Raw genomic sequence first — 43,647 nt, 5'->3', positions numbered from 1 at the left:
ATCCTAGATCGGCTAGTTGGCAGATTTATTACAGAGATGTATTTGATGGATGTAAAAGTATTCAGAACCTTTCTTGAGGTTGCAAGGGTGCGCCATTTTGGGCGTGCAGCGGAAAATTTGTATTTAACACAGGCGGCGGTGAGTGCGCGTATCAAACAGTTAGAAGGCTATTTTGATACTCAGCTCTTCATTCGTGACCGTAATAATATCAAACTCACCTCTTCAGGTGAGCGTTTGATAGGTTATGCTGAAGTGATGGTTTCTACTTTACAACAAGCCAAATTTGAACTGTCGTTAGAGAGTGGTAAAGCCTTGCAGTTAACGCTGGGTGGTACTCCGAATATTTGGGATGCGTATCTGCAAAATTGTTTGAGTGTAGTGACCGATTCTCTGGGGGGATATGGCTTTATGGCCGAGGTGATGGGCCGAGAGCAACTCAATCGTCACTTGTTAGAAAGAACCTTAGATATGGCTTTCGCTTTCGATCAGATCAAAGCGGAAGAGTTGAATTGTAAAAAAGTGGCTGATTTGGTTTTGGTGTTGGTATCAACGCAGCAAGATGATCTGGAGTCGGTATTCCAACATAAATATGTCTATGTAGACTGGGGAACGCGTTTTGGCTCTGAACACGCTGAGCGTCACCCCAAAGTGCCTGCTCCGTATTTACGCACCTCAACGGCTCGTATCGCTTTAGACTTTATCTTGGAGAAAGGGGGGAGCGCTTACTTACCGGTATCGCTAGTGGAACCTTTTATTGCTTCGGGTCAGTTACACAAAGTGAAAGGGATCGAAGACTGGTATCGGCCAATTTACTTGAGCTACCGTAAAAGCAGTACTTCAGTTGAGGCGATTATACAGGTTGAAAAACTCGTGAATGAGATTGACCCATCAACAGCGTATACGCTGCAACAAGCGGCAGAACAAACACCGGAATAATGGCTTTCGTTGCCATCAATACGTTTTGTTGATTGAATAAAATGGCTCCTTTGGGAGCCATTTTATTTTCAAATCAGTGTTAGCCTAGTATCGGTCACCTCGCGAAGAGGTTAGAGGTTAGAGGTTAGAGGTTAGAGGTTCATCAAGTTTTCGATTGACTCTTCAAGAGAGTGAGACAGGTACGAATGGATTTGATGCCCATCAGTGGCATCAATTTCAATCTTGGCAATCCCTTTGTCAGCTTGTTCCTCAAGTAGGTTGAGAGATTGTTCGACCGATTGACAGATGAGAACTTGTTGGTTTGATAACACAATTCGACACGTGTGAAGATCCATAGCCTTTTTCCTTATTATTCAATAGGTCTTAGCATCTTTGTGTGCTCAGTACCTATCGTTGACGTTGTGAGTAGAATCCTTTCTCTAAAGTAAACTTAGTCGAATTGAACGAAATTTAAACTTTTTTTTTGATTTATCTGTTCTTCGCTCCGAATAACGCAACGGCTAGCATCGGAAAGCGTTGCGTTAAAGGTGTGACTCACGCATCCAAAGCCGATGTCCAGTAATTTGACTGGACAAGGGTATCAAGTTTTTGAGCCTTCATATCACTAGAAAAGGCGACCATTAAGCCATAGATGATCAGCGATGCTGATGGCGTAACCTATCATGATCACTGGCATCCATTTTAAGTGACCAAAGAAGGTATATTTGCCGTGTGCTGCCCCCATTAGTGCCACACCTGCAGCACTGCCTACAGACAGTAAGCTGCCGCCAACGCCTGCGGTTAAGGTAATAAGTAGCCAGTTACCCATCGACATTTGTGGCTCCATGGATAACACCGCAAACATCACCGGAATGTTATCGACAATCGCAGACAAGATCCCCACCATGATGTTGGCCCAAATGGGATTCCATTGGCTGTACATTATGCCTGAAGCGAGTTCCAAATAGCCCAGTAAACTTAAACCACCGACACACATTACAACCCCGTAGAAGAACAGCAGTGTGTCCCATTCGGCATGCGATACTCTTCGAAATACATCAAAGGGCACAACTGACCCGAGTCGCTTCAATGCCCCTTCATCGTTGTTGGCAATCGCCACCGCTTTTTTCTTCGCGAGTGAATTAGGTAAGGTCTTACGTAAGTAAAAGCCAAAGAATTGCAGATAGGCCAGTCCCATCATCATCCCCATCACAGGAGGGAAATGAAGTACTGCATGGAAAGCAACGGCGGTCGCTATTGTCATGATGAACAAGAATACAATGCGTCTTGCGCCACGTTTTAATTCAACGTGTTGATGAACCGTATCGGGCTGAGTCGTGGGTACAAAATAAGACATGATCAGTGCGGGAACGAGATAGTTCACCACGGAAGGAATAAACAGAGGAATGAACTCACTAAAACTCACATAACCAGCCTGCCACACCATGAGCGTTGTAATGTCGCCAAAGGGGCTAAAAGCGCCGCCAGCGTTGGCTGCAATGACGATATTTACGCAGGCGAGGTTAACGAATTTGGGATTCGATCCTGCGACCTTGAGAACCACGGCACACATTAATAGCGCGGTGGTGAGGTTATCGGCAATCGGCGAAATAAAAAAGGCCAGAATACCGGTTATCCAGAACAATGATCGGAAATTGAAGCCCTTGCCCACCATCCACGCTTGTAGGGCATCAAATAACCTTCTCTCTTCCATGGCACTGATGTAAGTCATCGCCACGAGTAGGAAAAGTAACAACTCGGCGTATTCCAGTAGGTTGTGCTCGAGAGCCTGTTTAGCCACCTCAACAAGATCGTGCTCTTGGTAGGTAAAACCAATGATGATCCAGATGAGACCTGCCGCAAGTAAAACGGGCTTAGATTTTCGGAGCTTTAGGTACTCTTCCATCATCACCACGATATAAGCAATGACGAAAATGGTCAGAGAAAGATAGCCAGCAAACGAGCTGGTGAGCTTGAGAGGTTCTCCTAGCGGTGATGTGGCAGCACTTGCGGCTGTCGAAAAGAATAATAATGAGAGAACAGCAGAAAGCTGGATACCTACCATGGTTTGCGCTCCGAAGTTAATGAGTTATTAACACGCATAAAAGCGTAGACCTAAATAACCAGGTAGGGCGTGATAGATGTCTGTTTATTCAATAGATTATGGTGAAAAAACTATAAATTTCCGGTTGGTTACTGTTGCTCAAATGATAAAAAACATGGAGCAATCATCATTGATTTTTCTGCTTTTTTTTATGCTATTAAAGTGGTTTATATTTAGTGCTGTATGTTATTTATTTGGCTTCAAACAGTATGTTCTCCTGCATTTAAATCCACGTCACAGTTTTAAATATTCCATTGTCTCTTTCGTTTAAACCGCGGAACTATTTGATTTTAGTCACACACTTTCGAGTAATTAGTTTGCATTATTGATTACGTGTTCTGTTCCACATAAACCAGATGTATAGAGGCCATTATGACTAATCCAACCAATACCGATCGTAAAGTCACGGTCGGGAGTTACATTGCACTCGCTTTTGCGATTGTGTTTTTTTCGGGCTTAATGCAGTCAAATGAATGGTATGGAGTGTTCGATTTTACGACGCTCAATGGTTCATTTGGCAAAGTTGCTTACGATGTCACTGAAACGGCTGATGGTATTCAAGCAGCAACAACGTCATTGCGTGGCCAAGGTGGTAATGGAGCTCGTGACGGCTTTATTTTTGCTTTGACATTGATTCCGACCGTAATGTTTGCACTTGGTATGATCAACGTACTTGAGCATTATGGTGCTCTTGATGCCGCGCGCAGATTGCTTACTCCTATGCTTCGTCCTTTAATGGGGATTCCTGGTAATTCTGGTTTGGCTCTTATTGCCTCTCTACAAAGTACTGACGCTGGTGCCGCAATGACTCGGCAGTTGAAAGATGAGGGACATCTTACTAAGCGTGAAACCGACGTTTTTACTATGTTTCAGTTCACAGCTGGTGCGGCGATCGTTAACTTTTTTTCATCGGGCGCGGTGTTGTTTACTCTCACGGCGATGGATGGATCTCTTGCGGTAACATCGTCTATTGGTTTAGCGGTTGCTGTGATGTTTGTTTTCAAATTTGTCGGTGCGAACCTGTTCCGTATCTACCTCAATATTACTGAAGGCAAAGAAGACAAACCAAAATCAGAAAAAGAACAAAAACAAAAATTGGAAGAGGAAGTGGCATTATGAGCGAAGTGAAAGCAAAAAAACCAATGGTTACTGATATTTTCGTGGAAGGTGCTAAGAAAGGCTGGGTAATTGCGACCACTTCGACTGTGCCTAATGTTTTAATGGCGTTTGTGATCATCAAAGCGTTGCAAATTACCGGAGCGTTGGATCTGATGGGTAGCGTGTTTGCGCCTATCATGGCTGTATTTGGCTTACCCGGTGAAGCGGCTGCCGTATTGATTGGCGCTTGGATGTCGATGGGGGGAGCGGTCGGTGTGGTTATCACGCTGTTTGATCAAGGTATCCTGAACGGAACTCATATCGCTATCTTGGCGCCTGCTATTTACTTGATGGGCTCACAAGTGCAATACATGGGGCGTATTATGGGCCCAATTGGGACTGAAGGTCGTTATATCCCAGTGATGATCGCGATTTCAGTGTTGAATGCCTTTGGCGCGATGTTCTTGATGAGCATGATTTTGTAACGTGAATCCTGCTTGATTTCACACGTCATAAAAAGAAAACCCCGTTTGGCGACCATCAAGCGGGGTTTATTTATTATGGCTGTTGTTGATGATTTTTGACACGTAAAACCTAACAAGCATAATGCATGCTTTTGTGGCTTAGTTTGTATCTGCATCCGAATTCGCTCACTCGCTTGGTAGGTTTGGGTGTTGTTGGCTTTGGTATTTGGGTAACTGCTCTCTTAACCCTTTAAATGTGTTCAATGCGCTGCTAATGGATAATTTGTTCATTAACCAATTGGGCAGAATACCGCCCGCGTTGGCGTACGCGGTATAGGTGATGTAGGTATTACTATTGTTGAGTGGCTGAAGTGTCCATAAAGCTTTTACATTGTAAATTCGAATATACCCGGGCTCTTTGGGCAAATAAGTCGATGCATCTTTAATCGACAAAATAAACTGATCATTGTCAATTGTGTATTTAGAGTAGGCCACCATATCTCGGTCTCTGGCAGGCCAAGGTGCTTTGAATTGGGTATAAACGATATTTTCCGTTGCTGAAATTTGCCTCAAAACTCGACTTTCCGACACATTATCAACCCAATTCGGTACGTTCTGACTGTCTTCCAATAGCGACAAAAAACCGGAATAAGTGGTGGGGGTTTGCATTTGCGCTCGTATCTCAACCAAGCCTGCACGATGCGCCCTTTTGTGAATGATGATACCCGCTTCGCTTTTTACAAATACCCAAGGTAACTCACTGCTTGAAAATGCAAAGGGGCTAATCAACAAAGCGAAGAAAATAACAGCGGTTGTTGGTTGGTTGATTTTCATTCTTCGTCCTGAAAAAGAAAAGGTTACAATCAAGTTGTAACCTCTTTGATGCTATATGCGAACATCGAGCGGGAGTTTATGCCTTTCTATCTGACTTTGTGGACGCATTAGTTTCGCTCAATTCGGTATTAATGTTGTTATTGAGTTAACGCAACAGCCACGGTTTTAGTGGTGTCCTTTCAATAACGGTCACTAACATTAAGCTTAGTACAAATGTTGCAAAGAATACGGTGACGTCTTTTGCCATTTCTGTGATCCCCAGTATTCGGCAGACATTGAACAACATGATAATGATCAACAGATGGCTTACGTAGATACCCAACATACGGTTTGAAATGGCACGAACCCAAGCGTAGTCACCGAGGTTTGGATTAGCTAAAAGCCACATGAACACCCCCACGCCCCACAAAGCCGTACCAAACAAGAAATCGTGAGTATTAAAGGCGATATCAAACTGGGTTAACCATGCTGCCTCAGCAAAATGAATCACCATGCCTAACGCGAATAACCCCAATGCCTTAGCGGATGATATTTTCCATTGATGCTGACGAATGATAAAACCTAAACTCACCATTAACGTGCTAAAGAACGGGCCATTGCGAGTAAAGAAAGGAGCACTGAGGTCGGTTAAACTTGTGTAACTGCCTGCCAACACTCCGTATACGTAAAGTAAAATTGCCACAGGCAATAGTCGTTTATCGAGTTTCATCTCAACCATTAAGGCGATGATTAAAACGGCGCACACTAGAGCAGGAATGAACCATAAGTGCACCAATCCGCCCTCTAAAAAAGAGTTGAGAGGGGTATTCATTAAGAAGCCCCAATAGCCTTCACGTTCGGCTAGATAGCCAAATTCTTCTACCTTCGCGAGGTTGAAAGGCATGACTAAACAAATGATGCTCCATGCCAACCAGACTTTCAGCAGTGGTTTGGAATAGTTGATCACTGTTGTCCAAGGCGAGGCGGTAAGCTTAGGTTGAATCAGATAGCCGGAAATAAGGAAGAACAAAGGTACGGCGAAACGAGCGGATTGGTTGAGCACATAGCCAACCCATGGAACGTCATTGATTTGCCAATAAGTAAGTGCCATTTGGCCGTGTAAACCAATGATCGCTAAGATAGCAATCACTCGACCCAGCTCGATACTGGCGATGCGTTGTGAAGGCGTATATTGAACGGTAGACATATCAGATCTCTAAGAAAAAATTTCGTAGAATCTAGCAGTCTTTATGTGGAAGCTGTTAGCTTTAAATCAAAGGTGGAGGCCTTGGATATAAGGCTTATATTGATTTTTTTGACGCTCGTCTCAGCTATATTAAATCCATTGCGGTTAGTGTGAATATACCAAGCGTACAAGTGATAAGTGAAACAACAGTAGTCAGTGCGATAATATTGGCTGCCAGTGTTGAATTTCCGCCCATCGCACGTGCCATCACATAGCTTGCGGCGGCAGTTGGTGCAGCGCTCATCAAGAAAATAAGACCAAGATTTAACCCTCTAAAACCGAAAAATAGCGCCGCTGAAGTGATCATTAGCGGAGCCAAAACCAGCTTGTATCCCGCAGAGAACCAGGTTGAGCCCTTGTCTTTTTTCAGAGAACGTATATCAAGCGAACCTCCGGTACATAACAGAGCCAACGGTAACGTCATATTGGCGAAATACCGCCCTGCATCGGTCACCATTTTTGGGACTGGAATCGAGAGTAAGTAGAACAAGACCCCCATCGCTATCGAGATAATAAGAGGGTTTCTAGTGAGCGTTTTAACAATCACTTGAATGGCTTTCCCCCCTGACTCTTGCCCTTTTGGAGTGAGCGCGATAACGGCCTGAATGTTATAGAGAACCGTCAGCGAGGCGACATAAAGGGCGGCGAGAGCAACGCCATCGTTCCCGTAGATATTGGCAACATAAGCGAGTCCAATAATGGCGGTATTGGCACGAAAGCCACCTTGCACAATAACCCCTTGGTCTTGCGGTTTTTTAAAGGCCACTTTAGTACTGATCGTAGTGAACACGAAGAAAGCAAGATTAGCGACTAAGCCAAAAATGATAAGTTGACCACTCGCGGTAAAATCATGGTCAGATTGAACAATGCTGAGAAATAACATCGCAGGTAGGGTGACTTGAAATACCACCTTGGATGCGACATCAATGAAATTGTCATTAATTAAGCCAATTCGCTTGAGCATAACACCAAGAAACAGCATTAAACAGATAGGGCCTGTCACCGAAGCCGAAAACGCAAACTGTTCCCAAAGTGTATCCATTCTCTTTCCTTAGTGGCTAAGCTCAATCCGTGGTTTGATTTAATAATCGGTTAACTCAAATTGATCTTATCTCAACGTTAATCGTGATATAACATCATCATGACTGACAGGGGGATGCTTAGGCTGCCATTTCCCTTTTTTTCTGTTGTGGGTTATTTTAAGAATGTTTTCTTCTGAGCGTAGATTGAGATCTAACGCTTTGTACCAGTCATTACTCGCTTTAGAACCTATTGAACTTGAGTTGTAGTAATGGTGACTTAACGCAGAGTGCAACTTGTATCTGAATTCTAATATCCTTCACGTCTCACAACTCTCTGAAATCCTTAGCGCATCTTCAATTTCGACATCAAGGTATTCAATCGTACTTTCTAACTTAGCATGACCTAGAAGTAATTGAATAGCCCTATGATTCTTGGTTTTAGCGTAGATCAAAGAAGCCTTGGTTCGACGTAGTGAATGCGTGCCGTGTTGCGTTCTGTCTAAACCGATATCGGTCACCCAGCGGTTCACGAGCGTAGTGTAGTAATGGTATGAAATTGGCTGTTCCTCACGGCGCGGGCTTGGAAAGAGGAAGTCCGTTGGTGCCAACGCATTTTGAATGATCCACTGTGACAACGTTTGTTGTGTCTTTGGTGTGATTTCGAAGTGTACCTCTTGCTGGGTCTTCTGTTGTTTCACGATGGCTCTCGACATCACACACTGCGACTGACATCTTGTACCTTGAGGTTACGCAGGTCACAAGACCTCAGCTTGCTATCAATGGCAAGATTAAACAGTGCCAACTCAAACAAGCGTTCTTCCAATTCCAAGCGAATACGAATCCGCCAAATATCCTCTAATGTGAACGCTTTTTTCTGACCAACTCGTTTACCTTTGTTCCAAGCCACCATGATGTGCTCCTTACTTCATAAAAATCACTATTAAGTAAGGCAGAAATCAAGGTAAATCGCCTACTTACTGGTAGAATGCACGCAATATTTTCGAATCAAAGAAAACCAGAATGAACCAACAAGAACAACTATTCCTGAAAGAGCTTGAAAGTAAGCTCTGGACAGCGGCAGACAAGCTACGCTCAACATTAGATGCAGCGCAATACAAACACGCTGTGCTGGGCTTAATTTTCGTTAAATACGTTTCTGATGCGTTTAAGCTGCGTCAGGAAGAGATCAAAGCAGACCTTGCTAACTCTGAGCACGAATACTACCTAGATCCTGCCGACTTCTCAGAAGAAGAGTTGGCAGCCGAGATTGCAGTTGAACTTGAGCAACGCGACTTCTACACCGAGAAGAACGTGTTCTGGCTACCAACCGAATCTCGCTGGCAGTTCCTGCAAGACAACGGCCCATTGGTTATTGGTGGTGCTGACCTTCAAGTTGACGGTAAGGTGAAGAAAATCACTTCCGTTGGTCACCTGATTGATAATGCACTTGAGGGCATTGAGCGTGACAACCCGAAACTGAAAGGTGTATTGAACAAGTCATACTCTGCATTGAAGATTGACCAAGCGAAGTTGAACGAACTAATCAACCTGATCGCTACCATTCCGTTTGTTCACGCAGACCTAAACAGTAAAGACATACTTGGTCACGTATACGAATACATGCTGGGTCAGTTCGCACTGGCGGAAGGTAAAAAAGGTGGTCAGTTCTATACCCCAGCCTCTATCGTAACGCTGATCGTTGAGATGATTGAACCGTTTGAAGGCCGTGTCTATGACCCGGCAATGGGTTCTGGCGGCTTTTTTGTGCAATCAGAGAAGTTCATTGAGCGCAGAGCCAATCAAAAAGAGATCGACCCGCTCACGCAAAAGCAGAAGATCTCTATCTACGGTCAGGAATATAACCATACAACGTGGCAACTAGCAGCGATGAACATGGCGATACGTGGTCTTGATTACGACTTCGGTAAAGAGCCTGCAAGTACCTACACCAATGTACAGCATCCAGATTTACGTGCTGACTTCATCATGGCTAACCCTCCATTCAATATGAAAGAGTGGAACACGGGTGTTGATGATAATGACCCTCGCTTTAAATACGGCAAGCCTCCAGCAGGTAACGCCAACTTTGCGTGGATGCAGCACATGCTTCATCACTTAGCACCTGAAGGCTCTCAGGCGCTTCTATTGGCAAACGGTTCGATGAGTTCGACGACCAACAACGAAGGTGAGATCCGTAAAGCGCTTATCGAGAACGATCTTATCGAGTGCATGGTGGCGCTACCGGGTCAACTGTTTACCAACACCCAGATCCCAGCGTGTATCTGGTTCTTAACCAAGAACAAAACCGCTCGCACCGATAAAGCAGGCCGCAAACTGCGTGCTCGTAAAGGCGAAGTGCTGTTTATTGATGCGCGTAACCTTGGCTACATGAAAGACCGTGTTCTACGTGACTTTACCCGTGATGACATTCAGAAAGTCGCCGATTTTTACCATGCTTGGAAAACAGGTGCAGAGGTAAACGGTATCGCTTATGAAGACCAAGCTGGCTTCTGTAAATCAGCAACGTTAGCTGACATCAGAAAGCATGATTTTGTGCTGACTCCGGGACGTTACGTTGGTGCAGTTGAGGAAGAGGATGACGGTGTTCCATTTAGTGAAAAGATGGCGACGCTGACTTCGAAGTTAAGTGTACAGTTTGTAGAATCGGCAACGCTAGAAGCTGAAATTAAGAAGAACCTAGCGGGGTTGGGTTATGAGCTTTAAGTCTATTGGTGACTACGTTGAACTGCAAAGAGGGACAACTTATAAAAGCGCATTACTCGATCAAGAAGGGCCATATTTATTAGGTTTAGGTTCTATAGCCCGTGATGGTGGATTTCGAAGTGAAAAACTAAGAACTTACGGTGGTCCAAGTGCTGATAAATTACTCGTCTATCCGGGTGATATGTATGTATCTTTGAAAGATGTTACTCAGTCAGGCGATTTACTTGGGTCTGTAGCGAGAGTTCCCGACACCGTTAAAGTTGGTCGTATGACTCAAGACACGGTGAAGCTCTGTTTTAAATCGGATATTTCCAAAGAGTATTTCTATTGGATACTAAGATCACCCCAATACCGACAGCATTGCCGTAGTCATGCAACTGGCACTACAAATTTGGGGTTGAGTCGAGATGACTTCTTCTCCTTTGTAGTCCCTGAGTTAACAATATCGCGAGAGAAAATCACTAACGTACTGGAAGATATTGAATCTAAAATCAATTTAAACTCTCAAACCAACCAAACCCTAGAAGAAATGGCGCAAGCCATCTTCAAGTCATGGTTTGTCGACTTCGATCCAGTCAAAGCCAAGATGAATGGTGAACAACCAGAAGGTATGGATGCCGCTACTGCCTCGCTATTCCCAGAAAAGCTAGTTGAGTCTGAGTTGGGTTTGATTCCTGAGGGGTGGTCGGTTAACTACTTAAATGAAGTTGCTGAGATAAAATATGGCAAGAACCTACCAAAAACAAAACTGCTAGATGATGGTTACCCTGTATTTGGTGGAAATGGTGTAATTGGTTATTACAGCTCTTACCTTTATGAGGAAGAGCAAGTGCTAGTTTCGTGTCGAGGAGCTGCGTCTGGTAAGGTTTTAAGGTCATTGCCGAACAGCTTCGTTACAAACAATTCGTTAGTAATTGAATTGTCAAATGGTTTCCTCAACATAAATTACGTAGAGCCATACTTGAAAGGCTGTAACTTAGAGGAATACACGTCAGGTTCAGCACAACCTCAAATGACAGTAGCTAATATGGCTCCTGTTCAAATACTTGTTCCTACTGAAGAAGTTTTGAACATTTTTAATGATTTGGTTAAGCCATTGAAGTCAAAAATCAGAGCAAACGAAAGAGAAAATCATTCTTTAGCTGCATTGCGCGATACACTTCTTCCTAAATTGCTTTCCGGCGAAATCGAGTTAGGGCAAACCGAAGAAATGGTTTAAGGGTTAACTATTCAAGTGGCAATGCGATAGGGTTGCCACTTGCTTTATCAGTCCCCCAATAACCTCCCATAACGAAACATACAAAATGGATCTTTTATGAAAATCACCGAAGATCAATTAGAACAACTCTGCCTTGGTTGGTTTACAGACCAAGGCTATCTATACAAGAACGGTTACGATATCGCCCCTGATGGCGATTCCCCTGAGCGTGATGATTACCACCAAGTCGTGTTAAAACAACGCTTACTGGAGCGTTTAGAGGTGTTGAACCCTGAACTGCCACAAGAGAGCTTGGTTGTGGTGGTAAACACGGTAAGTACGCCAGACACACCTGTACTGATTAAAAGCAACCGTGCTTTCCACAAATATCTGATAGAGGGTATGCCTGTTGAGTACACTGTGTATGAAGACGGGGAAACCAAGACTAAGCACACCCATGCTCGGCTGATGGATTTTACTAATCCAGATAACAACGAGTTTCTGGTGGTGAATCAGTTCACGATTACAGGTAAAAAAGGCAACCGACGCCCAGATGTGGTGGTGTTTATCAACGGCTTGCCTATCTCTGTCATCGAGCTTAAGAACCCTGCTGATGATCATGCGGATATATGGAATGCGTATAACCAGATCCAAACATACAAAGATGAAATCTCTGACTTGTTTGTATTTAATGAAGCATTGGTAGTCAGTGACGGTTGGACAGCGCGTGTTGGCTCTTTAACCGCCAATAAAGAGCGTTTTCTACCATGGAAGACCGTAACAGGTGAAGATGATAAGCCACTGCTTGAGTTTCAATTAGAAACCATGGTGCGTGGTTTCTTCAAGCCGGACTTGTTACTTGACTATATTCGTTACTTTATCCTTTTTGAGATTGATAACGACAACATCATTAAGAAAATAGCGGGTTATCACCAGTTTCATGCGGTACGTGCTGCTGTTGAAGCCACGGTAAAAGCAAAACAGGCAGATGTTGATTTACCCATGGTGGCTGAATGTGTTGGTAAATACCAAGTTCAGGCGACTAAAGGCTTAGATAAGATCAAAGCTGGCAGCGGTAAAGCAGGCGTGGTTTGGCATACGCAAGGTAGTGGTAAAAGCATTTCTATGGTGTGCTACGCCAGTAAGTTGCTGCAACAACCCGCAATGAACAACCCAACGATTGTAGTTGTGACTGACCGTAATGATTTAGACGGCCAGCTTTTCAATACCTTTGGTATGGCACAAGAGACGCTAAAGCAGATCCCACAACAAGCGGATGGGCGAGATTTGTTGCGCCAATTGTTGTTGAATCGTCAGTCGGGTGGGATCATTTTTACCACCATTCAAAAGTTTGCGTTATTAGACGATGAAACAGAGCATCCCATTCTGTCAACGCGTGCCAATATTGTGGTGGTGTCTGATGAAGCGCACCGTAGTCAATATGGCAACAAGTCGAGATTAGTCGAAGTGAAAGATGCGGATGGCAATGTAACAGGTTCTAAGTATGTGTTTGGTTATTCTAAATACATGCGTGATGCCTTGCCGAACGCCTCATTCATTGGTTTTACAGGTACGCCTATCGCCATGGATGATAAAGATACACGTGGTGTGTTTGGTGAGTATGTCTCTGTTTACGATATTCAAGATGCGGTCGATGATGGTGCCACGGTGCCAATCTACTATGAATCTCGCTTAGCCAAGCTCGATATCAATCAAACGGAAATCGAATCGCTTAACGATCAAATCGAAGATGAGATTGGCGAAGAAGACGAAACGTCTATCCGTGAAAAGATCAAATCACAATGGGCAACACTGGAAAAACTGGTGGGTGCCGAACCGCGCATTCAACAAGTCGCTCAGGATTTGGTAAATCACTTTACCACGCGAACAGAAACATTCCCCGGTAAGGCGATGATTGTCGCGATGAGCCGTGAGATCTGTGTGGATCTTTATAATGCGATTGTGGCGATAAAGCCGGAATGGCATCACCCGGATCCGGATAAAGGCGCAATTAAAATTGTGATGACGGGGTCTGCCTCTGACAAAGAGAAAATGCAGCCTCATATTCACGACAAGAAAACTAAAAAACTGTTCGAGAAGCGTTACAAAGATACTGACGATGAACTTCAGCTCGTTATCGTTCGAGACATGTGGCTTACAGGATTCGATGCACCTTGTTGTCATACGATGTATATCGATAAGCCAATGAAAGGGCATAACCTGATGCAGGCTATTGCTCGTGTTAACCGAGTATTCAAGGATAAGCCGGGCGGTTTGGTCGTTGACTACATTGGTATCGCCAGTGAATTGAAAAATGCACTTAAGACCTATACCAATAGCCAAGGGAAAGGGCAACCCACCGTCGATACCGCAGAAGCTTTTTCGGTATTGATGGAAAAAATTGATATTGTGCGTGGCATGTTTGCAACGCCTGTTGATGGTGCCGTGTTTAACTATCGACCAGAGTTTGAAACTAACGCGCTTCGATTGTTGCCGGGTGCTGTAAACCATTTATCAGGTTTATCGCACACTAATGGCAATGGCAAAGAAGAGCGTGATGGTAAGCGTCGCTTCTTGGATGTGATAGCGGCGATGACCAAAGCGTTTTCTCTGTGTAATACCATGGATGAAACGCAAGGTTACAAAAACGAAATTGCTTTTTATTCAGCGATTAAGACCGCCTTTATCAAGTATTCGACCGTTGATAAAAAACGCAGTGATGAAGAACGTAATACAGCATTAAAGCAGATATTAGATAATGCAATCATCGCGGATGGCGTTGATGATATCTTCAAAATGGTGGGGTTAGATAAGCCGAATATTGGCTTGCTCTCTGAAGAGTTCTTAGAAGATGTGAAGAACATGAAAGAGAAAAACCTTGCCGTTGAGCTACTGGAAAAGCTGCTGCGCGATGAAGTGAAAGCACGAATGAAGAACGACGTGGTGCAGGAGAAGAAGTATTCAGAACGCATCATGACGACGCTTCAGAAGTACCACAATCGCAGTATTGAAACGGCTCAGGTGATTGAGGAGCTGATTCAGTGGGCGAAAGAGATGGCTTCTGATGCAGAAATGGTGGACAAACTGAACCTTTCTGTCGATGAAATTGCGTTTTATCGCGCATTGGTTGCCAACGAATCGTCTGTACGTGAACTTGGTGATGACGCGTTGCGTGGGTTAGCCATTGAGCTAACAGGTCAACTTCGCAAATCAGCCACGGTTGACTGGCAGAAGCGAGAAAGTGTCCGCGCTCGTATGCGTAACCTAGTACGCCGACTGCTGCGCCGCTGGAAGTATCCGCCAGATGCGGCAGAAGAGGCAATCAAGCTTGTGTTAGAACAGGCTGAAGTGCTGGCTGACGGCTGGTATAAGTAAATATAAAGGCAAGGTTGATACCTTGCCTTTTGTATATCCATGTGAACTAATCATTGTCCAGATTAGAGTTGTTGATCGGATCTCATCAGAGTTTCAACTTGGTGGAAATAGTTCCAATGAAACTTTTCCCTACAAAATGAATACCAAAGATTAAGGGAAAAGCTTGAAAAAAAGAACGAACGTGCTAAAAATAAACCATCCATTTTGTTGTTGGTGAATAATGAGCAAAGGAAAGATAACCAAAGAGTATATTTTGAGCCATGCATTTGCACTGGCGAGTGAAAATGGACTTGAGAGTTTGACGATTGGTGAATTGGCCAAGCAGTGTTGCATGTCTAAGAGTGGTTTGTTTGCGCACTTCAACTCAAAAGAGAATCTGCAACTCTCTGTACTCGAGTATTCTAATGCCATATTCACTGAAAGAGTCATTGTTCCTGCAAGAGAGCTCGGTGATGGTGATATTGAAGCGAAATTGAAACAGCTGCTCGATAATTGGCTAGGCTGGAATCATTCATTCCAAGGTAGTTGCATGTTTATTGATGCATGGAAAGATGCGGGCAGTGAAACCTCTTTGATTCAGAAGGCACTGCAAAGAACCATTTCAGTTTGGATTGATTACTTGACGATTCAGGTAGCAAAAGCGGTGGAAAACAAGCAGTTTAGAGCCGATTTAGAGCCTAAACAGGCAACTTTTGAGCTATATGGTCTCTATTTAAGTGCGAACTTGTTTTACTCACTACGAGGCCAGCAAGCGAGTCACGCGCATTTTTGGAGTGGTGTCGAACGTTTAGTCGCCAGTTGGAAAGTCGTTTAATTCGCTAAGCCGTTTAACCGACAAAGCGTATCAGCTTTGCTTGAATTCGGCGGATACACATTTTAGATAAGTGGCGGGAAATGGCGGTAAACTTTTATAAGCCGCAGTCGCGCCGTTTTTATATCAACAAATAGCACGGTCGTTCGATTTTTGGGGCGAGCACGATCCGCCAGTGAAGATGGCGATACAAGGAAGGGTCATGAGTGACAAAATCTATTTTAATACATCGAACAAATTCAGCTTCAAGCGCAGCCTGATTGGAGCGACAACGAACCTGCATTACATTTTAGCGCCGGGCCATGCAAAGAAAACAGCACGTAAATTGCTGCTTACCCCGATGCGTACCGAGCAAAAAAATGCGGATCCACAAGGGCTTATCAAGAGTGAAATCAAAGGTCGTGATGGCGTTTTAAAAACGTATTCTTTGGGTAGTGGTCCCGTTTGGGTGTTGACCCATGGTTGGTCTGGCACCGCGAGTCAGTTCTTTCCTTTAATGGAACACATCGCTGCTAAAGGCTTTACTGCAATGGCTTACGACCATCCTGCTCATGGTGGCAGTGATGGCGTACATGGTCATATCCCTGCGTTTGTGAACGGCCTAGAAGCGATTTTAGATTCGGTGGGTGAAGTGGCTGGTTTAGTTGGCCATAGTATGGGGACGGCTTCAGCGTTGGAATGTAAGCATGTCAAACTGGAAAATAAGCCGTTGTTGCTGATCGCACCTGTCTTGGATTATCTCGAAAACCTGTTCGGAAGTGTGGCTCGCTCGGGTTACTCGATGAAGCTGTTTGAGGCCGTAGTGGGGGAAGTAGAAGAGCAGTTTAACTACCCCATTCAGTCGGTTGATCCTTATGGTAAGTTGGCACTGCGTGAGTCTCAGACAATCATTGTTCATGACGAGCAAGACAAGTTCACTCGGTTTGATGTGTCTCAGCGCGCTGCCAATGAAATGAGTCGCGTGACTTTAATCACGACTCAAGGGCAGGGGCATGGCCGAGTGATGAAGTGCCCACAAGTGTTTGAGAGCTTTGATCATCTGATTAACCAAGTGTAATGAGCGTAAGTTGAAAGATTAGAAAACACAGATAAAAAGGCCAACCAGAAACCATCGGGTTGGCCTTTACTTTTAGGTGTCGAGTTCGTGTTTAACTAACCCCTACTTTTAGCTCGCACAGTTTGCAGGACCAATCTCTTTCCACACGCCCCATTGGCCTGTCGTTGTTGGATCTTCACCTGTCGTCCACCATTTGGCTTCCCAAATCTTACCGGCATGAGTCACTTGGTCGCCGCCAGTGTAGACTGCGCTGGAATCCCAAGCGTTAGTACACGTATCGCCGCCGGTCGTTTTCATTAGGACTTTAACCGACGTAGCCGCGACCGATGTCTCCATGCCATCACTCACTGTTACTGAGAAGCTCAGTACCGTATCTTGCGAGTACTCTGCCGCCACAAAGCTCACAGAAGCACCTTGAACCGTTGCATCAATACCAGCTGGTACATCCCAAGTGAAGGTCAATGTGTCTTGGTCAGCATCGCTTGAAGCCGAAGCATCAACCACGACCACATCACCCGCATTCACTTCAGCCGGAGCTGAAACAACTGCGACTGGAGCGGTATTGGTTGGACCGGTATCTTTAGGGTTTACGGTAATCATAACCGTGTCTGTTGCGGTCGCCCCTTCGTTATCCGTCACGGTTAAGCTAAACGTTAGTGTTTCTTGTTGTGTCACTTCACCGATATCGAAGCTTGCAACAGCCGCATTGGCGTTAGCCAGTACTACCGTTGCCCCACTTACTTGTGACCAAGCGTAGCTTGTAATTGTGCCGTCACTGTCTTTTGAAGCGCTACCGTCTAAAGAGACAGAAGCCGGGCCTTCAACTGTTTGGTCAGCCCCCGCTGCTGCGGTTGGTTTACGGTTGACTGGGTCGGTCGTTCCGCCCGCCAGACCTTCATGCATTGCGTTGAGGATGTCGCCGTTATCCGCATCAATCTCCCAAGAGAATAGACCCGCAAGACCAAGGCTACGAACGTATGCGCCCTTTGCTTTTACTGAGCGGTCATCATCAAATGTAATGAGCTGACCCGAAGTACGGTTCCAAACGTAAGGCGCTTCCGCCATTTCGTCGTAGCCATATTCGAAGCCGTTGATGCCCTGTTTGTTTGCACCAAGCATATTGGCTTTAATGCCTTTGTAGTCAATCACACCATCTTCCCATATGCCTTGCTCAGAGCTGCCTGTTAGCTTGCCATTACCTACCCCTGTCATCGGGTCGCTAGGATCCGAAAGTGATGATGGTAATACGCCTTCCCAACCACGACCGTACATTGCCGCGCCGACGACAAGTTTGTTGGCAGGAACACCTTGCTCTAGCAGCAATTGGATAGCGTTGTCTGTGGAATAAGCCGGACCGGTGTAGGGTTCGCCATTTTCATCAAGCCCTGAGCCATCACATTGACCTGGGCGCATGAAGTTACCGCAGTTTAATGCTGTTTGGTGGCCTAAAACGTTGTTCCAACCGCCATAGAAGTCGTAAGTCATCGCGAAGATGTAATCCATGTATTGAATAGCATCACCGTAGTCAACATCTTCAATCTTGTCGTGACCGACACCGATCGCGGATGTGAGCTCGTAAGTACGACCGTTTTCTGCTTCTAACTCATCCAACATCGCACGCAGCTCTGCCATCAATGCAACATAAGCAGGGCCGTCGTTGACAGGGTCACCAAGATCGGGCGCGGCACCGCCTCCACCTGGGAATTCCCAGTCAATATCGACACCGTCGTAGAATTTCCATGTGTTGAGGAATTTTTTAACAGACGCAACGAACGTGTCACGGTTTGCTTTCGTTGTGAAATCAAAGAACGGGTCAGATAACGTCCAGCCGCCAATCGATGGAATTATTTTTAAGTCAGGGTTGCGCTGTTTTAACGCCATCAGCATTGCGTAGTTACCCTTAATCGGGGAACTGAATTCGTGGCCGGCTTGGGGGAAACTTTTTTGGAAGGCGGCCCAAGGGTCGTGAATGACCACTTCATAATCGTTAACGCCGTTACACGCTGTCACTAAGGCGGTATAGCTGTTTCCACCCACAGCCTTTACTGATTCGTTCGGACCACAAATTGGGATGAAGCCATAGAGGATATGAGTCAAATTGTCGGCAGGTATGTTGTCTACTGTGTAATCACGGCCATAGATCCCCCACTCAACAAAGTAAGTACCCACTACCGTGTTTGGATCTGTGTTATATGATTTGTTGTTTGGATCAACATTCATCGTAAGTGGTGTTAAGTGTGCGCCATCAGTATCGGCGATAGTGATTTTTGCCGGTGCACTTTTACTACACCCAGTTTCATCACACGCTTCGATTTCCATTTCGAATAAGCCGCCTTGGCCGTATTCAAATGCTGCGGTAGTTTGACTGCCACTGATTGGGCCTGTAGCGACTTTAACGCCATCAAAATAGATGTTGTATGTGTCTCCTGATGTTCCGCTCCATTGATTGAATTTGACCGCGATCTTTGCTTTGTCGTGATAGGTCACCATTTGGTTGTAACCAGAAGTGGTATCCATCTCGAGTTCAATTTTAGAAAACTGTAGGTTGTTAGAACCGTACATGTCGATGCTAGGTGCTGTTGGAGCAGCTAGGGCTGTACCAGATAGCGCTAGCGCGATGCTCGCAGCACAGGTATTAATACGAATCATACTATTTCTCTCATTCCTTGAAGGTTACGAGAACCAAATGGTTCCATAAGTGGCTCCCGTCGTTTTTAAAGGAGCTTCCTAATCAGTATTCGAGATAGTTTTAATTTCATGATTGAAAATAAACGCGTTTTCGATGGACAACTAAAAAATTGTATTTTGTTGCAACTTTGTTGCTTAATCGGTGAGAGGCTGAGTCCATGTTGTCGAGAATAAAACCGTCTTTAGAATGAGAGTCTTATAAGTAAAATTAGGCGATATTAAGTGATGGAAAAATGCGACAAATGATAAGGAAATATTGTTATTTGAAGGGCGGTCACAGAGTCGGATGTATGAAGCTGTGATAGGTTGTGCGCGCAATACTGTGGGTGTTCTGCAAAGGAAGGGGGTTATTTTTGGAAGTGTTCTGTTAAAGAAGCGCGTCGTTGCTGCATAACACCATGGTTATCACCAGCAGCCGTATGTTCGTAGCCCTCTTTGACGAACTGTTGTGCCGGGGCACTTGGAATCAGTCGTTTTAAGCGAGGTGAATCAGCGCTGCCACTGATGGTATAAACCGTTGTTCCTGAACCTGTATTGATGGTGATAAGTTTGCCATCAAAATCAAACGAGGTGCTGATTAAGCGATGATTCATCAGTACGCCATTATCTGACAGCGTGAGGGTATCCGTTTTGTAAGGTGGAGAGCCAATCTCTATCCATGTGCCATGCACATTACTTTTGCTGTCTGATTGTTGTTGGGCTTGGTAGGTAACATAGCCGACAGACAGAGCAATGATAATCACCATCAATGACAAAAGGTAGCGTATCGAGGTAGCAACTAAAGTTGTTGCTTTGGTAATCTTTTTTGCCATGTTTTATCCGTCCGTCACTCATACCGCATTAAATGCTACAAACTAAAATTATAGTTTGCAAAGATGGTTGCAAGAGTTAGAAGCAGGTTCAAATGTTGTCGATATATGAATTGCTTTCGTGGCGTTTTAGCGATGTCTAAAAGTATTTATTCCGTCAATCAATCTCTATTTTCGAAAAGGTTTAAGCTATGCGTATTTATTTCTTGTAGGAAAGTCTTGAATTGGTTAAAACAATTATCACCTAAATTTACGCATAGGCTTACTCGGTGAGCTCAATAATTGCAATTTGAAGATAACAAGGAAGTACAATGATTAAAGAAAACACATACTTTGAAGGGAACGTTAAGTCGTTAGCGTTTAACCAGTCTGGGGCTGACATGAGTGTTGGTGTAATGGCGACGGGCGAGTACACATTTGGGACTGCGGCTCCAGAAAAGATGACCGTTGTTAAAGGTGCTTTGATCGTCAAGCGGGTTGGAGATGATGATTGGACAACATACCAATCTGGTGAATCTTTTGATGTTGCGGGTGACTCTTCATTCGACCTACAGGTAAAAGAAGCGACGGCTTACCTGTGTGAGTATTTGTAACCTGATCTAAATTTGTTCAATCAGGATATTGTTTGTCTCTGATTTAATAGAAAAAACCACGCTCTAAGAGCGTGGTTGAATAAGTGATAATAACCGGCAGTGGATAGTGTCACTTGTTTTTGTAGTCATCAAATGGATGACCAAATTCGTTGTTGGTTGTAACGTCTCTTCAAAGCTCAAAGCTCAAAGCTCAAAGCTCAAAGTTCAAAGCCCATTAACGTATCGTAAATCAGTAAGTTTCAAATACGCCGTTGTTGTAATCCTCAACCGTCTGTTCAATCTCTTCCATCGAATTCATCACAAACGGACCATAGTGCACCACAGGCTCATTAATCGGTTCACCAGAAAAAACCAGTACACCTGAATTCTCTATGCTATCCAAAGACAGCCATTCGGCTTGGGTGAGCAGTGCCAGTTGACCTTGTTTGATCACTTTACCGTCGATCTGAACACTGCCTCGGTACACGTACGTCATAGCATTGTGGTTAACATTCGTCCCTAATAAGACTTTTTGTCCGGCATCAGCCTGCCAGTCTGCAACGCTTAGTGGCACACCTGTCTTTTGCAATGGACCTTGAATTTGTATAGCCGCTGCGCTGGATGTTTTGTCTAGTTCAAACTCACCCGCAATCATTCTCAGCAACCCCATTTGTTCATTTTGATGCTCAGTAATACTTTCACGCTGGAAATCATGATATTGAGCGGGTTGCATTTTGTGTGTCGAGGGTTGGTTTATCCAAATCTGGAATCCATGCAACGCGCCTTGTTCCATCATTGGCATTTCACTGTGGATCACACCGCGACCTGCGGCCATCCACTGTGCACCTCCGCTACGCAGTTCTCCAACATTCCCCATATGGTCTTTATGTTGGAAGTGGCCTTGTAGCATGTAAGTGAGCGTTTCTATCCCACGATGAGGGTGTGGGGGAAAGCCACCAATGTAGTCTTTGCTTGTATCTGATTTCAGCTCATCAATCATCAAAAAGGGAGAAAAACGCGGGTTATTAAAACCAGCGATCCTTTGAATTTTGACACCATCACCATCCGAGGTGCCATGCGTAGACATGACATGCTCGACTGCTCTTGTATTGATCATAATGAAAACCTCATTAACGGGAATAGCGATAGTTTATGTGATTTGATTAAAAAAGAAGATGGCACGGTATCGAGTGACTTATTCGAAAATATTGAACAGGAAACAATATAAGATTAGGCCTATACTTATGAGGGAATATATCGCTAAGGAGGCCGCTATGGCAATACAACCAAAGCATGGCGATAGGCAAGGCCGGCTCGACTTTGATAACGATTTTACAACAGAGCAGAGCCACCGCTTTACCGCTGTCGCAAACAGTGCATGTAAACGTCGCCTAAAAAGACGCAGTGTTAATGGCCCTTTTATTCATTCTGCTAAGCAAGCGGCTTATAAGACTGTAATGAAATCTAAACGCGATAATCTGAATACCACACGACAAGTTATCTGGATCATTGTGATAGGGTTAGTCAGCCTGTGGTTGATGTATATGGCAGGCTAGTGCGCTTAGATGGACAGTCACACTTAACGCTGACGTATATTTAGCCGTGTAATATTGTTCCCTTCAGCCTTTCCTTCACGGCAATGTTCAAAGTCAGATGAATCAGACTGTGAGCGAGTTGCTCGCTCTTCAATCAGGGGCACTACTGGATTATCGTGATAATAGGCATATCTATTTTTTCCAGAGCGCTTGGCGACATACATGGCTTTATCGGCGCATCTCGTTAACTCGTGTAGGTCTGTACCATCTTGAGGGTATAAAGAGACGCCAACACTAAGAGTGAGTTCGTTGATTCGTTCATTGATTTGGTAATCGCTTGCGAACAATCCACATATACGCGTTAAAATGTCATCCAGGTTTTTTTTAGTTGGAATGTCGTAGAGCATCAAAACAAACTCATCTCCGGCAAACCGAGCGATGGAATAATCGTATTTTTGACTGTCTCTGTCTTTGGTGCGGATATTATTGCTCAAGCGATTAGCGAAATGCTGTAAAACATTGTCGCCAACGGCATGCCCATAGTTGTCGTTGATGTCTTTAAAGTTATCAATATCTAAAAATACCAGCGCGGTCAGTGACGGTTTGCGCTCAACTTTCGTGAGTTTTTCTGTTGCCCAACGTTCAAAACTCCAACGATTGGCTAATCCTGTGAGTTGGTCTCGATAGGCTAAGTCTTCAATCCCTTCTTGGTAAAGTCGTTGAATATAACTCACGGCTTGTGTGTAGTAATAAGCGCCGGTGTGGCACACCAAAGTCATAGTAAACAAGCTAAGAATAAAGCGATGCGTGCTGTTAAAGGGCACAGAAAATTGGTTAGGGAAGGTGAGAACCAAGGCTAAAATAAACAGACAAAACGAAACACTGAATATCATGCCCATTCTGAAATTATTGATAAAAATCACGGCGGCTAAAATAGGATACAACCAGAGTATTCGCTCGGGAATAGTCTGGTTGTACAAGAATAAAGTAACCCCTTGCGCAAGTAGCACTGCGCTTAATATCAGCTCTGGGTACTTTGGTGTGGTGGCTTTTTTTATAGAAATGGCGTTTAAGATTACGATAAGCGTAAAACACAACTCGAGAGTCGACAACGCATAAAACTGTTCCTGAATATAAGCCCAAGTGTAGAAGATAAAAATTGCAGCAGAAGTCAGTGAAAAGGAATAGACAATTTTTTGTTTACGAGTCGAGCGTATGTCCGCCATCTCTTCGAGGTGTCTGCCTACTAGCCTATTCATGTGATTTGTGCCACAAAGTTTAATGATGATGTTAATAGTAGATTAAATAATCATTAGCGGGTGTCGATTTTGTGTGACGACTATCAAGGATATTAATTAAAGACTTATCTGCGATTATAAACGGTGAACGGTATCACTGACAGTACCTATAGCCATTCAGAAATAGCGAAATAGCGAAATAGCGAATTAGAGATTCTGGTTCTTCATGATTCTTTGATGATCGACTTGCTTTCTAATGATTTACTCAACATAGTTTGCAAACAATCAAATTGAAGAGAATCTCATTATGTTAATTACGTTTAGTTGCAAGGCACATGCGAATGTCACGATGTTAGGAGAGGTCGGTCTTCAGCTGATTAAAATGCTGGGACACAGTGGCACTATACCAGGAGCGATTGATGCTTCAGAAGTCTCTCAGGCGCTGAATCATTTACGGTCTGCGATTGACGCTGAACAGAGTCAACCTGTCGAGCAAGAGAATGCCGATGATGGCCGTGAAGAAGAGATTGTTGAAGTTCCTATCAGTATTGGTAGCCGAGCTTTCCCTTTGGTTGAACTGTTGAAATCAGCGATCAGAGAAGAGTGCGAAGTGATGTGGGAAGATGGTAGCGGTAAACGATTATAGGCTGGTTGAGGTTATAGGTTGGTTGGATAATCGATCATTTCAATGACAAACAAAGTACCCATTGAGAAGGGCATTAGTGTGGCCAAGTTAGCCACACTAGCATAATGAGTATTTATACGATCTTGAGCGCGTGATGGCGCATGAGCTGTTTGTGTAGCGAGTCTTTTAGCTCCATGCGTTCTACTTTGAGATTGTGCATGCTGTCGTCATCGATAGGGCTGCCAGAAATCTCTAGCTGACGGATGTCGTAGTCGAGTTGGTGGTACTTCTGCATGTCTGCTTTGAATCTTTCGTCGTCGTGGTTGAGCTGAACAATGTCTAATTTAAGATCTGGGAAATCTAAGATAAAGGCATGGTTTTCATTGAGCATTGGCACTTCCTCTCTAGTCGAATGAACCCCAGTATAGAATCTATTTTAGTCGATAAATGTGGTTCGATACACAAAGCGGGAAAGGGGCTCAAAAAAGGGCATTATCTTGTCTATCTGGGTTCGCCAACGCCCTCTTGTCTTACTGAATGTGGGTTGAAGGCGCGATGTCGTATCTCATTTCAATGAGTTGATGCTCTCCGACGATTTCTACTTCACGAATAAACTTAAAGCCAAATCTTTCGTAGTAATGTCTTAAGTATTGATGGGCATGAATTTCAATGACTTTGGCACATAGCTGGCGGGCATGTTCAAGAACGGTGGACACCACTTTAGAGGCGATACCTAAACCTCGATACGCTTGTAAAACGGCAACACGAGCCATAATCGCGTGGCCGTTGTCATCAATGTATAAGCGAGCAGTTGCGACCAGATTGTCGGCGTCGGTAACTAACACATGGTGTGATTTGAGATCTAACCCATCAAGATCTAAAGCTTGAGGGATTTGTTGTTCAACGACAAACACTTGGTGGCGAATAGATTGCGCTTTAAGTATCAGCTCTGGGTTGTTGCCAACGATCACTTTCATTTCATTGTTCCATTATAAATACACATCAAATTCGACAAAAAAATAAGGCCAATGTGATTCTTTTATTGAGAATCAACGTTGGCCTTTAATGCTGAATGGTTACTGCGTTACGGTAAATAGTAAAAACGATTACGCTTGGTTCAGCACTTGTGTTAGGCGTTTCACCGCTTCCGTTAACTCTTCTGGGTTGGCGTTGGTGAAGTTTAGGCGCAGTGCGGCTTTTGCTTCGTCAGCTTTTGGATAGAACACAGGGCTTGGCACGACAGCAACGCCGTTAGCAAGCAGAGTTCTAGCCAGTTCGAAGGTGTCGCACTCTGGAATTTCTACCCAAATGAACATCCCGCCATCAACGGATTTTAACACGCAGTCTGCTGGCAGTTGTTTCTCTAGTTCTGAAAACAGCACTTCATAGCGAGACTTGTACAGAGTACGAATGTTTTCCATGTGCAGGTTGAAATCGTCATGTTTCAGAAGGCCAACGAGCAGTGCTTGCATCGGTACACTTGAGTGCAAATCCGCGCCTTGTTTCACTTTGATCAATGGCTCAAGGTAGCTGCGTTTGCCTGTTACTGCGCCAATGCGTAGCCCTGGTGATGCAATCTTCGAGAATGAACGAAGAACGATAGAGTTGTCCGGGCAGAATGAAGAAACCATAGGTAGCTCAGACCCCGAGAAGCGTAGTTCACGGTATGGGGCATCTTCAATGAATGCTACGTCGTATTGGATGCACAACTCTGCGACTTTTTGACGAGTCTCTTTTGTCCAGCATACCCCTGTTGGGTTATGGAAATCGGGCACCGCGTAGAACATTTTCGGCGCTTGTTGCGCAAAACAGGTTTCCAGCTCTTCAAGGTTCGGGCCAAATTCGGTTTGAGAAACGGTCACAATGTTTGCTTGAACCAAGCCAAACACTTGCATCGCACCCAAGTAGCTTGGCGCTTCCATCACAACCACATCTCCCGGATCGACATACGCACGTGCAATCAAATCCAAGCCTTGTTGGGAGCCCGTACAAATCATGACGGTGTGAGTTTCTGGTAACTGGAAGCTTTGGGTTAGGTGCTCAAGTAGTGGGCCATAACCAGCCGTGGAACCATATTGGAAAACTTCAGGCATGTTCGCTAGGTTTTCTAACGTTGGCTTCATCAAATCGATAGGGAATGTCTTCTCGTCCGGTAAACCGCCAGCCAATGAGATGACATTTGGATCGCTTGCGGCTGCGAGGATTTCTCGAATGTATGAAGATTGAATTTGTTGTAATGACTGTGCGATTTCCATGTGTTGTGTCTCGTCGTTTGTCGTTTTTATTTTATCATTTGATATTACACGGCAATTGTAAAAATAAGCGTGTCCGTTTATGCTCTTAAACATGTCCATTTATGCTATTTAAACGATGTCACGTCAACACATATCCCGAATCAATGATGTTCTGTTCCATATTCATCAAGATATTAGCCAGCCTTTATCGGCTAAAGCGCTCTCTGAGATTGCGGCTTATTCTGAGCAACACTTTCATCGCACATTTAAAAGTGTGGTTGGGGAGTCGTTACATCAATATATTCGACGTACTCGAATGGAATATGCAGCCAATCAATTGATGTTTGACACCACGTCATCCGTGGTAGAAATTGCGAGTAAGTGTGGTTTTAGTTCGGCCTCTTCGTTCAGTCGAGCGTTCAAAGCGACCTTTAATATGTCGCCCGGAGAATGGCGTAAGCATGATTTACAAGTCGCAGAGAAGCCCTATTTGAAGGACCCTGAAGTGGCGGCGGGCTATTTGAATGTGGCGCAACACGCATTACCCGAGCCGAAGATTATTGAAGTGTCGGAACGCATGGCGGCTTATGTTCGACATACGGGGTATAATCGTTCCATTCGCAATGCGTGGTTGATACTGAAGGCTTGGGCTAACTCCGAACAGCGTGACTTTTCGCGCCAATTTGGTTTGCACCACTCAAACCCTGCTTGGGTTGAAATGGATCAGTGTCGCTATGTGGCGTGTATCGCAATTGATGAGCCGATTAAGTATCGTGGCGTGGTTAACCAAATGGTGATTCCGGGTGGCTTACACGCTGTATTTCGACTTAAGGGGCGCTATGGTGAACTGTTACCACAGATCAGTATGGTATTGGAAAAATGGCTACCGACATCTGGCTTCAAGCAACGCTCAACCCCCGCTTATGTTCACTATTTTCAAAATCATTTTCTCAATAGTGACGAGGTGTTTGAACTTGATTTTCATCTCCCGGTGAGTTTTTATTAATAACAGTTTAAGGATTCAACATGTATCTCGTTTTATATTGTCACAATATTGGTATGACAGACTTTTCCTTTTTTGAAACGGAAGATTTTGACAAAGAAGAAGGCTATATTGTGCGAGGTAAATGGCCGAACGAGAAAGCGTTCCGTGATTATTTAACCAAGGAGTTTGGTGACATGAGCGAGTTCCAAGTGATCGACTTAATCGCCAAAGGCGCAGAAGCAGAACACTACCCGACGGAAGATCTGATGCGCTTTGCTTCGTAATATTTAGCCAAGTTGCATCTTTCAAATAACCGAATAAAGAAATAGCAGCCTGATTGGGCTGCCATTTTGTTGGTTTTTAGGCCAGCCTTGGTCAGTTTGGCGGTAGTTGCGAAATGATCGGTGGTCCATTTTGCGATAGCGGTAAATTTCTCATCATTGGCGATACGAAGCTTCGTCACTAAATCACCCGTGTTGATTTCTACTGGACCACGCTCGGCACACAGGCCTGTCGCGGCGCAGGTATCATGGCTTGGTATTCAAACGTCTTCTCTAGTTCGCTTGCTTCTATCTCATTACCGGTCGCGCGCGGCGTTGTAGCTCGCGATATAAAACAATACGTTGGCGAGTAGCGGCTTTAAGTCTGTGATGTGGGAATTGGGATTGTCATTGATAATAACGCCGGGGCTAAACAGCCTTTCTGGGTCAAACAGTGCTTTGCCTCTTGAGTGATAATGCGTTCGGTTTCTATTTTTTGAGCCAGTATCGCTTCAAGCTGTTGATATACTTGTGCGTCTATTACTCGCGCATGGGATGTAGCTGTCTCCATCTATGCTTCCTTACCTGGACAATCGTAGCTTAACTCACGTTAGAATGAGTGCCTGACTGACCAGCTCCGACAGCGCCTCTCCAGCCCTAAAACGAAGAAATGGTGCCCACAAAGAATGCACTCAAACGGGTCAACCTTCACATACCCTTTCAGCATGGCGGCGTAACCTGGCATTTCAGGTGAGTCTTTAGGGGCGATGCCTAAGTCATCGTAGACCTTAGGGAGCATTTCACCACGACGTCGCTTTAATGCCACAACAGCTGCAAAAGGGAGATTTATACGTTTGGTGAATGTATTTGTGATGAGTGCAGTTAGCATGACTGCATCGATACTCTTTAGAGCCAAAAGCAGCGGTACAGAAAGCGAGTATCTTGGTGACGTTTTCAATGATGACTTGTCGGAGGGTTTCCCCGATGTTTATTGAGATAGTTCAGCCAATTATCGCTGGCATTGAAGAATTGTTTGATGGGCTTATTCGGATGCATGATCTATAGGATAACGATTCATGTAAAGTACCTAGTAGGTTGACTCTCTTTGTTTTCGGCCATAGGCCGCTCAGGCGACACCGTCGCCGGTTCCACACTACTTTTAATGCTATGACTTTGAGGCGTGTTTTTATAAATAAAGCTATAGGGTTGCAGTCTATAAAATAGGGAGCACGATGACCATCGGGTTCCTGCCCCCTCTTATAAATGCGTATCAGAGTTACAACACAAGCATGAAGGTAGCGCGCCTATTATGATTCGCATCGATACCAATGTGGACCATGGTGCCGGTATGCCGCTGAGTAAAACTATCGATCTCACTACTAATATTTAGGCGTCCACATTGTTTAATATGGGGATTGAATCTCTATGTCTGTCTTAGATCATTTAAAATAGATATTTGACTCGAAATAAAAAGCCTCAAAATCGATGTTAGATTTTGAGGTTTTCATATATATGAAAACCAATCAAGACTGCACCATACTCCTCTCTCTTTTACACACGGTTTTCCGTGATAGCCCTCGCCATTATTGATGAAATGAAAGCGATTTCAAGCTGCTGATTTACGCGATTTTTAGTATAAGCTATTGATCTTTATTTGATAATTTTGTCCGTAAACCTTCTAAATGTTTCATGGGTTTTAAGATGATTTACCAGTGTGAAGAGTGGCTAACTTTTCAACGCTTTCATTGCTTAATATTTCCCTGTTCGATGAAAACTCAAAAAAAATAATAGGGAATTACAATGAAAAAATTTAAGCTTTTGCCAATAACAGTCGCAGTGGCGGCGTCGCTAGCTTCACTATCTTCTTTTGCTGCAGATACTAATATCGAAGCACTAGAAAAACGAATTCAAGAGTTAGAATCAAAGGTTGTTGAGATTGATTACGTAAACGATCAGCAACAAGCGGTTCTGACTCCAGACACTAAGGTTCCAGATGGAATCGTGTTCTCTGGCTATGCTCGCTACGGCGCTCACTACAAGAGCGGTGATGAGCGTTACGTAGACATTGGTACAACAGGTCGTTCTGTCGGTCGTTTGGGTAACGAAGCCAATGGTGGTGAAGTCCAGCTAGCTAAAGTTTTCCAAGCTGATAGTGGTGCGATTTGGAACGTCGTATTCATGGCCGACCACTGGGAAGCTGACGCATGGGCTGATGACGGCGGCTTAAGTATGAAAAAAATGTACGCAGGTGTAACCAATGTATTTGAAAGCCAACCAGAACTTTATATATGGGCTGGTCGTGACTTCCATCAACGTCCGCAACAAGGTTTGAATGATTACTTCTGGATGACACACGATGGCTAAGGCGCAGGCTTTAACAACTTAGATTTCGGCGGCGTAAAGCTAGATATGGGCTTTGTAGGCCAAGTGAAAGGCGGTCTAGTGAATGACAATGGTCGATACGCAGTGACCGCGAAGCTGCACAGTATTGACGCTGGTATTGGTAATCTGGATTTTTACGCGAACTACGGTTTTGCATCGAGCGAAGCGGATACGTCTACGACAACTGAGTACGTATACGATCCAGTGACAGATTCAATGAAGCCTGTCGTGACTCCAGGCCAAAAAGTCAGTGATGAAACGGCATATCTAGTAGGTGCAACATTAGGCTTGGGTGAGTCTAACAAGTTGGTTGTTAAGTACGGTGACGGTGCAGACTCATCGGTATATGATCTTAAAGGTGATTACCAGACTTTGTATGCAAGTGTTGAGGGTAGCTACGCGGCATCTGAACAATTTATTATTGATTACTTAGTGTCGTACAAAGATAACTCTGGCTCAGTTCTAGACCGTGAGAACACGGAATATGCTGGTATCGTTCGCCCGCAATACCAATGGAATGACACACACTCTACATGGTTAGAAGCTGGCTACGGCATGGTTGATTACGATGACGATGGTGAAGAAAAAGCATGGAAAGTGACCCTTTCTCAAAACGTTTCTCTAGGTGGCTTACCTTGGAGCCGTCCTATGCTTCGTTTCTACACAACGATGGGTGATGTAGAAACGAAAGGTAACATAGTGAAGACAACCAATGTTGATACATTGTCGTTCGGCGCAATGTTTGAAGCATGGTGGTAATCACAAGCTAGAAATAGCAGCTCTTTGAATTAGGCATATTTTCAAAGAACATATGTTGAAAAGTAGTAAATACTGTCCATTTTAGCCCTAAAGGCAGATTGATTAGGGCACGTTATATAACTCCATTCTTGGGCACATTCTTTGTGCCCTTTTTTTCGCCACTAAATCAAGGATTCATCATGAGACTTTCTTCCATCGTGTCTCGAGTATGTTTAGGTTTCTTTGTACTGATTGTGATTATGCTGGGTTCTGCATGGTTAAATATCATTAGCAATAAAGACATAACGACTCGAATCGAAAATATAACCCAACAAGCCACCCCACTAATGCTTCAATCTTCTACGCTGACGATTCGATTTTTGGACATTAATCGCAGCACTACACCCTATTTATCCGCTAATTACATTGATGAACTTGAGCCTCTGAGGCAAACAGTCTTGGACAACATCGAGCAATATCAGCAGCAATTGAGCTGGTTCGAAGGCAAGAGCGTGGCTGGCTCACGAATGGAAGACATACTTAACAATATTACTCAAACAGGCGTGTCAACTATCGATAAGATAGAGTTGGTATTAGAACTTTACGTTGAGTATTTGGCTAGCAAAGATCTCGGTTCGATGGGGCAAGCGCAATTTCAATCTGTGGTGGGACAGCTTAACAACACCTTGGTGAATCAACTCGCAAGTGCGGATTCAGAGCGGACACAGAAGGCGGTAGAAGCCTTATTGGTGCAATTGAGTTTGATTGCAGCAGAAGCCAACGAGGCGTTTTCAATGCAAACGTTATCGGAAGTTCGTGGGGTCGAGCGTCGTCTACAAAGTCGTAAAGAGCGATTCGAACAGGCTGTATCAGACTTGGACAATTTGGACTCATCTTTGTTGCGCCGTAGTAAACAGTCTTTATCATTGCTCGCTTCACATGTATTTTCAGCGCAAGGATCTGTGTCAACGCACATGAAAACCGTGAAGTTACATGAGAGCATTGCTCTGCAAAGAGTGGAGGTCGAACAGCTCATTGATGTGCAGTTAAGCCATTTTGATGAGCTTTCTATGTACGCGGAAGACACGGCTAAACGTTTATATCACGAGTCGATGGACTTCTCTCATCAAGCACTGTTGATGCAGGCCATCATTGCTATTGGGTCGGTTATTATTGCGCTGCTAATCGGGCTGAACATCGCTAAAGGGATTCGCAAGCCAAGTAAATTACTGCAAAGTGCACTAGACCAAGTCGCCAAAAAAGACTTGAGCGTAATGGTGCGGTATCAAGCTAACAATGAATTTGGCTCAGTGAGTGGTAAGGTCAACTTAGTGATCTGCCACCTGACTCAAATGATCGAGAATATGCGCCAATCGTCGACGCGCTTAAAAGAAGCGTCTTTGGAGAACCAAAGTATAAACCGTTCATTGAGTGAAGCAATGCAAGACCAAACCAATCAGACCGTGATGGTTGCAACAGCGATGGAGCAGATCGAGTGTTCTGTAACTGAAATTACCCAGGCAGCTAATCAAACGTTAACGCTCGTGACTGAAGCTGTGTCCAGCTCCGCAAATGGGCAAAAGACTATGGATAGAAGCGTCGATCTGATGGGCAGTTTAGAATATAAGTTGGCGGAATCAACGGCGACCATCGGTAAACTTGAAAGCGAAAGTGCCAGCATTGGCTCCATTTTGGATGTGATATCGGGGATCTCCGAGCAAACTAATTTGTTGGCATTGAATGCTGCAATTGAAGCGGCACGAGCGGGAGAGCAAGGGCGTGGTTTCTCTGTAGTTGCCGATGAGGTTCGAGTGTTGGCGGCAAAAACTAATGCTTCTACACAAGAGATACACAACAAGATAGAGCAATTGCAAACCAGCTCTAAGCTAGCGGCGGAACAAATTAATCAATGTGTGGCAGGAATGGTTCAATGTGTTGAACAAACGACCGAAGTAAAACTCTCTATATCAACAGTTTATGATTTGCTAAATGAGGTTGAGCAAAGAAGCCATCAAATTGCGACCGCGACCACGGAGCACCAAGTAGTTGCTTCTCAAGTTACACAAAACATCAGCCAGATACATACATTAGCTGAAGATAACTCTCAGCGCTCTCAGGTGTTGTTATCTCATGGTCAGCTGCTTGAATCCATGTCGCAGCAGCAGTTTTCATTAACTCAAGAGTTTAAGTTGGCGGAATCATCTAATAATAAAGATTAGAGCTAGTTAATTTCTTCCATGGTTTCACGCCCAGCCTTCCGCTGGGCGTTTTCGTATCTGGTTTTTTCTGATGAAAAGACTTTGAACTAAAAATCACCGTGAAATGTTCTCCTCCAATTTAGAAAGACCATTGAAGTAATAAGGCCACCTTCTCCGTGTATATTGCCGTCAGATGCGGACTCATCATTAAATGACACTTTCAAAAATTGATTGGGATGGACTTGTTTGATCTGACGAACAAGTAACTGAGTACCATCTTGATAATATGAACAATAATCTCATGAAACAGTTTCATGGAGTGATGTTAATCTGTAAGCGCTTTCATAATTTCCACAACAGTCCTTTTTACCTCCAACTTTAGTGTGATGACACTCACTCCAACTAAAACGTAATTTCTTAATAATCGTTTTGTAAGCGGTTACAAGCTAATGAAGTATCGAGGTTCGAGTGGCGACAATTAAACACGTATCAGAATATGCAGGTGTGTCTCAGGCGACAGTGTCTAGGGTTATTAATGGCACTAGCAGAGTGAGTCATGACAAGAAGTTAAAGGTTGAAAAAGCGATCAAAGAGCTGGGTTATCGCCCGAACTCTATCGCTCAAGCTTTGGCTTCAAGTCGTACCGGAAGTGTTGGTGTGGTTGTTCCAGAACTGGGCGGTTCTTTCTATTCAGGCATCTTGCATTGCATAGAAGAAAACCTACGTCGCTTTGGTTACCACGCTGTTGTTACGGCGGGTTCGAACACCGAACAAGGGCAGCGAGAATCTGTGGAGTTTCTGTTGGGGCGTCGTGTTGATGCTTTGATTCTTCACACTCAACTGCTCAGTGATGATTATTTAATTGAGTTAGAACAACAGGGGACCCCAGTGGTTTTAATTAACCGCTTCATCCCTGAAATGGCGCTGAGTTGCATTGATATTGATAACGAAGTCGGGGGGCTACTCGCTACTCAATATCTTTTGCAAAAGGGACATACAGATATCGCGTGTATTACCGGGCCTTTAGATAAAGCAGATGCTAGGGGGCGTTTGCAGGGGTATCGAAAGGCCTTGGAAGAAGCGGGTGTGCCATACGATGAAGCCTTAGTCTCGGAAGCGGGCTTTACTGAAGAGACGGGCATCAGCGCTATGAAAAAGCTGATGAATCGTAAGTGTCATTTTACAGCAGTATTTGCTTCGAATGATCACATGGCATTCGGTGCCTTTGAGGTGCTGCATCAAGAGGGACTGTCAGTTCCGAAAGATGTATCACTGGTGGGCTTCGATAACACCATCTTTGCGCGTTATCTGACCCCTAGTTTGACCACCATTAATTTCCCTATTGAAGAGATGAGCGTTGAAGCAGTACAGCTCACTCTACAGAAGCTAAAAAAAATCAAACATGACGTGAACTTTAAATTGCTGCCGACGTTAGTCACTAGAAACTCGGTATCGGATTTACTCGTTACCCTATAAAAACATTAAGGATAGAACATGAAATTTAAGACCTTAGCGCTTTCATGCGCGGTTGCTTTAGGATTAGGTACAACAGCTGTTAATGCGGCTGACAAAGAGATTCGTTTCGATGGTTTCCCTGACTTCGATAGCAGCCTGAAGGTGTTACTGCCTGATTTCGAAAAGGAAACAGGGATTAAAGTTGATTATCTTATGAACAACCATGGTGACCACCACACCAAGCTAACTACCAACTTGGCTACAGGCTCTGGTGCTGGTGATGTGATTGTTGTGGACGTTGAGAAGATTGGTCCATTCGTTGGCTCTGGTGGCCTAGTAAATTTATCTGAAAAATATGGTGCCGATAAGTACGAAGAGCTATTTGCACCTTATGCATGGGCCCAAGGCAAAGGTGCTGATGGTGACATGTATGGTATACCTGTCGACCTTGGTCCTGGTGTTATGTATTACCGCACCGATGTCTTTGAAAAAGCGGGCATTGATGTGAATGAAGCCATTAAAGATTGGGATTCATATATCGCGGCGGGTGAAAAACTGAAAAAACAAAACGTACAACTGATCGCTTCAGCGGCAGACGTAGCACAAGCCATTATCTTCACGACTGTGCCTGATGGTGAAGGCCTTTATTTTGACAAAGATGGCAACCCAGTGGTGACATCAGAGCGCTTTGTTCATGCTTTTGAAGTAGCAAAAGAGATTCGTGATAAAGGCTTAGATGGCCGTATTCTGGCTTGGTCTAACGAATGGTACGAAGGCTTCCGCAACGGTACGTTAGCGACTCAACTATCTGGCGCATGGCTATTGGGCCACCTTCAAAACTGGATGGCTCCTGATACTGCGGGTAAATGGGCTGTCTCTAACCTTCCAGATGGGATTTACGGAAGCTGGGGGGGATCATTCCTTTCTATTCCGACTCAATCAGACAACCCAGATGAAGCTTGGGCTCTTATCAAATACATGACGACTGATCGTGATGTTCAGTTGCGTGCCTTTGAGACTATCGCGGCTTTCCCTTCTAACGTAACTACCTATAACGATAAGCTTTTCCAAGAAAACATGGCGTTCTTGGGCGGACAGAAAGCACGTCTTCTCTTTGCTGAAGTAGCAAGGAACATCAAGCCAGTATCTCCAGCTCAAGGCGACCATGTTGCTCGTTCTATCATTTTAGATAATGCATTGATGGAAGTACTTGATGAAGGTAAAGACATCAAGACTGCGCTTAAAGAGGCTGAGCGTCTAATCAAGCGTCGCACGCGTAATCTTTAATTTGTTTTACTTTAAGTAAGTGAGGAAGCGTGGATAACGCGCTTCCTTTTTAAGAGGTCGTTACTATGAATCATACAGCGAGCACAACTATAGAACCTGCGGACAAAAGCCTTTTTTCTCGTCTAAATTTGAAAGCGCTTACACCGTATGGATTCCTTCTGCCGTTTCTGATCATTTTTTCTGTATTTGGGATCTTCCCGCTGTTGTTCTCGGTTTATCTTTCGTTCCATGAATGGAACCCTGTAAAGGGTATGGATGCAATGCAGTTCGTGGGTTTTGAGAACTATCACATTGCCTTGACTGACCCGTGGCTATGGCGTTCATTGAAGAACACGTTTTGGCTAGCTATCACTTCCGGTGTTGCTCAGCATTTAGTCGCTATTCCAGTCGCTTACATGTTGGTTTCTATGGGTGACCGTATGCGTCACTGGCTCACATCGGCGTACTTTCTTCCGTTTATCACGTCAACGGTCGCAGCGTCACTGATTTTCTTCAATATGTACTCTCCTAACTCAGGTGTCATTAATCAAGCGCTAATGGCATTAGCTGACAGCACACTGTTTGGTTGGGCTTTTGCTTGGGTTAACGATTTTCAACCAATTCGCTGGTTAGATGATGCCACTATGGTGAAGCCGTCTATCGCGATCATGGTTTTCTGGAAATACACCGGTTTTAACATCGTCCTTTACACCACAGGTTTAATGACGATTCCTAAAGACATTTTAGAAGCTGCACGTATGGATGGTGCCAATGCTTTCCGCCGCTTCTGGAACATTTCACTACCAATGATTCGTCCATTCATCTTCTTTGCAATTACCATGACCATCATCGGTAACCTGCAAATGTTTGAAGAACCGTTCGTTCTAACGCGTGGTACAGGTGGTACGGGTCAATCTGGTTTAACTATCTCTATGTACCTCTACAAAGTGGGTTGGGAATGGCTAGAAATGGGTACAGCATCTGCTATCTCATGGTTACTGTTTGCACTCATCGCGACTTGTACATTGGTTCAATTTTTACTCTTCGGTAAGAAAGGCTTAGGGGAACATTAAGATGTCGACATCAATTAAGACAAATACCTCACCACTAAGTGGACTGATGCCAAGCGAACGCACCATGTACATCATGACTAAGATCTTGATGGTCATGCTCGGCATATTACTGATTGTTTCCGCAATCATTACGGTGTTCCCGTTTGTATGGTCAGCACTGCTTTCAACACGTGACCGCTCGGAGATCTTCGGTTCGGGTATCAGCTTTGCGATTGGCGACAGCCTAATGGTGAATTACGCAAAACTGCTAGAAATCATGCCGTTTTGGAAAGCGATGTTTAACTCGATTTACGTGGCTTTTTTAGGCACTACTATCTCACTGCTATTTTGTAGCATGGGTGGCTACGCGTTTGCTGTGTTTAAGTTCCGCGGTAAGAACGTGTTGTTTGGCATGCTGGTTGGTTCAATGGCGATTCCGCCAGTGCTTAGCTTGATCCCTTACTTCATGATCGTGAAATTCTTAGGCTTGTTGGATAACCACATGGCGGTATGGCTACCGTTCACAACCACGCCATTTGGTATCTTTTTGATGCGTCAGCACGTGATTGCATCGATTCCTAAAGAGCTATTAGAAGCAGCGAAACTGGATGGCGCAGGTGAATTCAGAACGTATTGGAGCGTGGTATTGCCACTGATGAAACCAGCATTAGCAACGCTTGCTATTGTTCAGTTCGTCTTCTTCTGGAACATGTTCATGCAGCCACTTGTGGTTCTCAATAATCCAGATAATTACGTAATTACACAGGCGCTACGAAGCGTTCAAGGTATTCCGAATACGCCATGGGGCGCGGTAATGCTAGGTACCACAATTTCAATTTTACCACTCGTTATTACTTATCTGTTCGCATCGAAACAGATGATCAGTGGTTTAACGTCCGGCGCAGTCAAAGGTTAGGTTTAAGGGTTATAACAATGAATAAATATCAACTTCCAAGTGATTCAAAGTTACGCAGTAAGGAATTTGTATTCGGTGTCGCGACATCTTCATACCAAATTGAAGGCGGCGTTGAAGAGGGCGGTCGTACACCGTCTATCTGGGACACTTTTTGCAAGAAGCCGGGCAAGGTCGATAACGGCGACAATGGTGATGTGGCGTGTGACCACTACCACTTATGGCAACAAGATATTGAGATGATTCAAGGCTTAGGCGTTGATGCTTACCGTCTCTCTATTGCATGGCCACGCATCTTGCCGCAAGACGGTGTGGTGAATCAGCAAGGCCTAGAGTTTTACGGCCAGATCATCGATGAGTGTCATGCTCGTGGAATGAAGGTGTATGTGACGCTGTATCACTGGGATCTGCCGCAATACCTTGAAGATAAAGGCGGCTGGCTAAACCGCGAAACGTCTTACAAATTCGCAGAATACGCAGAAGTGGTGAGTAAATATTTTGGTGACAACATCGATGTGTACACCACGCTCAATGAACCATTTGTTTCTGCATTCCTAGGCTACCGCTGGGGCGAACACGCGCCAGGTATCAAGGGCGAAAAAGAGGGCTACCTAGCGTCTCACCACCTAATGCTGGCACACGGTTTGGCAATGCCGATCCTTCGCAAGAATGCACCTCATGCTAAGCATGGTGTGGTATTTAACGCGACGCCAGCTTACCCGCTGACGCCACAAGACCAAGCGGCAGCAGACTACTGCGAAGCGGAGAACTACCACTGGTTCATCGACCCTGTACTGAAAGGCGAGTACCCACAGCTGGTGGTTGAACGCCAAGCGATGAACATGCCTATGATCCTTGAAGGTGACTTAGACATCATCAGTGCTCCTGTTGATTACATCGGTATCAACTACTACACACGCAATGTCGCTCGCTTTAATGAGAACGGCGACATTGAATCGGTGAAACAAACCGATGCTGAACACACTTACATTGGCTGGGAAATCAACCCACAAGGTTTAACCGATTTATTGGTAAGACTGGATGCTCGCTACGAAAATATGCCACCTATCTACATCACAGAGAACGGTGCTGCAGGCAACGACGAGCGCGTTAATGGACAAGTGATGGACGAGCAACGAGTTCGTTATTTCCAAGGTCATATCGAAGCGGTTCATAACGCGGTTGAAGCGGGCGTGAAAGTCGACGGTTACTTCGCTTGGAGCCTGATGGATAACTTTGAGTGGGCATTTGGCTACTGCCAGCGTTTTGGCATCGTCCATGTTGACTACACCACCCAGGAAAGAACATTGAAACAGAGCGCAATTGCGTACCGAAATATGCTGCTAGAGCGCGCTGAGGAGAACAGATAATGGCTAAAGTAGAATTTAAGAACATCAAAAAATCATTCGGTGATGTTGAAGTCGTCAAAGAGTTTGATTTCACGGTTGAAGACGGTGAGTTCGTGGTTTTCCTTGGCCCATCTGGCTGTGGTAAATCGACAACGCTACGCATGCTGGCTGGCCTTGAAAGCATCAGTTCTGGTGACATCGTGGTTGGCGGCAAGTTGATGAATAAAGTCGACGCGAAAGACCGTGACCTGGCGATGGTATTCCAAAGCTACGCACTGTACCCGCACATGACCGTTTACGAGAACATCGCCTTTGCGCTAAAACTGAAGGGCATGCCAAAAGCAGAAATCGACGTAGAAGTGCTAAAAGCAGCGAAAATGCTAGAGCTTGATCCACTACTGAACCGTAAGCCAAAAGAGCTTTCTGGTGGTCAGCGTCAGCGTGTAGCAATGGGCCGTGCAATGGTTCGTACTCCGAAAGTGTTCTTGTTTGATGAGCCGTTATCTAACCTAGATGCAAAACTTCGTGGCGTGATGCGTGAAGAGATCAAACACCTACACCGCGAGCTTAAAACCACTACGATCTACGTAACCCACGATCAGATCGAAGCGATGACACTGGCGGATCGCATCGTGATCCTGAAAGACGGTTATGTTGCTCAAGTTGGTACACCAACCGAGGTGTTCCAACGTCCTGCAAACAAGTTTGTCGCGCAATTCATTGGTAACCCGTCAATGAACATGTTGGAAGCCAAACTGATTGAAAAAGAAGGCGAGTACTTCGTTGAAATTGGCGATGTTCATATCCCACTGCCTGAGCGCTTTAAGTCTCTGGCGTCTAAGAACCTAGCGCTGCATTTTGGTGTTCGTCCAACAGACATCCACCTACGTGCCGAGCAAGTTGACCACGACCGCGTGCTGCCATTCCCTGTGAAAATCAAAGACAAGGAATTACTAGGCGCGAGCATTCTTCTGAAAACAGAAATTGGTGGTCAACCGCTGATGGTTGAAACCCAAGCCGCTGAAGTGGATGTGAAAGAGCTGACACTTTACTTGGACTTGGATGCTTTCCACCTGTTTGACGCACTGAGTGAGAACTCGCTAGCGAGCTAGTCAATTACGAGCTAGCCAGTCAATTTAAGTCAGCCATTGAGCTGACACCAACCAACTTACGACAAATTGTTTTGGCTCCTCCTGATTTGGGAGGGGCTAGGGATAGTGATGATGAAATTCGGATATTTTGACGATAAAAACAAAGAATACGTAGCAACCACACCGTGTACACCGATCAAATGGTGTAACTATGTCGGCACATTAGATTTCGGTGGCATTGTCGATAGCAACGGTGGCGTGTTGTTGTGTAAGGGCGATCCTGCGCTCAACCGTATCACCAAGTACATTGCTCAACTGCCAAACTCAGATTTCAAAGGTTCGACAATGTACCTCAAGGTACGTGATGAAGCGGGCAACGTAGAAATATTCTCACCGTTCTACACACCCACTCTGAAGCCGTTGGATAAGTTTGAAAACCACACCGGTTTGTCTTACACCACCATCATTGCAGAAGCCTTTGGTGTGCGTTGTGAAGCGACTTTCTTTGTACCAAAAGCTGACCAAGTACTGCTGCAAGACATCAAAGTCACCAACATTTCAGATGAAGCATTGCACGTTGATGTGGTGCCTGTTTACGAATTCACGCACTTCGATGCACTTAAGCAACTATTGAATGCGGATTGGGTTCCACAAACCATGACACTGAAAGCACACCAGCAAGAGTCGGGTCACACCGTGCTTGAGCAGTATGCCTTCATGAAGCGTGACTATGCAGTAAACCTGATGACAACGGATCGCCCTGCGACGTCTTTTGACGGTGATCGCCAGTCATTCCTTGGTCAGTTTGGTTACGGTACATGGGCTGCACCACAAGCGTTAGAAAACGACGAACTTGGTAATACCGAGTGTCTGCGTGGTGACAACATCGGTGCGCTGAACCTGCGTTTAGGGTGGTTATCTCCAGAGCAGACTGAACGTACGGTTGTACAAATTGCGCAAGAAGAGAGCCTAGATGCAGCGCAACCTTTACTGGCTAAATACCGTGACCACCAAGTCGTTGATTCGGCATTCGCTGAACTGGTTGAGCACTGGGATTCTTACCTACAAGCGGTTCAGGTTGAAACGCCAGATCCAGCTATGAACTCGATGCTTAACGTACACAACCCACGTCAATGCCACACGACCAAAAACTGGTCTCGTTACCTGTCTCTTTATCAGCTTGGCTATGGCGCACGCGGCATCGGTTTCCGTGATTCTTCACAAGATACATTGGGCGTTATTACTCATATGCCAGAAGAGGCGCGTGAGTTCATTGAGCGTCTACTGTCTGTGCAAAACACCAATGGTTCTGCGATGCACCAGTTCTTCCCATCGACCATGGAAGCGAACGCTGGTGACTCTCGTGAAGAAGAAGATCGCCCGGATTACTACGGTGACGATCATCTGTGGATCATCTACGCAGTCACTCAATATGTGAAAGAGACAGGCAATGCTGACTTCTTGAACAAAGATATTCCGTTCTACCAAAAAGACAAAGCGGGCAACCCTGTGGAAACAGGCAGCGTGTGGGATCACTTGTGTCGCGCCATCGAATTTACTTACACCAATACGGGTGAGCACGGTCTACCATTATTAGGTTTTGCAGACTGGAATGACACGGTGAACCTGCCAACAGGTGCTGAGTCGATGATGGTAGCTAACATGTACGGTAAAGCCCTGCTTGATATGTTGGACCTTTGTGAGCTACGCGGTGAGGAACAACTAACAGCTCAGTTCAAAGAGCAATACCAACAAATGCAGAGCACAGTGAATGAGTGCGGTTGGGATGGCGAATGGTTTGTGCGTTACTTTGATGAGCAAGGCATGCCGATTGGCTCTCATAAGAATGAACAGGGACAGATCTACACTAACGGTCAAAGCTGGCCTGTGATCTCTGGTTTCGCGACTCAAGAACGTGCGACGCAAGCACTAGATTCGGTTTACAACAAGCTGAACACGACCAATGGTATCAAGCTTTCAACTCCTGGCTACAACGGTTTTGATCCACAACTTGGTGGTGTTTCGACATACCCACCGGGTGCGAAAGAAAACGGCGGTATTTTCCTTCACTCAAACCCATGGGTGATGATTGCAGAAGCGAAAATGGGCAATGGCGAGCGTGCTTACGAGTACTACCGTCAAATTAACCCGGCTTCGAAGAACGACGATATTGATACCTTCGAATCGGAGCCATACTGCTACCCACAAAACATCTTGGGCGACGAACATAAACAGTTCGGCCTAGGTCGTAATGCATGGCTGTCGGGTACTTCATCTTGGACATACGTTGCAGGTACTCAGTGGATTCTGGGTGTTCGACCTGAAGTTGATGGCTTGCTGGTGGACCCTTGTATTCCGGCTGAGTGGCCTGAGTTTAAGGTCCGTCGTCAGTTCCGTGGTGCGACGTATCATATTCATGTCACTAACCCGAATAACGTATGTAAGGGCGTGGTTGAGATGAAGGTCAATGGTGACCTGATTTCAGGCAACAAAGCACCGGTATTTACATCGGGTGAGCACACGGTAGAAGTGGTTTTAGGTTAACAAAGAGAAGGGCGCTTTATGCGCCCTTTATTGCTCTTTCGTTTGGTTATTTTGGTTGATAGGTGGCTTGGCATTGCCAAGTGAAGGTTTGAGACTGGTTCGGGCTAAGCGTTAATAAGCCAATCTGGTTATTGAATGCATCGGCAGGGCAAGTCATGGGCTCTATCGCAATACTTTGTTCACTTGTTGGAGTGTAGAGCTGAACAAATGGGTAACTCGCGTCTTGTTGATAGTGAATTGCGGCAGATGAATCTGAGCGTGTCAAAGTTAGTTGGTTAGTCGCAGTCGCTTCAAATTCAAAGCAGTGATTTAGGCTTTGATTAATCAGGCCGTCATTCAGATACGAACGATCAAAAGTACGCTTTTCACCATTGGGTAGGTCGTTCTCGTGTACGACCTCAACGCAAGGCGACATGGTTAGTTCACACTGTTCTAGGTCATTGCCGAGCGAGAAGTAATGGTGCCAAGCATCACCGAATGGGAAGGCATAATCACCACAATTAGAGACGGTTGTTGAGCAAGAGAGCTTACCCGCTGAGTCGATGGTGAAGGTAGTTTCAAGGTTAAAAGCAAACGGAAAACCTGGATGTAAAGACGACGTTTGATATTCAAGCGTCACACTGGCTGACTGATCATTGGCTACGCTGTTTGTGATTGAAAAAGGTTGGTTATAGAGAAGGCCATGTACGGCGTGATCAGACCAAGGAAAGTTAGCTGGGAGTTGATGGTTTTGGTTGTCGAAACTGTAGCGACCTAAGTTTAAACGGTTTGGAAAAGGAAATAATTTAGCACTGCGGGAAAAGAACGGATGTTGGTTGATCAGTTCATCATAATTCTGATAGCCACAAATAAAAGAGAATGGACTGTTATTTACAATGTATTTATT

The 43,647-nt window shown here is 44.8% G+C and carries 36 protein-coding genes and 4 pseudogenes; 22 read left to right on the top strand and 18 right to left on the bottom strand.

Translation table 11 applies throughout. The features are described from left to right. Positions 1-45: 45 nt before the first annotated feature. Complete coding sequence (locus L4B77_RS09680) at positions 46-936, top strand: LysR family transcriptional regulator (RefSeq protein WP_429750104.1); 891 nt, start codon at positions 46-48, stop codon at positions 934-936. 131 nt (positions 937-1,067) lie between these two features. Here L4B77_RS09680 and L4B77_RS09675 read toward each other — a convergent pair whose 3' ends face one another. Both L4B77_RS09675 and nhaD read right to left on the bottom strand, forming a co-directional pair. Continuing rightward, positions 1,068-1,271 carry a hypothetical protein gene (locus tag L4B77_RS09675; protein WP_261840410.1) on the bottom strand — a complete coding sequence of 68 codons (204 nt, stop codon included), beginning with the start codon at positions 1,269-1,271 and terminating at the stop codon, positions 1,068-1,070. A gap of 269 nt (positions 1,272-1,540) precedes the next feature. After that, complete coding sequence (nhaD, locus tag L4B77_RS09670; protein WP_429750099.1) at positions 1,541-2,980, bottom strand: sodium:proton antiporter NhaD; 1,440 nt, start codon at positions 2,978-2,980, stop codon at positions 1,541-1,543. Between the two features lie 411 nt (positions 2,981-3,391). On the opposite strand from nhaD, the gene L4B77_RS09665 reads away from it, so the two are divergent. Both L4B77_RS09665 and L4B77_RS09660 read left to right on the top strand, forming a co-directional pair. Then, positions 3,392-4,138 carry a nucleoside recognition domain-containing protein gene (locus tag L4B77_RS09665; protein WP_429750097.1) on the top strand — a complete coding sequence of 249 codons (747 nt, stop codon included), beginning with the start codon at positions 3,392-3,394 and terminating at the stop codon, positions 4,136-4,138. Further along, positions 4,135-4,602, top strand: coding sequence for a YjiG family protein (locus L4B77_RS09660; RefSeq protein ID WP_261840407.1), 468 nt, complete (start codon positions 4,135-4,137; stop codon positions 4,600-4,602). The genes L4B77_RS09665 and L4B77_RS09660 overlap by 4 nt, the downstream gene beginning before the upstream one ends. A gap of 165 nt (positions 4,603-4,767) precedes the next feature. On the opposite strand, the gene L4B77_RS09655 is transcribed toward L4B77_RS09660, so the two are convergent. From L4B77_RS09655 to L4B77_RS09640, 4 genes and pseudogenes are all read right to left on the bottom strand, one after another. Beyond that, the gene (locus L4B77_RS09655) at positions 4,768-5,415 is read right to left on the bottom strand and encodes an START domain-containing protein (protein WP_429750095.1); all 648 of its coding nucleotides are present in this window, start codon (positions 5,413-5,415) and stop codon (positions 4,768-4,770) included. Positions 5,416-5,560: 145 nt separating this feature from the next. Further along, a complete protein-coding gene (locus L4B77_RS09650) occupies positions 5,561-6,601 on the bottom strand; it encodes an acyltransferase (RefSeq protein WP_429750093.1) in 1,041 nt (346 codons plus the stop codon). 124 nt (positions 6,602-6,725) lie between these two features. After that, positions 6,726-7,682 carry an AEC family transporter gene (locus L4B77_RS09645; protein ID WP_372040409.1) on the bottom strand — a complete coding sequence of 319 codons (957 nt, stop codon included), beginning with the start codon at positions 7,680-7,682 and terminating at the stop codon, positions 6,726-6,728. A gap of 297 nt (positions 7,683-7,979) precedes the next feature. Then, positions 7,980-8,572: pseudogene (locus tag L4B77_RS09640) on the bottom strand (tyrosine-type recombinase/integrase). 110 nt (positions 8,573-8,682) lie between these two features. Between L4B77_RS09640 and L4B77_RS09635 the strand changes: the two are divergent. From L4B77_RS09635 to L4B77_RS09615, 5 genes are all read left to right on the top strand, one after another. Next, the gene (locus tag L4B77_RS09635; RefSeq protein WP_429750090.1) at positions 8,683-10,386 is read left to right on the top strand and encodes a class I SAM-dependent DNA methyltransferase; all 1,704 of its coding nucleotides are present in this window, start codon (positions 8,683-8,685) and stop codon (positions 10,384-10,386) included. Further along, positions 10,376-11,605: a restriction endonuclease subunit S gene (locus L4B77_RS09630; RefSeq protein ID WP_429750088.1), complete on the top strand. Its 1,230-nt coding sequence runs from the start codon at positions 10,376-10,378 to the stop codon at positions 11,603-11,605. Before L4B77_RS09635 ends, L4B77_RS09630 begins: the two co-directional genes overlap by 11 nt. 96 nt (positions 11,606-11,701) lie before the next feature. Next, positions 11,702-14,959, top strand: a complete 3,258-nt coding sequence (locus tag L4B77_RS09625; RefSeq protein WP_429750086.1) for a type I restriction endonuclease subunit R — start codon at positions 11,702-11,704, stop codon at positions 14,957-14,959. A gap of 220 nt (positions 14,960-15,179) precedes the next feature. Continuing rightward, positions 15,180-15,773, top strand: coding sequence for a TetR/AcrR family transcriptional regulator (locus tag L4B77_RS09620; protein ID WP_429750084.1), 594 nt, complete (start codon positions 15,180-15,182; stop codon positions 15,771-15,773). Between the two features lie 199 nt (positions 15,774-15,972). Further along, positions 15,973-16,827: an alpha/beta hydrolase gene (locus L4B77_RS09615; RefSeq protein ID WP_372040411.1), complete on the top strand. Its 855-nt coding sequence runs from the start codon at positions 15,973-15,975 to the stop codon at positions 16,825-16,827. Between the two features lie 108 nt (positions 16,828-16,935). Here the strand turns inward: L4B77_RS09615 and L4B77_RS09610 are convergent, their stop codons facing one another. Then, positions 16,936-19,476, bottom strand: coding sequence for a glycosyl hydrolase family 18 protein (locus tag L4B77_RS09610; RefSeq protein ID WP_429750081.1), 2,541 nt, complete (start codon positions 19,474-19,476; stop codon positions 16,936-16,938). Between the two features lie 386 nt (positions 19,477-19,862). Further along, entirely contained in the window at positions 19,863-20,327 is a 465-nt protein-coding gene (locus L4B77_RS09605) for a DUF2850 domain-containing protein (protein ID WP_372065290.1), read from the bottom strand. 308 nt (positions 20,328-20,635) lie between these two features. On the opposite strand from L4B77_RS09605, the gene ppnP reads away from it, so the two are divergent. Then, positions 20,636-20,917, top strand: coding sequence for a pyrimidine/purine nucleoside phosphorylase (gene ppnP, locus L4B77_RS09600; RefSeq protein WP_261840399.1), 282 nt, complete (start codon positions 20,636-20,638; stop codon positions 20,915-20,917). A 229-nt stretch (positions 20,918-21,146) separates the two neighbouring features. Here the strand turns inward: ppnP and L4B77_RS09595 are convergent, their stop codons facing one another. Beyond that, complete coding sequence (locus L4B77_RS09595; RefSeq protein ID WP_429750079.1) at positions 21,147-22,013, bottom strand: pirin family protein; 867 nt, start codon at positions 22,011-22,013, stop codon at positions 21,147-21,149. A 157-nt stretch (positions 22,014-22,170) separates the two neighbouring features. Here L4B77_RS09595 and L4B77_RS09590 point away from each other — a divergent pair, with 157 nt between their 5' ends. Continuing rightward, positions 22,171-22,452, top strand: a complete 282-nt coding sequence (locus tag L4B77_RS09590; protein WP_429750077.1) for a hypothetical protein — start codon at positions 22,171-22,173, stop codon at positions 22,450-22,452. Between the two features lie 23 nt (positions 22,453-22,475). On the opposite strand, the gene L4B77_RS09585 is transcribed toward L4B77_RS09590, so the two are convergent. Further along, complete coding sequence (locus L4B77_RS09585; protein WP_429750102.1) at positions 22,476-23,657, bottom strand: diguanylate cyclase; 1,182 nt, start codon at positions 23,655-23,657, stop codon at positions 22,476-22,478. Between the two features lie 319 nt (positions 23,658-23,976). On the opposite strand from L4B77_RS09585, the gene L4B77_RS09580 reads away from it, so the two are divergent. Continuing rightward, positions 23,977-24,315 carry a DUF1840 domain-containing protein gene (locus tag L4B77_RS09580; RefSeq protein WP_429750075.1) on the top strand — a complete coding sequence of 113 codons (339 nt, stop codon included), beginning with the start codon at positions 23,977-23,979 and terminating at the stop codon, positions 24,313-24,315. A 112-nt stretch (positions 24,316-24,427) separates the two neighbouring features. Here the strand turns inward: L4B77_RS09580 and L4B77_RS09575 are convergent, their stop codons facing one another. The 3 genes from L4B77_RS09575 to L4B77_RS09565 form a co-directional block, all read right to left on the bottom strand. Further along, positions 24,428-24,685 (bottom strand): HP1242/YdcH family protein, encoded by a 258-nt coding sequence (locus L4B77_RS09575; RefSeq protein WP_261840395.1) that lies wholly within the window; start codon positions 24,683-24,685, stop codon positions 24,428-24,430. A gap of 139 nt (positions 24,686-24,824) precedes the next feature. Beyond that, on the bottom strand, positions 24,825-25,271 hold the full coding sequence (locus tag L4B77_RS09570; RefSeq protein WP_429750072.1) for a GNAT family N-acetyltransferase: 447 nt from the start codon (positions 25,269-25,271) through the stop codon (positions 24,825-24,827). Between the two features lie 129 nt (positions 25,272-25,400). Then, entirely contained in the window at positions 25,401-26,549 is a 1,149-nt protein-coding gene (locus L4B77_RS09565) for an aminotransferase-like domain-containing protein (RefSeq protein ID WP_429750070.1), read from the bottom strand. A gap of 115 nt (positions 26,550-26,664) precedes the next feature. Here L4B77_RS09565 and L4B77_RS09560 point away from each other — a divergent pair, with 115 nt between their 5' ends. Then, positions 26,665-27,534, top strand: coding sequence for an AraC family transcriptional regulator (locus tag L4B77_RS09560; protein ID WP_261840392.1), 870 nt, complete (start codon positions 26,665-26,667; stop codon positions 27,532-27,534). A 20-nt stretch (positions 27,535-27,554) separates the two neighbouring features. After that, the gene (locus tag L4B77_RS09555) at positions 27,555-27,797 is read left to right on the top strand and encodes a hypothetical protein (protein ID WP_429750068.1); all 243 of its coding nucleotides are present in this window, start codon (positions 27,555-27,557) and stop codon (positions 27,795-27,797) included. Positions 27,798-27,850: 53 nt separating this feature from the next. Here L4B77_RS09555 and L4B77_RS09550 read toward each other — a convergent pair. From L4B77_RS09550 to L4B77_RS09535, 4 genes and pseudogenes are all read right to left on the bottom strand, one after another. Next, positions 27,851-28,234, bottom strand: a pseudogene (locus tag L4B77_RS09550) (4Fe-4S ferredoxin); the annotation flags it as partial. Beyond that, positions 28,153-28,344 (bottom strand): hypothetical protein, encoded by a 192-nt coding sequence (locus tag L4B77_RS09545; RefSeq protein WP_429750066.1) that lies wholly within the window; start codon positions 28,342-28,344, stop codon positions 28,153-28,155. The gene L4B77_RS09545 and the pseudogene L4B77_RS09550, both read right to left, overlap by 82 nt. A 39-nt stretch (positions 28,345-28,383) precedes the next feature. Next, entirely contained in the window at positions 28,384-28,599 is a 216-nt protein-coding gene (locus L4B77_RS09540; protein WP_429750064.1) for a hypothetical protein, read from the bottom strand. Continuing rightward, positions 28,583-28,829 (bottom strand): annotated as a pseudogene (locus L4B77_RS09535) (transposase zinc-binding domain-containing protein); the annotation flags it as partial. The gene L4B77_RS09540 and the pseudogene L4B77_RS09535, both read right to left, overlap by 17 nt. A 744-nt stretch (positions 28,830-29,573) precedes the next feature. Here L4B77_RS09535 and L4B77_RS09530 point away from each other — a divergent pair. The 9 genes and pseudogenes from L4B77_RS09530 to L4B77_RS09490 all read left to right on the top strand — a co-directional run bounded on the left by L4B77_RS09530 (position 29,574) and on the right by L4B77_RS09490 (position 42,761). Continuing rightward, positions 29,574-30,914, top strand: a pseudogene (locus L4B77_RS09530) (carbohydrate porin). Between the two features lie 179 nt (positions 30,915-31,093). Beyond that, a complete protein-coding gene (locus L4B77_RS09525) occupies positions 31,094-33,112 on the top strand; it encodes a methyl-accepting chemotaxis protein (RefSeq protein ID WP_429750062.1) in 2,019 nt (672 codons plus the stop codon). 447 nt (positions 33,113-33,559) lie between these two features. After that, positions 33,560-34,567, top strand: coding sequence for a LacI family DNA-binding transcriptional regulator (locus L4B77_RS09520; RefSeq protein ID WP_429750060.1), 1,008 nt, complete (start codon positions 33,560-33,562; stop codon positions 34,565-34,567). An 18-nt stretch (positions 34,568-34,585) separates the two neighbouring features. Next, positions 34,586-35,833 (top strand): ABC transporter substrate-binding protein, encoded by a 1,248-nt coding sequence (locus tag L4B77_RS09515; RefSeq protein ID WP_429750058.1) that lies wholly within the window; start codon positions 34,586-34,588, stop codon positions 35,831-35,833. Positions 35,834-35,898: 65 nt separating this feature from the next. Continuing rightward, entirely contained in the window at positions 35,899-36,885 is a 987-nt protein-coding gene (locus L4B77_RS09510; RefSeq protein WP_429750056.1) for a carbohydrate ABC transporter permease, read from the top strand. 46 nt (positions 36,886-36,931) lie between these two features. Beyond that, entirely contained in the window at positions 36,932-37,780 is an 849-nt protein-coding gene (locus L4B77_RS09505) for a carbohydrate ABC transporter permease (protein WP_017061568.1), read from the top strand. Between the two features lie 17 nt (positions 37,781-37,797). After that, positions 37,798-39,147, top strand: a complete 1,350-nt coding sequence (locus L4B77_RS09500) for a GH1 family beta-glucosidase (protein WP_429750054.1) — start codon at positions 37,798-37,800, stop codon at positions 39,145-39,147. Beyond that, positions 39,147-40,238 carry an ABC transporter ATP-binding protein gene (locus L4B77_RS09495; protein ID WP_102551676.1) on the top strand — a complete coding sequence of 364 codons (1,092 nt, stop codon included), beginning with the start codon at positions 39,147-39,149 and terminating at the stop codon, positions 40,236-40,238. The genes L4B77_RS09500 and L4B77_RS09495 overlap by 1 nt, the downstream gene beginning before the upstream one ends. Positions 40,239-40,346: 108 nt before the next feature. Further along, positions 40,347-42,761, top strand: a complete 2,415-nt coding sequence (locus L4B77_RS09490) for a glycoside hydrolase family 94 protein (RefSeq protein WP_429750051.1) — start codon at positions 40,347-40,349, stop codon at positions 42,759-42,761. Positions 42,762-42,807: 46 nt separating this feature from the next. On the opposite strand, the gene L4B77_RS09485 is transcribed toward L4B77_RS09490, so the two are convergent. Beyond that, positions 42,808-43,647, bottom strand: an 840-nt coding sequence (locus L4B77_RS09485; RefSeq protein ID WP_429750049.1) for an aldose 1-epimerase, incomplete at its 5' end; no start/stop codon positions are given.

Origin of the sequence: Vibrio minamisatsumaniensis (genome assembly GCF_050337445.1) — a bacterium.
In the GTDB taxonomy this organism is placed as follows: domain Bacteria; phylum Pseudomonadota; class Gammaproteobacteria; order Enterobacterales; family Vibrionaceae; genus Vibrio; species Vibrio artabrorum.
This window is presented reverse-complemented; position numbering and strand designations above follow the sequence as displayed.

Excerpts from the sequence above, each read along its gene's own strand:
- L4B77_RS09610 (WP_429750081.1), bottom strand. The coding sequence starts at position 19,476 with ATGATTCGTATTAATACCTGTGCTGCGAGCATCGCGCTAGCGCTATCT.
- L4B77_RS09590 (WP_429750077.1), top strand. The coding sequence starts at position 22,171 with ATGGCAATACAACCAAAGCATGGCGATAGGCAAGGCCGGCTCGACTTT.
- L4B77_RS09665 (WP_429750097.1), top strand. The coding sequence starts at position 3,392 with ATGACTAATCCAACCAATACCGATCGTAAAGTCACGGTCGGGAGTTAC.
- L4B77_RS09615 (WP_372040411.1), top strand. The coding sequence starts at position 15,973 with ATGAGTGACAAAATCTATTTTAATACATCGAACAAATTCAGCTTCAAG.
- L4B77_RS09515 (WP_429750058.1), top strand. The coding sequence starts at position 34,586 with ATGAAATTTAAGACCTTAGCGCTTTCATGCGCGGTTGCTTTAGGATTA.
- L4B77_RS09510 (WP_429750056.1), top strand. The coding sequence starts at position 35,899 with ATGAATCATACAGCGAGCACAACTATAGAACCTGCGGACAAAAGCCTT.
- L4B77_RS09655 (WP_429750095.1), bottom strand. The coding sequence starts at position 5,415 with ATGAAAATCAACCAACCAACAACCGCTGTTATTTTCTTCGCTTTGTTG.
- L4B77_RS09635 (WP_429750090.1), top strand. The coding sequence starts at position 8,683 with ATGAACCAACAAGAACAACTATTCCTGAAAGAGCTTGAAAGTAAGCTC.
- L4B77_RS09620 (WP_429750084.1), top strand. The coding sequence starts at position 15,180 with ATGAGCAAAGGAAAGATAACCAAAGAGTATATTTTGAGCCATGCATTT.
- L4B77_RS09605 (WP_372065290.1), bottom strand. The coding sequence starts at position 20,327 with ATGGCAAAAAAGATTACCAAAGCAACAACTTTAGTTGCTACCTCGATA.
- L4B77_RS09490 (WP_429750051.1), top strand. The coding sequence starts at position 40,347 with ATGATGAAATTCGGATATTTTGACGATAAAAACAAAGAATACGTAGCA.
- L4B77_RS09545 (WP_429750066.1), bottom strand. The coding sequence starts at position 28,344 with ATGGAGACAGCTACATCCCATGCGCGAGTAATAGACGCACAAGTATAT.
- L4B77_RS09650 (WP_429750093.1), bottom strand. The coding sequence starts at position 6,601 with ATGTCTACCGTTCAATATACGCCTTCACAACGCATCGCCAGTATCGAG.
- L4B77_RS09595 (WP_429750079.1), bottom strand. The coding sequence starts at position 22,013 with ATGATCAATACAAGAGCAGTCGAGCATGTCATGTCTACGCATGGCACC.
- nhaD (WP_429750099.1), bottom strand. The coding sequence starts at position 2,980 with ATGGTAGGTATCCAGCTTTCTGCTGTTCTCTCATTATTATTCTTTTCG.
- L4B77_RS09495 (WP_102551676.1), top strand. The coding sequence starts at position 39,147 with ATGGCTAAAGTAGAATTTAAGAACATCAAAAAATCATTCGGTGATGTT.
- L4B77_RS09570 (WP_429750072.1), bottom strand. The coding sequence starts at position 25,271 with ATGAAAGTGATCGTTGGCAACAACCCAGAGCTGATACTTAAAGCGCAA.
- L4B77_RS09560 (WP_261840392.1), top strand. The coding sequence starts at position 26,665 with ATGTCACGTCAACACATATCCCGAATCAATGATGTTCTGTTCCATATT.
- ppnP (WP_261840399.1), top strand. The coding sequence starts at position 20,636 with ATGATTAAAGAAAACACATACTTTGAAGGGAACGTTAAGTCGTTAGCG.
- L4B77_RS09630 (WP_429750088.1), top strand. The coding sequence starts at position 10,376 with ATGAGCTTTAAGTCTATTGGTGACTACGTTGAACTGCAAAGAGGGACA.
- L4B77_RS09565 (WP_429750070.1), bottom strand. The coding sequence starts at position 26,549 with ATGGAAATCGCACAGTCATTACAACAAATTCAATCTTCATACATTCGA.
- L4B77_RS09680 (WP_429750104.1), top strand. The coding sequence starts at position 46 with ATGGATGTAAAAGTATTCAGAACCTTTCTTGAGGTTGCAAGGGTGCGC.
- L4B77_RS09500 (WP_429750054.1), top strand. The coding sequence starts at position 37,798 with ATGAATAAATATCAACTTCCAAGTGATTCAAAGTTACGCAGTAAGGAA.
- L4B77_RS09585 (WP_429750102.1), bottom strand. The coding sequence starts at position 23,657 with ATGGCGGACATACGCTCGACTCGTAAACAAAAAATTGTCTATTCCTTT.
- L4B77_RS09525 (WP_429750062.1), top strand. The coding sequence starts at position 31,094 with ATGAGACTTTCTTCCATCGTGTCTCGAGTATGTTTAGGTTTCTTTGTA.
- L4B77_RS09625 (WP_429750086.1), top strand. The coding sequence starts at position 11,702 with ATGAAAATCACCGAAGATCAATTAGAACAACTCTGCCTTGGTTGGTTT.
- L4B77_RS09580 (WP_429750075.1), top strand. The coding sequence starts at position 23,977 with ATGTTAATTACGTTTAGTTGCAAGGCACATGCGAATGTCACGATGTTA.
- L4B77_RS09645 (WP_372040409.1), bottom strand. The coding sequence starts at position 7,682 with ATGGATACACTTTGGGAACAGTTTGCGTTTTCGGCTTCGGTGACAGGC.
- L4B77_RS09555 (WP_429750068.1), top strand. The coding sequence starts at position 27,555 with ATGTATCTCGTTTTATATTGTCACAATATTGGTATGACAGACTTTTCC.
- L4B77_RS09675 (WP_261840410.1), bottom strand. The coding sequence starts at position 1,271 with ATGGATCTTCACACGTGTCGAATTGTGTTATCAAACCAACAAGTTCTC.
- L4B77_RS09575 (WP_261840395.1), bottom strand. The coding sequence starts at position 24,685 with ATGCTCAATGAAAACCATGCCTTTATCTTAGATTTCCCAGATCTTAAA.
- L4B77_RS09660 (WP_261840407.1), top strand. The coding sequence starts at position 4,135 with ATGAGCGAAGTGAAAGCAAAAAAACCAATGGTTACTGATATTTTCGTG.
- L4B77_RS09505 (WP_017061568.1), top strand. The coding sequence starts at position 36,932 with ATGCCAAGCGAACGCACCATGTACATCATGACTAAGATCTTGATGGTC.